The following is a 49,685-nucleotide window of genomic DNA, read 5'->3' as shown; positions in this document are numbered from 1 at the left end:
GCGACGTCGAAAGCCAGGTCCTGGCCCGCGCCATCCACGCCCATATCCACCGCCGGGTGTTCCTCAACGGCAACAAGACTGTGGTCTTCCCCGCCTCGCCAGGAAGCTACGCATCCGAAAGAATGGGCTGAAACAGCGCCCCCCACCCCCAGCCCCGGTCTTCCGTGGACAAATATCCCCGCCGGAGGCAAGCAGCGGGGAAACCGGCGCCCCGCGTGCAGGACCGCTATGACCCGTGACGCCGGCGCAGCGCCTCGTCGACCGTAGGTGCGTAATGCACCAGCGGGCGGCGCAGCCCATGCGTCAGCAGCACCCGGCGGATGTCGCGGCTGGTGCCGGTCAGCCACAGCGCGATGCCGCGGCGCTGTGCCTTGTGCGCCAGCCCCTCGATCATGTTGGCGCCGGTGGAATCCAGGAAGGGCACGGCGCTGAAATCCACCACCAGCACCCGGAACCCGTCCTGGATGCGATCCAGCACCGAGCCGATCGAGGCGGTGGCGCCGAAGAACAGCGCCCCCGAGATGCGATAGACCACCACGTCGCGCGGCTGCGGCTGGTCCGGGCGCGGCCGGCTGCTGTCGGCCATGTCGGCGCCGACCAGCGCCTCGACCCCTACCGCCTGGCTCATGCGCTGGATGAACAGCACCGAGCCGAGCGCCAGGCCCGTGACGATGGCCTCGGTCAGGTCGCGGAAGATCGTCAGCCCGAAAGTGACCAGCAGCACCGCCGCCTCGCCCCAGCCCGAGCGCAGCAGGATGGCGATGGCGGGTTTCTCGATCATGTTCCAGGCGACGACCGCCAGCACGCCGGCCAGTGCTGCCAGGGGGATATAGGATGCCAATGGCGCCGCCAGCAGCATGAAGCCCAGCAGGAACAGCGCATGCAGCATCCCCGCCATCGGCCCATGCGCGCCCGAGCGCACGTTGGTCGCGGTCCGCGCGATGGTGCCGGTGACGCAGATGCCGCCGAACAGCGCCGAACCCATGTTCGCCACCCCCTGCGCCACCAGTTCGCAATTCGAGCGGTGCCGGCGGCCGGTCATGCCGTCGGCGACCACCGCCGAAAGCAGCGATTCGATGGCGCCCAGCAGCGTCAGGGACACCGCCGCGGGCAGAAGCGCCAGGGCCTTCTCCAGCGAAAACTCCGGCAGCGCCGGGGCGGGCAAGGTCGAGGGGATGCCGCCGAAGCGGCTGCCGATGGTCGCGACATCCGCCCCCGTTGCCGCGGTGATGCCCGCGGCCAGCGTCACGGCGATCAGCATGCCGGGCCAGTGCGGGCGGGCGCGCTTCAGCCCCAGGATCACCGCGACGGTCCCCAGCGCGATCCCCAGCGCGGCGGGGGACAGGCTGGCGCGGGCCTGCCACAGCGCCGGGATCTTCTCGACCAGCTCGCCCGGTTCATGGGTCAGCGCCAGGCCGAAGATTTCCTTCAGCTGGCTGGTGAAGATGATGACGGCGATGCCGGCGGTGAAGCCGACCGTCACCGGGAAGGGGATGAACTTGATGAAGGTGCCCAGCCGCAAGAACCCGATCGCGACCAGCATCAGCCCCGACATGAAGGTCGCAAGGATCAGCCCCGACATGCCGTGCTGCGCCACGATCCCGGCGACCAGCACGATGAAGGCCCCCGCCGGCCCGCCGATCTGGTAGCGCGAGCCGCCCAGCGCCGAGACCAGGAAGCCGCCGATGATGGCGGTATAGAGCCCCTGCGCCGGCGAGGCGCCGGAGGCGATGGCGATGGCCATCGACAGGGGCAGCGCCACGATGGCGACGGTCAGCCCGGCCAGGGCATCGGCGCGCAGCTCGGCCGCGCCATAGCCCTCGCGCAGGACGGTGATCAGTTTCGGGGTGAACAGCGGCGCAAATCCGGGCGCTGCGATTGCCTGCTGGTTCATCTGGGGCCGCACCTTGGTCAAGGAGGCGGCGGGATCGTCGGCTTTCGTCGGCGGTCGCCGTCGCGATTACGTCTGCGGACCGGATTTCAGCCGCACGCCGCGCCCGCCCTGGGGGCTGGCGGCGCCTTCGCCGATCAGCTCGATCCCGGCGGCCTCCAGCGCCTCGACCACGCGGGTCAGGCTTTCGACCACGCCGCGCACATTGCCGTCGCTGGCCTCCATGCGCTGGATGGTGGGAACCGACAGGCCCGAGAGTTCGGCGAGCCGCTTCTGGTCGATGCCAAGAAGGGCACGCGCCGCACGCATCTGGGCCGAGGTCATCATGCGCTGATTTCCAATCCTTGATGATGGATGTCTAACATGGCTATCATGATATTTCAAACATCATCTTTGCCGGTTCAGGCATAGAAAAAGGCCCCCGCGAAGGGGGCCTTTGCTGTCTACCTGCGGGATGGATCAGAAGTCCATCTTCACGCCCAGCGTGACGGTGCGGCCGGGGGCGTAGAGCGGGTCGATGTCGCGCGCCAGAACGTCGCCACGATAGACGTCACGCTCGACATAGCTCGAACGCTCGTAATAGGTGCGGTCGAACACGTTGTCGATTCCAAGGTGAACCACGATGTTTTCATAGTTCTGCGGACGCCATTCGCCGTAGAGGTTCACCACCGTATACGAGCTTTGGTCGTAGAAGCCGGCCTCGGTCATGTCGCTGCTAGCGAGTTTGTCGGCCCATTCGACCGAAGCGCCGACCTTCAGGTTATATTGCGCGATTTCCTGGTCGACGAACAGCGTAGCCACCTTGCCGACCGGGACCGCAGTGCCGCCGCCGGGGAGCACGTCGATACCGTTTTGCGACACATCGGCCTTGGTGAAGCTGCCGCCGATGCGGCCCGAGCCCCAGCTGTAGGTGCCCTGCAAGGTGAAGCCCTTGCTGCGGTATTCATCGACATTGCCCAGATAATAGGGCTCTTCATCAAATATGAACTCGCCCATGTTCTTCAGGCGGGTGTCGAAGAAGGTCAGGTTGCCGGTCCAGTTGCCCTGGTTGGCGTTCAGGCCCAGCTTGATGTTCCGGGCCTCGGAGGGCTCGAAGTCGTCGGCGACATAAAGGTCCGAACTGCGCGCGTGCAGCAGGGCATATTCGCCGAACTTGTAGCCCAGCCAGGTATGCGAGGCACCGGCGAAGACTTCGTAGCCCTCGGCGAATTCATAGGAGATGGTGCCGTTGATGCTGGCGCCGGTGTCGCTGACGCGCTCGCCGTTCCAGTCGGTGAAGCGGTGATGGTCGACGCGGGCGCCGGTGGACAGGTCGATGCCGTTGTCGAATTCGAACCGGCCCTGCACGAAGGCGCCGATCTGCATCGTTTCCATGGTCCAGTAACGCCGGTCGGTGTCGCCGTAATTGTCGACATCGTAGTCGTTATAGGCCCAGTCGATGCCCGAGGTGATGTTGCCCGGACCCAACGCATAGGTGTTCTTGATGTGGCCGCCGATGGTGCGGTTTTTCAAGTTCATGTCGCCGTTCGTGGCGCCGGGGGCGTAGTCCGGGCGCTCATACTTGTTCTCGGTGATGTAGAGCATCGCCTCGGGGTCCCAGGCGTCGGTCGGCGCGGTCGAGCTGTATTTCAGGCTGACCGAATTGCGCGTGACCGTCAGCGGATAGACCAGCTTGTCCGCATTCAGGTCCATGTTCATCTTGATGGTGCGGTCGCCGTCGTCCTCGGTGTGGTCGATGGCCAGTTCAAGGCGGTGGCCTTCGGCCTCGTAGCCCAGCTTCACCAGAGCGCCGCGTGTGCCCGGCTCGGTCCCGACCACCTCGTAGCCGTCGCCGTTCTCATAATTCTTGCCGTCGGTGCCGTGGACCATGGCGAACCAGTCGAAGCCCTCATAAACCCCGTAGCCGGCCAGCGAGCCCGTGACGCCCCGGCCGTTCGAACCATAGGACAGGCCGACGCGGCCGCCCTGGTTGCGGCCATCGGTCAGCAGATCCTTGGCGCCGACCGTCTCATAGCGCACGGCACCCGCCGCCGCGCCGAAGCCGGCATCGGCGGCGGCGGCGCCGGCCTCGACCTCGACGGACTTCAGGAAGGCCGGGTCGATCACGTTCGAGCCGGTATGGTGCCAGCTGGTCGGCCCCTGCGGCACGCCGTCCACGGTCACGGCCAGGTTCGACTGCTCCAGCCCGAAGACATGGATGCGCTTGGCCGGGCCGGCGCCGCCCGAAACGGTGATCGCGGAATCGCGCGCGAAGAGTTCCGAGACATCGGCGGGCTGCATCGCCTCGATGTCCTCGGCGGTGACGGAGACGCCGCCGGTCGCCTCGACGTTCTCCTGGCCGTCGGCGACCAGGGTGATCGGATTGAGGACCACGGTCTCGGCGTTCTGGTTGTCCTGTGCGTAAAGGGCGGTCGCCAGGGCAAGCGAGGACACGCCCGCCAGCGGGATAATACGACGCAATTTCATGGTCATTGCCTTGATTCGTTCGAAACTGGCGCGAGTTATATGGCCGGTCTCAGGATGCACAAGTATTTTACTCGGATATTCGATCTGGTTTCGACTGAAATAGTCGGGATTGTTGCGCATCTGCGCCACCTTCCCCTGCGGGCCGCGACGATGGGCCGCAGGATGCCGACAGCCAACGCCGGGGCTGGCGCAGGCGGGGGCAATGGGGTTACAGCAGCCCAAAGCCGCAGCCCGAGAAGCCACAGATGACGATTACCCTTTACCGCAACGACCTGCCGGACGACCTGGACTTGGGCCCGGTCGTGGCCATCGACACCGAGACGATGGGGCTGGACCCGCGCCGCGACCGGCTGTGCCTGGTGCAGCTGTCCTCGGGCGACGGCAATGCGCATCTGGTGCAGATCGCCCAGGGCCAGCGCGCGGCGCCGAACCTGGTGCGGATGCTGGCAGATCCCCAGGTGCTGAAGCTTTTCCACTTCGGGCGTTTCGACATCGCCGCGCTGGAGGCGGCCTTCGGCGTGGCGACGAAGCCGGTCTGGTGCACCAAGATCGCCAGCAAGATGGTGCGCACCTATACCGACCGGCACGGGCTGAAATACCTGCTTTCGGACCTGGTCGGCGTCGACATCTCCAAGCAGCAGCAGACCAGCGACTGGGGCGCGGCGGAACTGTCCGAGGCGCAGCGGGAATATGCCGCCTCGGACGTGCTGCACCTGCACGCGCTCAAGGCCGAGCTGGAAAAGCGACTGGCGCGCGAGGGGCGGCTGGGCCTGGCGCAGGCCTGTTTCGACTTTCTTCCCACCCGTGCCCACCTGGACCTGCTGGGCTGGGGGGATGAAAACGACATCTTCCATCACTAGGTAGCGGGCCATGAGCGCATATCTCGATACCGCCCGCAGGGTGATCCGCACCGAGGCCGAGGGGCTGGCCCTGCTGGCCGACGGCCTTGGCGACAGCTTCGACCGCGCGGTCGAGACCGTCCTGGCCGCGCGCGGCCGGGTGGTCGTGTCCGGCATGGGCAAGTCCGGCCATGTCGGGCGCAAGATCGCCGCGACTCTGGCCTCGACCGGGACGCCGGCGCAGTTCGTCCATCCGGCCGAGGCGAGCCATGGCGACCTGGGCATGGTGACGCAGGGCGACGTGGCGCTGGTGCTGTCCAATTCCGGCGAGACGCCGGAGCTGGCCGACCTGATCGCCCATACCCGCCGCTTCCAGATCCCGCTGATCGGCGTTGCCGGCCGGCCGCAATCGACGCTGCTGCGCCAGGCCGACGTGGCGCTGGTCCTGCCCGCGGCGCCCGAGGCCTGCGGCACCGGCATCGTGCCCACCACCTCGACCACCATGACCATCGCGCTGGGCGATGCGCTGGCCGTGGCGCTGATGGAGCATCGCCAGTTCACCCCCGAGCATTTCCGCACCTTCCACCCCGGCGGCAAGCTGGGCGCGAAACTGTCCAAGGTGGCCGACCTGATGCACCGGGACATGCCGCTGGTGGCCGAGACCGCGCCCATGGCCGAGGCGCTGCTGACCATCAGCCAGAAAAGCTTCGGCGTGACCGGGGTGACGGATGCCGCGGGGCGGCTGACCGGCATCATCACCGACGGCGACCTGCGGCGGCACATGCAGGGCCTTCTGGACCATAGCGCCGCCAAGGTGATGACCCGCAACCCGCGCACCATCGGCCCCGACGCGCTGGCCGAGGCGGCCTTGGCCGAGATGCAGGCACGCCGCATCACCTGCCTGTTCGTGGTCACGCCCGAAGGGATGCCGGCGGGGCTGATCCATATCCACGACTTCCTGCGCACGGGGCTTGTCTGACGGTGGGCACCCGCTCGCGCATCGTGGCCTGGCTGCGGGTGCTCCTGCCGCTGACGGCGCTGGCGATCCTGTCGGTGCTGTTCCTGCTGGGCCGCAAGCCCGACCCCGAGGCGAGCATCCCCTATGCCGACGTGGACCCGCGCGAGCTGGCCGAGCGGCAGGCGGTGACGAGCCCGACCTATGCCGGCGTGACCCGCGACGGCGCGCAGCTGAGCATCTCGGCCGCCGAGGCGCTGCCCGGCGATCGCACCAGCGGCGCCCAGGCGCAGGCGGTGCGCATGACCCTGCGCGCCAGCGACGGGCGGGCGGCGGATGTCAGCGCCGGCGCCGCCTCGATGGCGGACCAGCAGGTCCGGCTGGGCGAGGGGGTGCGCATGACCACCGCCGACGGCTGGGTGCTGACCGCGCCCGAACTGCTGGCCTCGACCACCGAGGGCACGCTGCTCTCGGAGGACGAGGTCAATGTGCTTGCCCCTTTCGGCCGGCTGACGGCGGGGCGGATGGAGTTTCGGCCCTCGGGCGAGGGCAGCGGCGATCACGTTCTTGATTTGAGCGGCGGAGTCCGCTTGATATACCGGCCATGACCCGGCGCCGCCGGCCGCATAGGGGGCCTGCGGGCGCCAGAAAGGAAATCCGATGATCCGGCCCGGACCGCTTTTGCCCGTGATCCTGTCGCTGATGCTGGCGGCGGGCCCGGCGCTGGGACAGGCCACCGGCTTCGGCCGGGCGCAGGACATCAAGGAGCCGGTCGAGGTCACGGCCGATTCGCTGACCGTGGACCAGAAGACCGGCCAGGCGACCTTTTCCGGCAATGTGCTGATCGGCCAGGGCGCCATGCGGCTGTCGGCGGACAGCGTGACCGTGACCTATGCCCAGGGCGACCAGCGCCGCATCAGCGCGCTGCACGCACAGGGCAACGTCACCCTGGCCAGCGGCGAGGACGCGGCCGAGGCCCAGGCGGCGGATTACGATGTCGAGACCGGGACCATCGTGCTGACCGGCGACGTGCTGCTGAGCCAGGGCGGCAACCTGCTGGCGGGCGACAAGGTGACGGTGAACCTGGAAAGCGGCACCGCCGACGCCTCGGGCCGGGTGCGCAGCGTCCTGCAGCCGGAGAACTGACGCCATGGCCGAAAAGCAGGGGCTGCGCGTCCGCGGCCTGCGCAAATCCTATCGCAACCGCCCGGTGATCCGCGACGTGGCGCTGGACCTGGACCGGGGCGAGGTGGTGGCGCTTCTGGGGCCGAACGGCTCGGGCAAGACCACCTGCTTCTATTGCGTGGCCGGGCTGGTCGCGCCTGATTCGGGCCAGGTGCTGATCGACGGGCAGGACGCGACGCGGCTGCCGATGTATCGCCGCGCCCAGATGGGCATCGGCTACCTGCCGCAGGAGATGTCGATCTTTCGCGGCCTCACGGTCGAGCAGAACATCATGGCCGTCCTGGAACTGGTCGAGCCGCATGTCCACCAGCGCCGCGAGCGGCTGGAGGAACTGCTGGGCGATTTCTCGATCGGCCATCTGCGCGGTGCCTCGGCCATGGCGCTGTCGGGGGGCGAGCGGCGCCGGGTCGAGATCGCCCGTTGCCTGGCGGCCGATCCGGCCTATCTGCTTCTGGACGAACCATTCGCCGGCGTCGATCCCATCGCCGTGGGCGAGATCCGCGCCCTGGTCCACGACCTGAAAAGCCGCGGCATTGGCGTGCTGATCACCGATCACAACGTCCGCGAAACGCTGGAGATCGTGGACCGCGCCTATATCCTGCACGACGGCCATGTGCTGAAATCCGGCACCACGGCCGAGATCGTCGCCGATCCGCAGGTCCGCCGCGTCTACCTGGGCGAAACCTTCCGCATGAACTGAACGCGAGGACGTGACGATCCCTTGCGCGCAGCCGTTGACACGGCGGCATGGCTGTCACCAAATGAGGATATGGCCGGGCAGGACGCCGGGCCAAAGAAACCCGGACGGTGCCGCCGCGAGGGCTGCGACGACCAGGCCGGGCAACCGAAAGGACGGACCACCATGCGCTATCAGATCAGCGGAAAACAGATCGATGTGGGCGATGCGCTTTCGACTCATGTCAAGACCGAACTCGGTGCCACCGTTGAGAAATATTCGCAACGCCCGACGGATGCGACGGTCATCTTTTCCCGCAACGCGCATGAATTCATCTGCGATGCCGTGGTGCATCTCTCGACCGGGCTGACCGCCCAGGCCAAGGGCGGGGCCACCGACATCTATGCGGCCTTCGAACAGTGCCGCGAACGGATGGACAAGCAATTGCGCCGCTACAAGCGCCGGCTCAAGGATCACTACAAGGACCGGACCCAGCCGGTTGAATTCGAACAGGCGGGGATGTATGTGCTGGCCGCTGGTGAAGATGACGAATGGGAAACGCAGGCCGACGGCGTGCAACCCATGATCATCGCCGAGATGGAGACCCGCGTGCCCACCCTGTCGGTCGGCGAGGCGGTGATGCAGATGGAACTGGCCGGCAGCCCGCTGCTGGTCTTCCGCAACGAGAAACATGGGGGCGTGAACGTGGTTCACCGCCGCGACGACGGCAACGTGGGCTGGATCGACCCCCGCAATCTGGGCTAGACTGACGCAAGAAGGGCAGTCTTGTTGAACCAACGTCCCGGCCGCGCAGCCCGCGGCCGGGCCTTGACAATTTTTTGGGCGACATGCAGATCAGCGACATACTCTCCCCCGCCGCCGTGCGGACGATGAGCCAGACCACCAGCAAGAAACGGTTGTTCCAGGAAATCGCCGAACAGGCGCGGGCGGTCTATGGCGTGGATGCCGCCCAGACGCTGGACGCGCTGCAAGAGCGCGAAAGCCTGGGCCCCACCGGGGTCGGCCATGGCGTCGCGCTGCCCCATGCGCGGCTGCACGGGCTCGACCACGTGGTCGGCCTGTTCCTGCGGCTGGAAAAGCCGCTGGATTTCGACGCGGTGGACCGCCAGCCGGTTGACCTGATCTTTGCGCTGCTCGCGCCCAAGAACTCGGGCGTCGATCACCTCAAGGCGCTGGCGCTGGTCTCGCGCACGCTGCGCGACCAGGACCTGCGCGCCAAGCTGCGCGCGAACGAGGATCCGGTGGCGCTGCACGCCATGCTGGCCGCCGCGCCGGGCATCAAGGCGGCCTGAGGTCGCAGGGCCGCCCGCAAGGGGTGAAATGCGCCCGCATCCGCGCTATACTCCCGCGCGGGAGGAAGACCGAAATGACCAGACATATCGCAGACCGCAGTCACGAAAACAGTTCCGGCCGCACCCAATACTATACGCGGCAGGAACGCGAATCCGGCCTTCATCCGGCCATCGCCGCCCTGCGCATGCGGCCCCGCGTCCGCAGCAGCGAAGAGGCGAATCGCCGCGCCGCCGAATTTGCTCGGATCGAGCGCGGCCATCGGGTCTGATCCCTGGCCCAGCAATGCGAACCGGCCGGGCGCTGCCGCCCGGCCGGTTTTCATTTCGGCCTTCGCCTGGGACGGCGGTCAGGCGCGGACCAGATTTTCGTATTCCTCGGCGATCTTGCGGGTGGTGTCGCCGACCTGGAAATGCCAGTCGCCGATCTGCCCGACCGGGGTCACTTCGGCCGCGGTGCCGGTCAGGAAGCATTCCTGGAAGCTGTCCAACTCCTCGGGCTTGATGCGGCGTTCATGCACGGCGGTGCCGTTGTCCTTGAGCATCTGGATGACGGTCTGCCGGGTGATGCCGTTCAGGAAGCGGTCGGCCAGGGGCGTATGCACCTCGCCGTCCTTGACGAAGAAGATATTGGCGCCGGTGGCCTCGGCGACATAGCCCTCCCAGTCCATGAACAGCGCGTCCGAGCAGCCCTTCTCCTCGGCCGCGTGCTTGGACATGGTGCAGATCATGTAAAGCCCGGCGGCCTTGGCGGCGGTGGGGATGGTCTCGGGGCTGGGCCGCTTCCACTTGGCGATGTCGAGCTTCGCGCCCTGCCATTTCGCGTCGCCGTAATAGCTGCCCCATTCCCAGGCGGCGACGGCCATGCGCACCGGGTTGCGGCGCGCCGAAACCCCCATGTCCTCACCCGAGCCGCGCCACATCACCGCGCGGACATAGGCGTCCTTGAAGCCGTTCGCCTCCAGCACGGCGGTTTTCGCCGCGTCGATCTCTTCTGCGCTATAGGGCGATTGCATGTCCAGCAGCCGCGCCGATTCGATCAGCCGCAGCGAATGCTCGTGGCCCTTGAAGATCTTGCCGCTGTAGCACCGCTCGCCCTCGAACACCGAGCTGGCATAGTGCAGCGCATGGGTCAGGATGTGGACGTTCGCCTCGCGCCACTCCACCAGCTTGCCATCCATCCAGATCTTGCCGTCACGATCGTCATATGCGCCCGCCATTTTTCCCTCCGGCCGGTTCGGTTTGCGGAATGTTGCGCTGTCAGAGCATGTCTGGCAAAGAAAGTTGCGCAACTTGAGGTTTGGGCTATCCATTCATGGTTGGAAAGTCAACAAGTCTGACGTAATAAGGGCCATGCAGTGAAGGGAAGGCCATGCAGAACAAGGTGAATGTCGCGCCGGCAGGCGGGGAAAGCCTGCTGTTTCTGACGGATGATCAGCTTCGCCGCGGGATCGAGGCGATGTTCTTCGCCTATCGCGCCTTTACCGCCGATCCCGACCTGATCCTGGCCGAGCTGGATTACGGCCGCGCCCATCACCGGGCGATTCACTTCATCAACCGCGAGCCGGGCCTGACGGTAACGGCGCTTCTGGACGTGCTGGGCGTGACCAAGCAATCGCTGAACCGGGTGCTGCGCACGCTGATCGAGGAAGGGCTGGTCGAAAGCCGCATCGGTCGCCGTGACCGGCGCGAGCGGCAGCTCTACCTGACCGACAAGGGCGCGGCGCTGGAACGCCGGCTGTCCGAGGCGCAGCGCGCCCGGATGCGCGCCGCCTATCGCGCCGCCGGGCCGCAGGCGGTGGCGGGCTTCCGGCAGGTGCTGGAGGCGATGATGGATCGCGACACGCTGCGCCAGTATCGCGCGCTGAAAGAACTGCCCGAGACGCCATGACCGCCCCCTCCCTCGCCCCCGATCCCCAGCCTGCGGCCCATATCCTGGTCGTGGACGACGACGAACGCATCCGCAGCCTGCTGCGCCGCTTCCTGATGCGCAACGATTTCCTGGTGACGACGGCGCGCGACGCCGCCCATGCCCGGCGCCTGCTCGACGGGCTGGATTTCGACCTGATCGTGCTCGACGTGATGATGCCGGGCGAGGACGGGTTCTCGCTGACCCGCGACCTGCGCAAGCGCATGACCACGCCGATCCTGCTGCTGACCGCCAAGGGCGAGACGGGGGACCGCATCGAGGGTTTCGAAAGCGGTGCCGACGACTACCTGCCCAAGCCCTTCGAGCCGCGCGAACTGCTTCTGCGCATCGCCGCCATCCTGCGCCGCATCCCGGCGGCCGAGGCGAAGGGGCCGAAGTTCCTGTCGCTGGGCCATCTGCGCTACGATGCCGACAAGGGCGAGCTGTGGCAGGGCGATGCGCCGCTGCGCCTGACGGGAACCGAGCAGGCGCTGCTCAGGCGCCTTGCCGACACGCCGCGCCAGCCGGTCAGCCGCAGCGCGCTGATCGAGGATCTGGGCCGCAGCCCGGCCGAGGAGGCGGGCGAGAACTCCGAGCGCGCCATCGATGTGCAGATCACCCGCCTGCGCCGCAAGATCGAGCCGGACCCCAAGGAGCCGCGCTATCTGCAAACCGTGCGCGGCACCGGCTACATGCTGGTGCCCGACTAGGCCACGCCGCGCCCGCCTGCGCGGCTGCTATGGGTATTTGGACAACAGAGAAGATCGCGGCGCGGGCCCAGGACTTCTTCGTTGTCCAAATACCCATGCCGAGCGTGCAAGAGGCGCGGCGCGTGAGAAAGGGGCCCGAAGGCCCCCAAAATCATGCCAGCGCGCCGTGGCAGTGCTTGAACTTCTTGCCCGAGCCGCAGGGACAAGGATCGTTGCGCGAGGGGTTGCCCCAGGTGGTGGGGTCGGTCTCGTCGAAGCCGGCGACCCGGCCCGAGACCTCGCCGCCCTCGGCCTCCTCGTGTTCGGGATGCATCTGCGCCTCGACCGCCGCCTGGCTCTGCTGGTATTCGCGCAGCATCTGCTCGCGCTCGGCATCGGTCAGCGGGCGGATGCGGGCCAGTTGCTGGGTCACGTCGAAGCGCAGCCCGTCCAGCATGGTCTCGAACAGCTGGAACCCTTCGGTCTTGTATTCCGACAGCGGATCGCGCTGCGCATAGCCTCGGAAGCCCACGACCGAGCGCAGGTGTTCCAGCGTCACCAGATGCTCGCGCCATTTGCTGTCGATCTGTTGCAGCAGCACCTGCTTTTCGATCTGGCGCATGTTTTCCGGGCCGAACTGCTCGGCCTTCTGCGCCATATAGGCGTCGGTGGCCTGCTGGATGCGTTCGCGGATCGTCTCCTGGTCCACGCCGTCCTCGGCGGCCCAGTCGGCGATGGGCAGGTCCATGTTCAGCCTGTCGATCACCGCGTCGTGCAGGCCCTGGACGTCCCATTGCTCGGCATAGGCACGGGGCGGCAGGTGGCGCTCGACCAGGTCGTCGATCACCTGGGCGCGCATGTCGGCGGCGACCTCCTCGACCTCCTCGGTATGCATGATCTCCAGCCGCTGGCTGAAGATCGCCTTGCGCTGGTCGTTCATCACGTCGTCGAATTTCAGCAATTGCTTGCGGATGTCGAAGTTGCGGCCCTCGACCTTGGCCTGTGCGCGTTCCAAGGACTTGTTGACCCAGGGGTGGACGATGGCCTCGCCCTCTTTCATGCCGAGTGTGGACAGCACCTTGTCCAGCCGTTCCGAGCCGAAGATGCGCATCAGGTCGTCTTCCAGCGACAGGAAGAACAGCGAGCGGCCGGGGTCGCCCTGCCGGCCCGAGCGGCCGCGCAGCTGGTTGTCGATGCGGCGGCTTTCGTGGCGTTCGGTCGCCAGCACGAAGAGGCCGCCGGCGTCCAGCACCGCCTGTTTCTCGGCGGCATGTTCGGCCTCGATGCGGGCGCGGACCTCGTCGGGGTTCGCCTCGGGGTCGGCGGCCAGCGCCTCCATCACCTTCATCTCGACATTGCCGCCCAGCTGGATGTCGGTGCCGCGGCCGGCCATGTTGGTGGCGATGGTCACGGCGCCCAGCTTGCCGGCATCGGCGACGATCTTGGCCTCCTGCTCGTGCTGGCGGGCGTTCAGCACGTTGTGCTGGATGCCCTCCTTGGCCAGCATCTGCGACAGCATCTCGGATTTCTCGATCGAGGTGGTGCCGACCAGGATCGGCTGGCCCTTTTCATGGGCTTCCTTGATCGCGGCGATCACGGCGGCGTATTTCTCGGCCGCGGTGCGATAGACGCGGTCGTGTTCGTCGATGCGCTGCACCGGACGGTTGGTCGGCACCTCGACCACGCCCAGCTTGTAGATCTCGGCGAATTCCTCGGCCTCGGTGGCGGCGGTGCCGGTCATGCCCGAGAGCTTGTCGTAGAGCCGGAAATAGTTCTGGAACGTGACCGACGCCAGCGTGACGTTTTCCGGCTGGATGGCGACGCCTTCCTTGGCCTCGATGGCCTGGTGCAGCCCGTCCGACAGCCGGCGGCCCTTCATCATCCGGCCGGTGAATTCGTCGATCAGCACCACCTCGTCGTCGCGCACGATATAGTGCTGGTCGCGCTGGAACAGCTTGTGCGCGCGCATCGCCTGGTTGACGTGATGCACGATGGTGGTCGATTCCGGGTCGTAGAGCGTCTGCCCCTCGGGCAGGATGCCCGCCGCCTGCAGCCGCTTTTCCAGGAACTCGTTGCCTTCCTCGGTAAAGGTGGCGTTGCGGGTCTTTTCGTCCAGCTTGTAATGCTCGGGCGCCAGTTCCGGCATGAAGCGGTCCAGCGTCTTGTAAAGTTCGCTGCGGTCCTGGCTGGGCCCCGAGATGATCAGCGGCGTGCGCGCCTCGTCGATCAGGATCGAGTCGACCTCGTCCACGATGGCGAAGAAATGCCCGCGCTGGGTCATCTGCTCGATCGAGCCCTTCATGTTGTCGCGCAGGTAGTCGAAGCCCAGCTCGTTGTTGGTGGCATAGGTCACGTCGGCCCGGTAGGCTTCGCGCTTTTCGGCATCGTCCTGGAACGGGTAGACCACGCCGGTGGTCATGCCGAGCTGCGCAAAGACCTTGCCCATCCAATGCGCGTCGCGTTTCGCCAGGTAGTCGTTGACGGTGACGACATGCACGCCCTTGCCGGCCAGCGCGTTCAGATAGGCCGGGAAGGTCGCGACCAGGGTCTTGCCCTCGCCGGTCTTCATCTCGGCGATATTGCCCTGGTGCAGGAAGACGCCGCCCATCAGCTGGGTGTCGAAGGCGCGCAGGCCCAGGGCGCGGCGCGCCGCCTCGCGGCAATTGGCAAAGGCCTCGGGCAGAAGCTTGTCCAGATCCTCGCCCGATTGGGCGCGGCCCTGCAATTCGCGGGTCTTGTCGATCAGCTCCGCGTCCGAGAGGGGGCGGAACTTCTCCTCCAGCGCGTTGATCTGGGCCACCAGCGGGCGGACCGATTTCACCTTGCGGTCGTTGGGCGTGCCAAAGACCAGTTTCGCCAAGTTTCCGATGCCGAGCATATGAACCTTCAAAATCGCGTATCTGGGGGTGCGCGGGACGTTCCGCCCACTTGCCGGCACCATTCGCCTTGCCCTATCACTTGGGCCGGAAAAACGGCGACGGGCGCGCATTTTCGGTTGCGCCGGATGTATGCCCCGGCCGGCCCACTGTCAACGCTTGCGCCCGTTCACCTATGCGTGGACGCGCCGTCCCATGAAGGGGAAACCTATGCTGAAACCGCTTCTTGCCGTCTCCGTGCTGCTTTCGGGGACCGTCTCGGCCCTGCCCGTGCTGGCGCAGGATGCCGATACGGTCGTCGCCACCGTCAATGGCGAGGCGATCACGCTGGGCCAGATGGTCGCCATGCGGCAGGGGCTGGACGCGCAGGCGACCCAGGGCCTGCCGGATACGGCGCTGTGGGACCTGATGCTGGACCAGATGATCCGCCAGACCGCCGTGGCCCAGGCGGCCGAGCCGCTGAGCAAGCGCGACACCGTGGCGCTGGAGATCGAGAAGCGCGCCTATCTGGCCGGCTCGGTGCTGGAAAAGGTCGCTTCGGCCGAGCCGGACGAGGCCGAGCTGAAAGCCGCCTATGACCAGGCCTTCGGCGGCCAGGGCGAGCCGGCCATCGAATACAATGCCGCCCATATCCTGGTGAAGACCAGGGAGGAGGCCGAGGCCATCGCCAAGCAACTGGCCGAAGGCGCCGATTTCGGCGCTTTGGCCGCGGAGAAATCGACCGACAATTCCGGCCCGAACAAGGGCGACCTGGGCTGGTTCCAGCCCGAGCAGATGGTCGAGCCCTTCGCCGAGGCGGTGAAGGCGCTGGAAAAGGGCCAGGTTTCCCAGCCGGTCGAGACCCAGTTCGGCTGGCATGTCATCAAGCTGAACGACACCCGCGAGGTGACGCCCCCCGCCTTCGAAGAGGTCAAGGAACAGCTGGCCGTGCAGGTGCGCCGCGACAAGGTGCAGGCCGAGATCGAAAAGCGCGTGGCCGAGGCCAAGGTCGAAAAGACCGAGGGGCTTGCCCCCGACCTGCTGAACAAGACCGACATCCTGGGAGAGTGAGCCGATGGCCAAGACCGACGACAAGAAGTCCAGGCTTTCCGATGCCGAAAAGCTGAAGACGCTGAAGAAGAAGCTGAAAAAGCTGAAGGCGGCGCTGAAGGAAACCGCTGCCGGCCTCGAGGCGCGGGCGGAGGCGGTGGTCGAAGCCGCGGTGAAGCCGAAGAACCCGGTCTCGCCGCTGGCGCCGGCGCGCTTTCCCGACCTGCCGGTGATCGAAGGGGCCGAGTTCGCCTCGGGCGCGGCCGGGGTGAAATACCAGGGCCGCACCGATGTGATGCTGGTCAGGCTGGCGCCGGGCACCGCCATCGCCGGGGCCTTCACCAAATCCTCGACCCGCGCGGCCAGCGTGCTGGACTGCCAGGCCAAGCTGGCCCTGAAGCAGGACACCGGCGCCGGCGCGGCGATCATCGTGAACTCGGGCAATGCCAATGCCTTCACCGGCAGGAACGGGCAAGAGGCGGTGGATGCCGTCACCGGCGGCGTCGCCAAGGCGCTGGGCGTGCCGCGCGAGCGGGTGTTCTCGTCCTCGACCGGGGTGATCGGCGAGCCGCTGCCGGCCGAGCGCATCACCGCGGTGATCGGCGATCTGGCCGCCAACCTGGATGCGGCCGGCGCGGCCGGCGCGGCGCGGGCGATCATGACCACCGACACCTTCCCCAAAGGCGCGGCGGCCAGTTTCGAGGGCGATGGCGGCACCATCAACATCACCGGCATCGCCAAGGGCTCGGGCATGATCGCGCCCGACATGGCGACGATGCTGGTCTATGTCTTTACCGATGCGCAGATCGCGCCCGCCCTGCTGCAGCGCATGCTGTCGGCGCGGCTGGACCAGACCTTCAACGCCATCACCGTGGACAGCGACACCTCGACCTCGGACGCGCTGATCCTGGCGGCGACCGGCAAGTCCAAAGCGGCGGCGATCACCGACCTGCGCTCGGGCCCGGCGCGGGCCTTCGGCCGGGCGCTGGAGCAGGTGATGCTGGACCTGGCGCAGCAGGTGGTCAAGGACGGCGAGGGGGCGACGAAATTCGTCGAGGTGCAGGTGACGGGCGCCGCCAGCGATGCCGATGCGCATCGCGTGGCCATGGCCATCGCCAATTCGCCGCTGGTCAAGACCGCCATCGCCGGGGAGGATGCGAACTGGGGCCGCGTGGTCATGGCCGTCGGCAAGTCCGGGGCCGAGGCCGACCGCGACCGGCTGACCATCCGCTTCGGCGACATGGTGCTGGCCGAGAACGGCTGGCGCGCGCCCGGCTATGACGAGGCCGCTGCCAGCGCCTACATGAAACGCGACCACCTGGTCATCGGCGTCGACCTGGGGCTGGGCAAGGGCCGGCGCACGGCCTGGACCTGCGACCTGACGCATCGCTACATCGACATCAACGCCGATTACCGCTCATGAAGACGGTGCTTGTCGCGGCCGTCGCGCTGATCGACGCGGACGGCCGCGTGCTGCTGGCACAGCGCCCCGAGGGCAAGTCCCTCGCGGGCCTGTGGGAGTTTCCGGGCGGCAAGGTCGAGCCGGGCGAGACCCCCGAGGCCGCGCTGATCCGCGAACTGCACGAGGAGCTGGGGATCGAGACCTGGCGCTCGTGCCTGGCGCCGCTGACCTTTGCCAGCCATGCCTATGAGGACTTTCACCTGCTGATGCCGCTGTTCGCCTGCCGGCGCTGGCAGGGCGTGCCGGTGCCGCAGGAGGGGCAGAAGCTGGCTTGGGCCCGTGCCGCTGAATTGAGCAAATACCCCATGCCGCCGGCGGACTTGCCGCTGATTCCCATCCTGCGCGACTGGATATGAGACATATCGGTCACGCCGGTCCCGGCTTTATCGTCCATCTGCCTGACTCTGCGACATTCCCAGTTAACATTTGACGATTTTGCGACAATCCTAAAATCCTGTAGAGGAGGAGATCGGACATGATTCGCACGATCACGATCGGCAGTTGCATTTCGGTCCAGGGGATCTTTGAAAGGCAGCAGGCGAACGGGAATATCGTGGTCCGAGTAGGCAGCAAGACCTATGAGGGCAAGCCCGTCCTAGCCTGAAGCAAAAGCCAACGTGCCCAGATCGTTGAACGGGGCCCTTCGCGGGGCCCCGTTCTTCTTTTCGCTTGCCCTGTTGCCGGCCTCCGGCGGGGGTATTTGGACAACGGAGAAAGCCGGGGCGCGCCAGGCGGCGGCGCCGCCATGCCGGCAGGGGCGAGCGGGGGTTCCTGCCGGGATCCGGGCATGAAAAAGGGCGGACCCGCAGGCCCGCCCCTTTTGTTCCTATCCGCGGGGATCACAGCTGGCGCTGCACTTCCTCGCGCTCGAAGATCTCGATGACGTCGCTCTTGCGGATATCGTCGTAGTTTTCGAAGGCCATGCCGCATTCCTGGCCGGACTGCACTTCCTTGACCTCGTCCTTGAAGCGCTTGAGCGTCTTCAGCGTGCCTTCGTGGATCACCACGTTGTCGCGCAGCAGGCGCACGCCGGCGGAACGCCGCGCCACGCCCTCGGTCACCAGGCAGCCGGCGACATTGCCGACGCCCGAGACGCGGAAGACTTCCTTGATCTCGGCATAGCCGATGAAGTTCTCGCGCACCTCGGCCGAGAGCAGGCCCGAGGCCGCCGCCTTGATGTCGTCCACAAGGTCGTAGATGATCGAGTAATAGCGGATCTCGACCCCCTTCTGGTTGGCGGCGTTCCGCGCCGGGGCATTGGCCCGGACGTTGAAGCCGATGACCGGCGCCTGGCTGGCCTCGGCCAGGCCGACATCCGATTCGGTGATCGCGCCGACGCCGTAATGCAGCACGCGGACGCGCACCTCGTCGTTGCCGATCTTTTCCAGCGCCTGGACGATGGCCTCGGCCGAGCCCTGCACGTCGGCCTTGATGACCACCGGCAGTTCGGCGACGTTCTCGTCCGCCTTGGCCTTGGCCAGCATCTGGTCCAGCGTGATCGCGGCACCGGCGGCGGCGCGCTTGTCCTTGGCGGCCTGGATGCGGTAATCCGCGATCTCGCGCGCCTGGGCCTCGGTCTCGACCACGTTCAGCACGTCGCCGGCCTCGGGGGTGCCGTTCAGGCCCAGCACCTCGACCGGGACCGAGGGGCCGGCGGTGTCGATGCGGTCGCCCTTGTCGTTGATCAGCGCGCGGACCTTGCCCCACTGTTCGCCGACGACGAAGATGTCGCCGCGCTTCAGCGTGCCGTTCTGCACCAGCACGGTCGCGACCGGGCCGCGGCCCACGTCCAGCTTGGCCTCGATCACCGCGCCCTGGGCCGGGCGCTCGGGATTGGCCTTCAGCTCCAGGATCTCGGCCTGCAGCGCGATGGCCTCCAGCAGCTCATCGAGCCCCTTGCCGGTCTTGGCCGAGACTTCGACGTCCTGCACCTCGCCCGACATGGCCTCGACGACCACCTCGTGCTGCAGCAGGTCGGTGCGCACCTTCTGCGGGTTCGCATCCGGCTTGTCGACCTTGTTGATCGCCACGATCATAGGCACGCCCGCGGCCTTGGCGTGGTTGATCGCCTCGACCGTCTGCGGCATCACCGCGTCATCGGCGGCGACCACCAGCACGACGATGTCCGTCACCTGCGCGCCGCGGGCCCGCATCGAGGTGAAGGCCGCGTGGCCGGGCGTGTCGAGGAAGGTCAGCAGCGCCCCGTTCGACGCCTTCACCTGATAGGCGCCGATATGCTGGGTGATGCCGCCGGCCTCGCCCGAGACGACATTGGCATGGCGGATCGCGTCCAGGAGCGAGGTCTTGCCGTGGTCCACGTGGCCCATGATGGTGATGATCGGCGCGCGCGGCTTCAGATCCTCGGGCTTGTCCTCGACCTGGTCGATGACCTGTTCCACGTCTGCATCCGAGACCCGGACGGCGCGGTGGCCGAATTCGTCGATCACCAGCTCGGCGGTATCGGCATCGACCGCCTGGTTGGCGGTGACCATCATGCCCATGCGCATCAGCGACTTGATGACGTCCGGCGTGCGCTCGGCCATGCGGTTCGCCAGCTCGGACACCAGGATGGTTTCCGGCAGCTGCACGTCGCGCACCTGCTTTTCGGCGCGCTGGTTGCCGCCCATGGCTTTCTGCCGGGCCTTTTCCTGCTTGCGCTTCATCGCGGCCAGGCTGCGCTGGCGCCCGCCCTCGCCGTCCAGGGCCTGGGACAGCGACAGCTTGCCGGTGCGGCGGCTGTCGTCGCGGCCCTTGTTGCGGCTGTCGCGGTCGTCGGCCGGGCTGCGGGTATCGCGGTCGCGGTCGGTCTTGCGCGGGCCGGCGGCGCTGACACCCTTGGTCTCGGCGCGCACGGCGGCGGCCTCGGCGGCGGCGCGGTCGGCAGGGGTTGCCGGGCGCGCTTCCGTCTTGGGCTTGGCGATCTCGGCCTTCTTCTTCTCGCGCAGCTCGGCTTCGCGGGCGCGGCGCGCGTCCTCTTCGGCCTTCAGCCGCAAGGCTTCCTCGCGCTCGCGCTCCTCGCGCTCCTTGGCTTCCAGCTCAAGGCGGCGGCGTTCGCGTTCTTCCTCGCGGGCCTTTTCCTCGGCGACGCGCTGCGCGGCTTCCTCGACCTCGCGGGCCTTGGCGGCCTTGAGCGCGGCCAGGCGCCGCTCCATCTCGGCATCCGAGATGCCGGCGGGACGTTTCGACGGGTCGCCCGACACGGCCGAGGGCGAGCCCGAGCGCCCGCCGCCGGCCGCCGCGCCGGTCTTGCCGGGCACGACCACGCGCTTGCGCTTGGTCTCGACGACCACGTTATGGGTCCGGCCGTGGCTGAAGCTTTGCTTCACATGGCCCGAACGGCCGCCACCAAGACCCAGGGGTTTCTTTCCGTCAGTATCGCTCATCCGATCTTCATTCCTTCCCGGCGGGCGCACCGCCGTCATGCCCGCGCAGACCCGTCAGTCTGCTCGCGTCCCTGATCAACTGGTCGGTCAGGCCCCCCGGCGCAAGCGCGCTGTGTATGACATGATCGCGCCCAAAGGACAAACCCAATTCTGATGCGGTCAGGCAGCCGAACCACCGGCCCCCCGGAGGGGTCCAGAGCTTGCCCTTGCCGCGTTCCGACCCGTCGCTGGCCTGCAAGAGCACCCTGGCCTTGCCGGCCGCCAGCCAGTCCTTGACCTTTTCGAAGCCGGCCACCGCCAGCCCCGCCTTGCGCGCAAGCGACAGCGTGTCCGTCACCCGCCGCGCCAGCCCGGATTCGATGATCGCCAGCAGCTCGGGCGGGGCGGTCACCCGCGCCTTGGCGCCTCGCGAAAACAAGCCCTTGGCGGCTGCCTTGTCCAGCGCCTGCCGGTCGGCCACGACCCAGAAGCCGCGTCCGGGCAGCTTTTCGGCCAGATCCGGCACCACCTCGCCATCGGGGCCCGCGACAAAGCGGATCAGCCCAGCCTTGGGCTGGACTTCGCCCGTGACGATGCAGCGCCGTTCGGGCGTCTCGCGGTCCTTGATACGGCCCCCGCGTGTCATCCGGTTTCCGGGGCGTTACACCCCGGCCTCCTGTTCGTCGCCCTCGGCCTCGGTTTCCTCGGCCGATTCGAACTCGGTCGGATCGACCCAGCCCAGCATCACGCGGGCGGTCATCACCATGGTCTGCGCCTCTTCCAGGCTGATGCCGAAGGGCTCCAGGATGCCGTCGTCCTTGACGCGCTGGCCGTTCTGCGTGGTCCAGCCGCCGGCCAGTTCCCAGTCGGCGCAGGTGGCGAAATCCTCCAGCGTCTTGACGCCGTCCTTGGCCAGGGCCTCGACCATCTGCGGGGTCAGCCCCTCGAACTCGATCAGGCTGTCCTCGACGCCAAGGGCGCGGGCGTTTTCCAGCGCGGCCTTGTTCGCGGCCTCCAGGTGCTCGCGGGCGCGGGTCTGCAATTCCTCGGCGGTGCCTTCGTCCACGCCCTCGATCGACAGCAGCTCGTCCAGGTCGACATAGGCCACCTCTTCGAGGTTGGTGAAGCCCTCGGCGACCAGAAGCTGGGCAAAGAACTCGTCCAGGTCCAGCGTGTCCATGAACAGCTTGGTGCGGGCGTTGAACTCGGCCTGCCGGCGCTTGGATTCCTCTTCCTCGGTGAGGATGTCGATGTCGAGGCCGGTCAGTTGGCTTGCCAGCCGCACGTTCTGGCCGCGGCGGCCGATGGCGAGGCTCAGCTGCTCGTCCGGGACCACCACCTCGATGCGGGTCGCGTCCTCGTCGAAGACGACCTTCGCCACCTCGGCCGGTTGCAGCGCGTTGACCAGGAAGGTCGCCTGGTCCTCGGACCACGGGATGATGTCGATCTTCTCGCCCTGCAGCTCGCCCACCACGGCCTGCACGCGACTGCCGCGCATGCCGACGCAGGCGCCGACCGGGTCGATCGAGTTGTCATAGGAGATCACCGCGATCTTGGCGCGCGAGCCGGGATCGCGGGCCACGGCCTTGATCTCGATCACGCCGTCATAGATTTCCGGCACTTCCATCTTGAACAGCTCGGCCATGAACTGCGGATCGGTGCGCGACAGGAAGATCTGCGGGCCGCGGGCCTCGCGGCGCACGTCCTTGACATAGGCGCGGATGCGGTCGTTCGGGCGATAGCTTTCGCGGCCGATCTTTTCGTTGCGGCGCAGGATGGCCTCGCCCCGGCCGACATCCACGATGATGTTGCCGTATTCCTCGCGCTTGACGACGCCGTTGATGATGGTGCCGGCGCGGTCCTTGAACTCTTCGTATTGGCGGTCGCGCTCGGCCTCGCGGACCTTTTGCAGGATGACCTGCTTGGCCGATTGCGCGGCGATGCGGCCCAGGTCGACCGGCGGCACCTGCTCTTCGAACACGTCGCCGGGCTGCGGCTTGCCCGAGAAATCGGTCAGCCGCTGGCCGTCGCGCAGCCAATGGGCGCGGCCGTCCTTCGACGGTTCGAAATAGGCGCGGGCCTGGTCGGCGGTGAACTGGGCCTGATAGTTCTCGACCGCGTCATCCTCGACCACGGTGCGGGCGCGGGTGAAGGTGGCATTGCCGGTCTTGCGGTCGATATGGACGCGGATGTCCATTTCCGAGCCGTAGCGCGACTTCGCCGCGCGGGCCAGGCTGTCCTCCATCGCCTCGATCACCAGATCGGGGTCGATCATCTTTTCCCGTGCAACGGCCTCGGCGGTTTGCAGCAGTTCAAGCTGGTTGGCAGAGGTGATGGCCATTCCTCACTCCTTCGCGGCGGCGTTGTCTTCGCCGGCTTCCGTTTCGATCTCGTCAAAGGCGGTCTCGTCCAGATTGTCGATCTGCACGCCCGCGTCCTTTTTCTGCCGCAGCATCTCGGCGATCAGCTCGTCGGTCAGAACCAGCTTCGCATCGGAAAGCCAGTCGAAGTTCAGCCCGATGGTCTGGACCTCGCCGCCTTCCTCGATGTTCAGCAGCACCTCGTCGCCGCCTTCGCCCTTTTCGACCCCCGCCAGCACGCCCTTGAAGCGCTTGCGGCCGTCGATGGGCTGGTTCGTCTCCAGCCGCGCCTCGTAGCCCTCGAAGGTCTCGAAATCCTTCAGCCGGGTCAGGGGCCGGTCGATGCCGGGGCTCGAGACCTCCAGGTGATAGGCGTCCTCCAGCGGATCCTCGACATCCAGAACCGCGCTGACGGCGGTGGATATATCGGCGCAATCGTCGACGTTGATCCCGCCCTCGGGCCGGTCGGCCATGATCTGAAGCGTGGCGGTCTTGCCGCCTTGCAGGCGGATGCGCACCAGTTCGAAACCCAGATCCTCGATGACCGGGGCGATGATCTCGGCCAGACGCCGGTCGATGGCGGTCTTGGCGATGAGGTCGCTCATGCTGATCCCCCAAATACAAAAAACGGGCCTTGGCGGCCCGTGCGTCTTACCGGTGGGCAGGTTGTGGACGCCTGCGCCGCTGTTGAGCCGCATATAGGGCCCCGCGCCAGGGATTGCAAGGAAAACCGGCGCGGCACCTGCCGCCTGCCTCGCAGGGGCCGCAAGCCGGTCGCCGCGTGCCCTTTCGCCAAGAGGTCAGGCCCGCCTTGCCACATCCCGGAAACCGTCCATGACCCGCACCAGCTCGGCGGCGATTCGCGGCTCGCTCAGCGCATGGCCCGAGGCGGGGACCAGCCGCAGGTCCGCCCTGTTCCAGCCCTGGGCCAGTTCCCAGGCGGTCGCCGGCGGGCAGACCATGTCGTAGCGGCCCTGCACGATCACGGCGGGGATATGCTCGATGCGGTGGCGATCGCGCAAAAGCTGGCCCTCGGCCAGGAAGCAGTCATGGGCGAAATAGTGATTCTCCAGCCGGGCGAAGGTGCGGGCATAGTCGGGGGGCGCATGGCCCGGCCCGTTGATCTCCAGGCCCGCCAGGGCGTTTTCCCACACCAGCCAGGGCAGGGCAAAGCGCGTCTCCTGCCCGCGGTCGCCGCTGAACAGGCGCCGATGATAGGCGGCGATCATGTCGCCGCGCTCGGCCTCGGGGATCGGGGCCTGGAACTCGGCCCAGCGGTCGGGGAAAAAGCGCGCGACGCCGCCGCCATAGAACCAGTCCAGCTCGGCCCGCCGGCCCAGGAAGACGCCGCGCAGCACCAGCGCCTCGACCGGCTCGGGATGGGCCTGGGCATAGGCCAGCGCCAGGGTCGCGCCCCAGCTGCCGCCGAACAGGATCGCCCGCTCGATCCCCAGGCTGCGGCGGATCACCTCGATGTCGGCGATCAGGTGCTGCGTGGTGTTGGCAAGGACCGCGGCATGGGGCTGCGAGCGGCCGCAGCCGCGCTGGTCGAACAGCACGGCCCGGTAATGGGTGGGGTCGAAGAAGCGCCGCATATAGGGGCTGCAGCCGCCGCCCGGCCCGCCATGCAGCACGATCACCGGCACGCCCTCGGGATTGCCGCTCTGCTCGACATGCAGCCGGTGGCCGTCGCCGACCTCGATCACCCGGCGGTCGAAGGGCTCGACCATCGGATGCAGCCTGCCATGCGACGCCGTGCCGCCGATTTGCCCTGCCAATCTGTCCATGGCACCACTATATAACGCGTCGCGCGCGCCCGCCACATGAAGGACGGCCAGATGACCGAAAGACCAGCCCCCAGCAGCCCGGCCCCCAGCAGCATCGACCCGGCCGAGGTCGCCAAGTTCCAGGCCATGGCGCGGGAATGGTGGGATCCCAACGGCAAGTTCAAGCCGCTGCACATGCTGAACCCGACGCGGCTGGACTATGTCACCGCGCAGATCGCCGGGCAGTTCGGCCGCGACCTTGCCGCGGCCGCGCCCTTCCAGGGGCTGAGCCTGCTCGACATCGGCTGCGGCGGCGGGCTGATGGCCGAGCCGATGGCCCGGCTGGGCGCGGCCGTCACCGGCGCCGACGCGGCCGAGGGCAATATCGCCATCGCCGGCCTGCATGCCGAGGAACAGGGCCTCGCCATCGACTACCGCGCCACCACGGCCGAGGCGCTGGCGGCCGAGGGCCTCCGCTTCGACGTGGTCATGGCGCTGGAGATCGTCGAGCATGTCGCCGACCCCGCGCAGTTCGTCGCCACCTGCCGCGAGCTGGTGGCGCCGGGCGGCATGCTGATCCAGTCCACGCTGAACCGCACCGCCCGCAGCTTCGGCGCCGCCATCGTCGGGGCGGAATGGATCATGCGCTGGTTGCCCAAGGGCACGCATGACTGGCGCCGCTTCATCACTCCTGACGAGCTGGCGCAGATGACCGAGGCGGCGGGGCTGCGGGTGGTGGACCGCTGCGGCATGGTCTTCAACCCGCTGGGCTGGAGCTGGTCGCTGTCGCATCGCGACCTGTCGGTGAACTATGCGATGACCGCCCTGCGCGACGCCTGACTTCTTCGTTCCGCAAATACCCGACGGCAGCGGCGCGGCGGGGCGAGCCCGCGCCGGCCTTCACCGTTCCGAAAATACTCGTGCGACCGGGCGACCGGCGGGGTCAGCGCCCGCCGCGGGTTTCGTGACGCAACGTCTCTTCCAGCTGCTTGCGCAGCATGCGCAGGACCGGCAGCGCCGCGCGCACCCGGTCGGCGCCGACATCGCGCACCACGTCGGCGATTCGCGGCATGAAGGCGGCCAGCGCCGCGTCCCGCGCCGCCCGGCCGGCCGGGCTGATGGCGATGAACTTGCGCCGCGCGTCGTCCCAGTCCGGGCGGATATGGATATGCCCTGCCCATTCCAGCCGCGACAGCGTGTTGGTCATGGCGCCGCGGGTAACGTGGAACGCCTCGGCCAGTTCGGCCGGCGTGCGCTCGACATTCAGGTGCGCCAGCAGGTTCAGCACCGAGAAATGCGAGATCTGCATGCCCTTGGGCAGCGCCTTGCCGATCAGGTCGCGCGCCAGCTGGTCGGCGATGAACACCTCGGAAAACAGGCTGGCAGCCAGGGCGTCGGCCGAGGCTTCGGCATGTCCGTGCGGGCTGTCTTGCGTCTTGTGGATCATGGGCCCGCGAAGTTCCGGTCATGCGTCAGGGATGGGATGCGGGACCGTGCCCCGAGAACCGCCGCCGGGTCAAGCGTCACGAAGGTCACGCCGGGCTCGGTGCCGCCATCGGCCAGCACCTCTCCCCAGGGTCCGACGGCCAGGGAATGCCCGTGGCTGCGGCGCGGCCGGCGGTCCGGCTCGGCATGGCTGGCATGGGTGCCGCATTGCGCGGGCGCCAGCACGAAGCAGCCGGTCTCGATGGCGCGGGCGCGCAGAAGCACCTCCCAATGCGCGGCGCCGGTGGTGTCGTTGAAGGCGGCGGGCACGGTCAGCACCTCGGCCCCCGCCTGGGCCAGCGCGCGGTAAAGCGCGGGAAAGCGCAGGTCGTAGCAGACGGTCATGCCGACGGGCAGGGGCCCCTGGGCCAGCACCGCCCGCCCGCCCGGCCGGAAGGCCGCCGATTCGCGATAGGATTCGCTTTGGGACACGGTCACGTCGAACATGTGCAGCTTGTCATAGCGCGCCCGGATGCTGCCGTCCGGCGCGATCAGGAAGCTGCGATTGGCAAAGCGGCTCTCGCCCGGATCGCCGGTCTTCAGCGACAGCGAACCGATCAGCAGCCAGATGCCCAGCTCGCGCGCATCCTCGCGCAGCGCGGCCAGGGTCTGGTCCTCGGCCTCGGTGCGCAGGACATGCTCCTGCCGCTCGCGGCTGGCGCCCAGCAGGTTGGTCGCCTCGGGCGTCAGCACCCAGCCGGCCCCGCCCTGCGCCGCCTCGCGCACCAGCGCCCGCGTGACCGGCAGGTTGCGCTCGGGATCGTCCGAGACGCTCAGCTGCACCAGCCCCGCGGTCAGCGCCTCGCTCATGCCGTCAGGCCCAGCAGGGCGTCCAGCTTGCCTTGGCGGTCCAGCGCATGCAGGTCGTCGCAGCCGCCGACATGGCGGCCGTCGATGAAGATCTGCGGCACGGTCCGGCGGCCGCCGGCGCGCTGGGTCATTGCCGCGCGCAGCTGCGGATCGCGGCTGACATCGGTGTCGTGATAGGCGATGCCCTTCTTGCGCAGCAGCGATTTCGCGGCGATGCAATAGGGGCAGGTGGGGGTGGTATACAGTTCGACCTTGGGCATATGCGCGTCCCGGATTGATGTTCGCCCCCATATCTAGGCATCCTTGACCGCCCGCGCCAGAACCACGACCGAGATCGGCGCCGCGCCCGCCGCCGCCAGCGCCCGAGCCGAGGCCGCCAGCGTCGCCCCCGAGGCCATCACGTCGTCGACCAGCAGCACCGCGCGGCCCCGCAGCCGCGGGACCATGCGCGCGGGCACGCCGATCGCCCCGTCCACATTCGCGAAACGGTCGCCGACGCTGCCATGGTCCTGCATCGGCGTATGTCGCAGCCGCCGCAGGGCGCCGGGCAGATGCGCCAGCCCATGCGCGCGGGCGACATGCTGCGACAGCATCTCGGCCTGGTTGTACTTGCGCTTCAGCAGCCGGCGCAGATGCACCGGCACCGGCACCACCACCGCGTCCGGCCGCAGCAGCGGCAGCGCCGCCCGCGCCACCCAGCCGCCAAGTGCGGGCGCCAGGTCCAGCCGGTCGCCATGCTTCAGCATCAGCGCCAGCCTGCGCCCGCTGCCGCGATAGACCAGCGCCGCGCGGCCCTGCTGCCAGGGCCGCTGCAGCCCCAGGCAATCGTCGCAGACCAGCAGCCCCGCCGCCGCATCCCCGGCGTCGCCGGCCCCGTCGCCCGGCAGCGGCGTGCCGCAGCGCGCGCAGCAGGTGCCGGTGATGAAATCGGCCTCGCGCCAGCAGGCGGGGCACAGCCCGCCCTCGTCGGCGACGGGCGCGCCGCAGCACAGGCATTGCGGCGGATAGACCAGCCGCAATGCGCCTTTCATCAAGCCGCGAAGCCCCCTATGTTCAGCCCCCATGATGCCCGATCCCACCTCTTCCGTTCCCGGCCTGACCGACCGCCGCGCGCTGGACCGCAACCGCGCCCGCGCCCTGCGCCTGGGGCCGGTCGATTTCCTGCATCGAATCGTCGCCGACGAGATCGAGGATAGGCTGGCAGAGGTTAACAGACGGTTTAGCGCCGTCGCCGTCGTCACCGGCCGGCCGCAGCTCTGGCGCGACGCCATGCCCGGCGCCACGGTCGTCGCCGATACGCCCGCGCTGGCGCTGGAGCCCGGCGCGCATGACCTGGTGATCCATGCCATGGCGCTGCACTGGGCCGAGGATCCGGTGGGCCAGATCGCCCAGGCGGCGCGCGCGCTGCGTCCCGACGGGCTGTTCATCGCCGCCTGTCCCGGCGGGCGCACCCTGCACGAGTTGCGCGACGCCCTGACCCGCGCCGAGGCCGAGGTGACGGGCGGCCTGTCGCCCCGCGTCCTGCCCATGGGCGAGATCCGCGACCTGGGCGGGCTGCTGCCGCGCGCGGGCCTGGCACTGCCGGTCGCCGACCAGATCACCCAGATCGCCAGCTATCGCAGCCTGTTCCACCTGGGCCGCGACCTGCGCGCCATGGGCGAGGGCAACGCGCTGGCCCAGCGGCTGCGGCGCCCGACGCGACGAGATGTCCTGTTGCGCGCCGCCGCGCTTTATGCCGAAAACCATCCCGACCCGCAGGACGGGACGCGCATCCGGGCCACCTTCGATCTGGTTTTCCTGACCGGATGGGCGCCCGATGCCAGTCAGCAGAAACCGCTTCGGCCCGGCTCGGCCCGGATGCCGCTTGCCGAAGCTCTTGCCAGCACGAGAAAGTCCGAATGACCTTTACCGAGTATGCCCCAGCCGATCATCCGAACATCCCAGCCCGCAAGATCGGCGTGCTGGTCGCCAACCTGGGCACGCCCGATTCGCCCGACTACTGGCCGATGCGGCGCTACCTGAACGAGTTCCTGTCGGACAAGCGGGTGATCGACTATCCCGCCTGGAAGTGGCAGCCGCTGCTGCAAACCGTCATCCTGTCCAAGCGGCCCTTTACCTCGGGCGCGAACTACCGGCTGATCTGGAACAACGAGGCGGACGAAAGCCCGCTGATGACCATCACCAAGCAGCAGGTGGCGGCGCTGCGCGAACGGGCGGCGGCGCTGTGGGGCGACCGGGTCATGGTCGATTTCTGCATGCGCTACGGCAATCCCTCGACCGCGGACGTGGTGGACCGGATGGTCAAGGCGGGCTGCGACCGCATCCTGTTCTTCCCGCTTTATCCGCAATATGCCGGGGCGACCACGGCGACGGCGAACGACCAGTTCTTCCGCGCGCTGATGACGCAGAAATGGCAGCCGGCCTCGCGCACCGTGCCGCCCTATTTCGACCGGCCCGACTATATCGAGGCGCTGGCCGCCTCGGTCGAGCGCGCCCTGGGCGGCCGCCAGCCCCGCAAGCTGGTCGCCAGCTACCACGGCATGCCCAAGCGCTATCTGATGGAGGGCGACCCCTATCATTGCCAATGCCAGAAGACCTCGCGCCTGCTCCGGGAACGGCTGGGCTGGGACGAGGGCGTGATCGACACCACCTTCCAGTCGGTCTTCGGGACCGAGGAATGGCTGCGCCCCTATACGGTCGAGCATGTGGCCGAACTGGCGCAGCAGGGCATCACCGAGATCGCGGTGATCTCGCCCGCCTTCTCGGCCGATTGCATCGAGACGCTGGAAGAGATCCAGGGCGAGATCCGCGAGGCGTTCGAACATGCCGGCGGCAAGGAGTTCACCTATATCCCCTGCCTGAACGCCGAGCCCGCGCATATCGACGTGCTGGCGGCGGTCATCGGCGAGAACCTGGCGGGCTGGGTCTGACGGCCCGAGCGGCCGCCATGCCCGTCATGCGGGACGCAGCCGCTGCTGGCGCCGATCACGGGGCGGGCCGCCACGGCCCGTCATTCTACGGGGTTGTTCCAAGGGCGCCCGCTTCCTAGATTGGTGGCGCGAGCGGCGACAACCCCTCGCTGCCTATGGAGACTGGATGTCAGAGCTTGTGTGACAAGGCTCTCTGAATCTTCGGAGAGCCGCGTGAATTCAAAGCCGCCGGGCGCATGTGCGCTCGGGGTGTCTTTCACGTCCGTCATGCGAGACTTCCATGAACATTTCACGAAATGAACAACGTGCGCTGCACGTCCTGGCCCTGGGTGGCCGCATCCTGCACGAGCGCGGCGACAGCGCCAGGATCACCTCCGTGACATGCGTCACGCGCGAGGGGATGATCCTTGCCGGCTTCGATCTGGCCGTCTTCAGCCGGTTGCGGCGGAAACGGCTGATCGAATCGCGGTCAGGCAGCCCGTATCGGATCTCGAAGCGTGGCCGCTTGTCGGTGCGCGCGCAACTCGACAATCAGGGGGCCTGACATGCTGATCCGCGATGAAACGGCCGGCGACATTCCGGCGATCGGCCGGCTTGTCACCGAAGCCATGCTGATGCTGGCGCAATCCACCGGAACCGAGGCCGACATCGTCGAGGCGCTGCGGGCGCAGGGCGCGCTTGCCCTTTCGCTTGTGGCCGAGGACGAGGGTGCGGTGGTCGGCTACCTGGCCGCCTCGGCGGCACGGATCGGCACGCAGGACGGCTGGGGCCTGATCGGCCCGCTTGCCGTCTTGCCCTCAAGGCACGGCCAGGGGATCGGCACGGCCCTGATGGCAGAGGCCCTCCGCCGATTGCGAGCGACCGGCCGCGGCGCGGCGCTGGTGGGCGACCCGGCCTATTATGGCCGGTTCGGTTTCCGTGCCTTCCCCGGCCTGCGCGTAGCGGGCTGCCCGCCCGAGGTGGTCATGGCCCTGCCTTTCGACGGCACCGCGCCTTGCGGAGAGCTGATCCATCATCCGGCATTCGGCCTCGGCCCGCAGGAGTGACCAGGGGGACGGGCTGCACCCTCCGATGGTGCAGCCAGACCCTTTTCCGATCCAAAGGGTCGAAACGAAAAAGGGGGCTCGCGGCCCCTTGCTGTCACCTCTGTCCCGGCCGGGTCAGATCGACGGCATCCCGCCTCGCGGAGAGCCGATCCACCATCCGCCATTCGACCTGGGTGCGCAGGAGTGACCGGGGGACGGGTTGCTTCCTGCGGCGGTGCAGCCAGACCCTTCGCCGATCCAGGCGGACGAAACGAAAAGCGGGCCTCGCGACCCCTTTGCGGTCGCTCTTGTCGTGGCCGGGTCAGATCGACGGAATCCCGCCTCGCGGAGAGCCGATCCATCATCCGGCATTTGGCTTGGACCCGCAGGAGTGACCAGGGGGTCGGGCTGCATCCTCCGATGGTGCAGCCCGACCCTTTTCCGATCCAAAGGGTCGAAACGAAAAAGGGGCCTTGCGGCCCCCTTGCTGTCGTTCCTGTTCGGCCGGGTCAGATCAGCAGAACCTGGGTGCCGATCTTGGTCAGGTCGTAGAGCTGCTTGATATGCTCGTTGTAAAGGCCGATGCAGCCGTTCGAGGACTTGCGGCCGATCTTGCGCGTGTCATGCGTGCCGTGGATGCGGTAATACTGCCAGCTCAGCCACAGCGCATGGGTGCCCAGCGGGTTGTCCGGCCCCGGCGGCACGAAATCCGGCCATTCGGGGTTGCGCTTCTTCATCTCGGGGGTGGGCGCCCAGCTGGGGCCCTCGACCTTCTTGATGATCTCGGTGCGGCCGGTGCGGGTCAGGTCGGCGCTGACCGGGACCGAGGTCGGGAACAGCTTGTAGACCGACTGGTCCTCGGACCAGTAATGCAGCGCGCGCGAGGTCAGGTCGACCAGGATCGCGCCATTGGTCAGGCTGCTGAAATAGGGCTGCCAGTCCTGCATGCGGAAGCTGGAGATGTTGCGGCGCGAATCCTGCGCGGCGTCGTATTGCACCATGCCCGCATCCGGGGTGGCGCCGCCCGCCGTGCCCTGCAGGGGCTGGCCGGTATAGGGGTCGAAGGATTGCGCAATGGCCGGGGCCGCCAGCCCTGCCGCGCCCATCGCCACCGAGGCGGTCAGAAATTTCCGGCGCGAGACCGGTTTCTTCGGCGTGATCATGTGTCGCTCCTGATATGTGACGGACCGCTTCCTGCGGCCTTCTCTGCCCGAATGTGCGAAAGAGGTCTTGCTGGAACGGGGATTTACGCCCGCCGCAGGCGCCTTGCAATTCAAACAAGCGTCATTGTCGCAACACAGTCGCAGCCTGTTGCGCTCACGCAATCTTGGGTTTGAAGCGGCGGTTGCGCTTTTGTATGGCTGGCGCAAACATCCTTGGGGACAGGACATCATGCTGAAACTTTCCACCCTGGCGCTTGTGTCGGTGCTGGCGCTCGCGGCCTGCCAGCAGCCTCAGCCGCAACTGGGCCCCGACGGGCAGCCGCTGCCGACGGCCTATCGCATCACCCCGCGCGAAGAGGCGCAGATCCCCGGTCGCGTCCTGGGCCAGATCAACGCGCTGCGCGCCAATGTCGCGGCCCCCGCCATGATGCAGAGCCCCGCGCTGGATGCGGCCGCCAAGGTCCATGCCCGCGACATGGCGGCGCAGAACCGGGCCTGGCATTTCGGCTCGGACGGCTCTTCGCCGCTCGAGCGGGTGCGGCGCCAGGGCTACATGGGCCATCTGGTCGGCGAGAACATCTCCGAGACCTACGAGAACGAGATCACCACCCTGAATGCCTGGATGCAGACCCGCGACACCCGCGACGTGATCATGGACCCGCGCGCCACGGAATTCGGCATCGGCTGGTATCAGGAGCCTTCGGGCAAGATCTGGTGGGTGCTGATCACCGGCGGCGCGGCCGGCGCGCCGGTGGCCATGGCCGGCGGCTTTGCCCCCGGCGCCGGCATCTGACCGCGCGGCGCGGCCCTCTGCGGGCCGCGCCATGTCCGTCCGGCCTGCGCGGCGCCCGGTCAGGGCCATTGCCGCCGCCGCGCCCCGTCGGTGGCGCATGCCGGTTCGCGAAGAGGGCCGGAGCAAGGATGCGGCATCGGTGCCGGGTTCTACCTTCCCGCCCGGCCTGCAAGCGGTGCCCGGTCAGGGCCATTGCCGCCGCCGCGCCCCGTCGGTGGCGCATGCCGGTTCGCGAAGAGGGCCGGAGCAAGGATGCGGCATCGGTGCCGGGTTCTACCTTCCCGCCCGGCCTGCAAGCGGTGCCCGGTCAGGGCCATTGCCGCCGCCGCGCCCCGTCGGTGGCGCATGCCGGTTCGCGAAGAGGGCCGGAGCAAGGATGCGGCATCGGTGCCGGGTTCTACCTTCCCGCCCGGCCTGCAAGCGGTGCCCGGTCAGGGCCATTGCCGCGCCGCGCCCCGTCGGCGGCGCATGCCGGTTCGCGAAGAGGGCCGGAGCAAGGATGCGGCATCGGTGCCGGGTTCCAGCTTCCCGCCCGGCCTGCAAGCAGCGCCCGGTCAGGGCCATTGCCGCGCCGCGCCCCGTCGGTGGCGCATGCCGGTTCACGAAGAGAGCCGGAGCATGATGCGGCATCGGTGCCGGGTTCCAGCTTCCCGCCCGGCCTGCAAGCCGCCCGGTCAGGGCCATTGCCGCCGCCGCGCCCCGTCGGTGGCGCATGCCGGTTCACGAAGAGAGCCGGAGCATGATGCGGCATCGGTGCCGGGTTCCAGCTTCCCGCCCGGCCTGCAAGCCGCCCGGTCAGGGCCATTGCCGCCGCCGCGCCCCGTCGGTGGCGCATGCCGGTTCACGAAGAGAGCCGGAGCATGATGCGGCATCGGTGCCGGGTTCCAGCTTCCCGCCCGGCCTGCAAGCCGCCCGGTCAGGGCCATTGCCGCCGCCGCGCCCCGTCGGTGGCGCATGCCGGTTCGCGAAGAGGGCCGGAGCAAGGATGCGGCATCGGTGCCGGGTTCCGCCTTCCCGCCCGGCCTGCAAGCAGCGCCCGGTCAGGGCCATTGCCGCCCCGCGCCCCGTCGGTGGCGCATGCCGGTTCGCGAAGAGGGCCGGAGCATGATGCGGCATCCGGTGCCGGGTTCCAGCTTCCCGCCCGGCCTGCAAGCGGCGCCCGGTCAGGGCCATTGCCGCCGCCGCGCCCCGTCGGCGGCGCATGCCGGTTCACGAAGAGAGCCGGAGCAAGGATGCGGCATTCGGTGCCGGGTTCCGCCTTCCCGTCCGGCTTGCAAGCGGCATCCGGTCAGGACCGCTGCCGCCCCGCGCCCCATCGGTGGCGCATGCCGGTTCGCGAAGAGGCCGAAGCAAGGATGCGGCATTCGGTGCCGGGTTCCGCCTTCCCGCCCGGCCTGCAAGCGGCGTCCGGTCAGGACCGCTGCCGCTCTGCGCTCCGTCGGCGGCGTATGCCAACTCGCGAAGAGAGCCGGAGCAAGGATGCGGCATTCGGTGCCAGGTGCCGTCATGTCCGGCCGGCCGAGGCTGGCCGGAAAATGCCGTCGTGGGACCGATCCTGTAGGGCGCAGCACGTTGGCCGCTTCGGTCCCCCGGATCCCGTGCCCCGGATTGTTATTTGAAGGTGATCTCGTATTCGCCTGCCTCGAAGGCCAGCATTTCGACGTATTTCATCTCGTCGGTGTCCTCGAAGACATAGACATAGACGGTGTCGTTCAGAAGCGTGGCGCGGCAGAAGACCTCCTTGGCCGTCACGCGGGCGGGACAGGTCTCGAGGTCGATATGGTTCACCGAAGGCTCGAATGCTTCATAGCCGAAATCCTGGGCCTGGGCGCCGGCGCCGGCGAAGGTGGCGGCCAGAAGGGCGGGGGCAAATAGCGATCTCATGGATGATCTCCGCGAATAGGTGAAGAAGCGACTGATAATACCCAAGTGATTCAGTCAATTTTTTACCTACAGGCAGGCATCGCCCTTGTGCAACTCGTTATTTTGCCGCGAGGCTTCGGTTCACCCGACCCGCCCGCCCGGCCGGATCGCCCTGCCGGTGCAGGCGGCGCGAAGACCACGGGCGTTGTTCATGGCCGATGCGTCAGCCGCGCCGGCCGGGGCTGGCCGCCAGTTCGCCGCCGTCCCGGCCTTCGGACATGGCAAGGCCCCGCGCTGATGCGCGGGGCCTGTCTCGTCCTCGGGCGGCGTCAGGGATAGATGAAGATCGGCACGCCCGGCCGCAGCATGGTGAAGATCTCCTCGATCTCCTGGTCGGTGACGGCGATGCAGCCGGCGGTCCAGTCCGGCCGGTTCAGCGCCCGCCCCTCGGGGCCGAGGCCGTGGATGAAGATGTCGCCGCCTGGCCGCTGGCCGCGCGCCGCCGCATTGGCCACGTCCTGCGCCGAAGGATAGGAGATGCCGACCGACAGGTGGTAACGGCTGCGCGGGTTGAAGCGGTCGATGAAATACAGGCCCTCGGGCGTGCGGCCGTCGCCTTCGAATTGCTTGTGGCCAAACGGCTGGTTGCCCAGGTCGATCTTGTAGCTTTTGACGACCTCCTTGCCGCTGACCAGATACATCTTGCGATCGGCCTTCTTGACCACGATCTGCGTGATCGGCGGCCCCTGATAGGTCTTGCTGGGTTGCAGGCTGTCGCCCCCGCCGCAGCTTGCCAAAACGGCTACTGCGACAACCGCGAAAAATGCGCGTATTGCCCGAATCATCACTGCCCTCTGTGTGCGCTATGCGCTTCGTTTTGTTATGAAATACCACAGAGATTAAAATTTCGCTAGCGTCGGCGAAACTCCGCCACGGTCTCGACATGCGGCGACCAGCGGAATTGGTCGACCACGAACAGCCGGCACAACCCATAGCCTCCCTCGGCGAGAATCCGCGCATCCCTTGCGAAAGTGACGGGGTCGCAGCTGACCCAGGCGAGCCGCGGCACCTGCGCGCGGGCGATCTCGCGCGCCTGCGCCTCGGCCCCGGCGCGGGGCGGATCGATCACGATTGCGTCATAGGCCAGCTCGTCGGGCATCAGCGGGCGGCGCGCCAGGTCGCGAATCTCGGTCGTGATTCGGCGCAGGCCCGGTGCCTGCCGGGCGGCGGCATCCAGCGCCTGCAACGGCGCGGCCAACCCCTCGACGGCATGGACCTCGGCCGTCTCGGCCAGGGGCAGCGAGAAGGTGCCGCAGCCCGCGAACAGGTCCAGCACCCGCCCGGCGTTCCCCACCATGCCGCGCACGGCGGCCAGCAGCGCGGCCTCGCCCTCGGCGGTGGCTTGCAGGAAAGCGCCCGGCGGCGGCACCACCCGCGCCCGGCCCATGGCCAGCGCCGGCGGGCGGCGGGTGATCGCCTGCCCGTCCCAGCCCAGCCGCGCCAGGTCGCCCTGGTCGGCCAGCGCCGCGAGGGCCTGGAACAGCGCCGGCTCCATCGGCTTGCCGCCGGAGACGGCCAGGTCCAGCCCCGCCGGAGTCTCGGTCACGGTCAGCGACAGCTCGGCCGAACGCGAGGCGCCGGCCGTCACCAGCTGCCGCAGCAAGGGCAGCGCGGACTGGATCGCCGGCCGCAGCACATGGCAATCGGCGATGTCCACGATCACGTCCGAGGCGCGGGCGTGAAAGCCCACGAGCGCGCCCTTCTTCGTGCGCCGCCCCGACAACACCGCCCGCCGGCGCGAGCGCGGCGGCGAGACATGCACCCCCGCGACCGGCGCCGAAAGCCCCTGCGCCCGCAACGCCTCGGCCACCACGCCGACCTTCCATGCCTTCACGAAATCGTCCGAGCCATGCATCAGCGAACAGCCGCCGCAGGCGCGGTAATGCTGGCAGGGCGGCCGCACCCGCTCGGCCGAAGGCGTCACGATGCGCGGGGCGGCGATGCGGCCGGCCTCGGCCTCGCCCTCGATCTGTTCGCCGGGCAGGACCAGCGCGGCCAGCGCGCGCCGATCGCCGCTGATGGCGACGCCGTCGCCCTTGCGGCCCAGCCGCTCGACGGTCCAGAGCGTCACTCGGCGGCCTCCGCCGCATCGTCCTCGGTGCCCAGGAAGCCGCCCGACTGGCGGTTCCAGTAGCGCGCATAGGTGCCGTCCAGCGCCAGCAGCTCGGCATGAGCGCCCTGTTCGACGATGCGCCCGGCCTCCAGCACGACGATGCGGTCCAGCTCGGCGATGGTCGAGAGCCGGTGGGCGATGGCCAGCACCGTCTTGCCCCGCATGGCGCGGTGCAGCGCGTCCTGGACCTGCGCCTCGACCTCGCTGTCCAGCGCGCTGGTCGCCTCGTCCAGGACCAGGATCGGTGCGTCCTTCAGCAGCGCGCGGGCCAATGCGATGCGCTGGCGCTGGCCGCCAGACAGCTTGACGCCGCGTTCGCCCAGATGCGCGTCATAGCCGGTGCGGCCCATGTGGTCGCGCAGCTTCAGGATGAACTCATGCGCCTCGGCGGCCGTGGCGGCGGCGACGATTTCCTCCTCGGTCGCATCGGGGCGGCCATACAGGATGTTCTCGCGCGCCGAGCGGTTGAACATCGCGGTTTCCTGCGTGACCATGGCGATGTTGCGGCGCAGGCTTTCCTGCGTCACCGCGCGCACGTCGTGGCCGTCCACCCGCACCGCGCCGCTTTCCACGTCGTAAAGCCGCAAAAGCAGCGAGACCATGGTCGATTTCCCCGCCCCCGAGGCGCCGACGATGCCCAGCTTTTCGCCGGGCGCGACATGCAGGTCCAGGTCGCTGATGCCGCCTTCACCGCGGCCATAGGCGAAATCCACATGGTCGAAGTCGATCCGGCCCGCGACCCGGCCCAGGGCGATGGCGTCGGGCGCATCGGTCAGGGCATGGGGCGGGGCCAGGGTCTTCATGCCGTCCTCGACCTCGCCGATGCTGCCCCAGACCCCCATCAGCGCCATGCTGACCCAGCCGGTCATCTGCGCCAGCCGCATGGCGATGGCGCCGGCGGCGGCGATGTCGCCCGCGGTGGCCATGCCCTGCCGCCACAACAGGATGGTGCCGCCGACCAGGATCACCGGCAGCGCGCCGGCGATGGTCATCAGCGACAGGCGAAACCAGGTGCTGACCCGGCCGAAGTCCAGCGCGCGTTCGCGGAAACCGGCCATGGCGCCAAGCGCGGCGCGGTCCTCGTGCTCGGCATGGGCGAAAAGCTTGACGGTCTTGATGTTGGTGATCGTGTCCACGACCTGCCCCGTGACCATCGCCCGCGCCGAGGCCCGGCTGGCCGAGCGCGTGCGGATGCGCGGCAGGAAGAAGCGGATCAGCAGCACGTATGAGCCCAGCCAGACCATCAGCGCCAGCGCGCCCCAGCCATCGACCGAGACCAGGAAGGCGGCAGAGCCGATCACCGAGGCCAGGGCAAAGGCCACCACGTTGACGAATTCGGTCGCCACGTCGGTCACGGCGCGGGCGGTCTGCATCTGCTTTTGCGCGATGCGGCCGGCAAAGTCGTTGTCAAAGAAGGTCACCGCATGGCCCATGGTCCAGCGATGCAGCCGCGACAGCACCAGCGGCAGGATGTTCGGCCCGATGATGACGCTGGAGCTGGCGGTGGAAAGCCCGAAGATCGCCGGGCGGATCAGCAGGAAGAAGGCGGCAAAGCCCAGGATCAGCCCGCCCTGGTCCGCCCAGATCCGATCCGCGGGGGTCGAGACCACCGCATCCACCACCCAGCCCAGCAGCACGGCCGAGACCACGTCGGCGATGCCCCCCAGCGCCGAGGCCACCGCCGCCAGCGTCAGCCCCGGCCAGGCGCCCGACAGGCACCAGCGGAAGAACGCGAGCAGGCTGCGCGGCGGCGGACCCTCGGCCGGGCGGAAGGCGTCGATCATGCGGGCGAAGAAATCATGCATCAGGCGCGGGCCTCTTGTTGCAGGGCGATCCGCAGCAGCGCCTCGGGCGGCAGGGTGAAATCGCTTTCGACAAAGGCGTCCTCGGCCCGGCGCAGCGCCTCGCCCAGGGCAGGGCCGGACAGTTCGGGCATCAGGTCGCGGGCGGTCAGCGGGAATTTCGCCGCGGCGCCGCGTGCCAGTTCGTGGCACCAGCCGAAGGCCGGCCTGTCGCCGCGGGCGGCACGGATCAGCACCGATTGCGCGGCGTTCGCGCGGCCCAGGCGATAGGCGGCGGCCGGCGCGGGCATGGCCAGCGCCTGCGCGATCCGGTCCTGGGTGCGGGCCTCGTCCCGCGACAGGCGCAGCGCCTCGGCCGGGTTCGGCGCGCCCAAGAGCGCCAGCCGGCGCGGCCAGCAGGGCAGGGCGCCGGTGCCGTATTCCCGCTCGACCTCGATCAGGTCGGGCAGGTCGCTGGCATCCGCACCGGGCAGGACCAGCGGCAGCACGCCCGCCTCGGCCATCAGCGCCATGGCGGGGGAAGGGTCGGGGGCGTCGAGCAGCTTGCGCATCTCGTGGCCGATGCGTTCCTTCGAGATGCCGGCAAGCCCCTGGCGCAATTCGCGGCAGGCGGCCAGCGCGTGCAGGTCGGCCTCGCGCCCATACCAGGCCAGTAGGCGAAAGAAGCGCAGGATGCGCAGATAGTCCTCGGCGATGCGCGCGCGCGGGTCGCCGACGAAGCGCAGCCGGCGCGCCGCCAGGTCGGGCAGGCCGCCCACCGGGTCCAGCACCTCGCCCGAGACGGTGGCGTAAAGCGCGTTCATGGTGAAGTCGCGGCGCTGCGCGTCATCCTCGATGCGGTCGGAATAGGCCACGACGGCGCGGCGGCCATCCGTTTCCACGTCGCGGCGGAAACTGGTGACTTCGAAGCCGCGGCCATCGGCGATGACGGTGACGGTGCCATGCTCGATGCCGGTGGGCACGCTGCGCAGGCCGGCCGCCTCGGCCAGCCGCACGGTCTCCTCGGGCCGGGCCGAGGTCGAGATGTCCACATCCGCCACCGGCTCGCCCAGAAGCGCGTTTCGGACCGCGCCGCCGACGATCAGCGCCTGCGCGCCCTGGGCCGCCAGCGCGGCCAGCACCTGCCCCAGGGCCGGGTCGTCGAGGAAGGGCGCGGTCAGCCGGGTCATCGGGCAATCCTTGTCGCAAGGGAATGCAGAACGCGGGCGGTGGCGCCCCAGATATAATAGGGGCCCCAGGGGGCGACGTAATAGTCGCGCCGCGCCCCGCGCCAGATCCGGCCCTCGACATGGTAGTTCGCCGGGTCGGATACATGGGCGAAGGGGACGGTGAACACCTCCTCGACCTCGCCCATCTCGGGGACGGGGGCGAAGGGGCCGTGGACCAGCGCCAGCACCGGGGTCATGGCAAAGCCGGTGATGGTGCGATGCGCCGGCATGGTGCCCAGCACCTCGACGCGGGCGGGGTCGAGGCCCACCTCCTCATGCGCCTCGCGCAGGGCGGCGGCGATCTCGTCGGCATCGCCGGGATCGACCTTGCCGCCGGGCAGGGCGATCTGGCCGGGATGGTGGCGCAGACTGCTGGCGCGCTTGGTCAGGATCAGCCGCCCGTCCACCGCGTCGAAGGCGGCCAGCACGCCGGCCGGGCGCAGCGCCACCTCGCCCGGCGGGGCGCCGCCGAAGTCGAAATCCGACGAGGGCCCCGTCGTTCCCGACAGGGCCCGCGTCAATGTCTCGCGGATCGTTCCCATCAAAGCGCGGCCCGGCTTTCCCCGGCCCCGCCCTTGGGCAGGGGGTTGCCCTCGGCGTCGATCACCGCCTCGAAGCCCAGGCTTTTCGGGTCGAATTCGTAATGCGCGCCGCAGAACTGGCAATCGGCGGTGACGATGCCGTCGTCATTGGTCATGTGGCCGATGTCCTTGGCCGAATAGATCGACAGCGTGCTGCGCACCCGCTCGGCATTGCAGGAGCAGCCGAAGACCAGCGGCTGCGCGGCGAAGGCGGTCGGCTCTTCCTCGTGGAACAGGCGGAAGACCAGGTTGGGCAGCGGCAGGGCCGGGTCGACCAGCTCCATCGCCTCGACCGTGGCCATCAGCGTGGTGGCGCGGTTCCAGTCCTCGGATTGCGCGCCTTGCAGGATGTCGGCGGATTGCAGGTCGCCCTCGGGCCCGGCATGGCTGCCGGCCGGCAGGGTCTGCAGCATGATGCCGCCGGCGCGCCAATGGTCCTGGTGCTGGCCGGGCAGGCGTGCGCGGCCCACCGTCAGCTCGAACCGGGTCGGCAGTTGCTCGGACTGTTCGAAATAGGTCTGGGCGCAGCTGGCAAGCGAGCCGCCGGCCAGCGGGGTCAGGCCCTGGTAGGGGGTCGTGCCCTCGCCCTGGTCGATCAGCACCGCGAAATAGCCCTGGCCCAGCTGGTCGAAGCCGGGCAGGCCGTCTTGCAGGCGCTCGGCGTCGAAGCTGGCCCAGGCGCGCATGCGGGCGGGGGCGCCCTCGGTCTCGGGGGCGTAGTAGTCGGTGGCGATGGTGCGGATGGCACCGTTGCCGCGCACCTGCAGCGACAGCTTCCAGCGCAGCTTGATGGTCTGGCCGATCAGCGCGGCCAGGGTGGTGAGTTCCGCCACCATGGCGCTGACCGGGACCGGGTAGTCGTGGCGCGACAGGATGTGTTCGAGCAGGGGCCCGAGGCGCGCGACGCGGCCGCGCATGTCCGAGCGCTCCAGCTGGAAGGGCAGCATGCTGTCGTCCCAGGAAATTTCCTTCGTTTCGGTCATCACAGGTCCTTCGGAATAGGGATGCGCGGGGGCCGGCTGCGGCCTGGCGCCTTGGCCCCAATATAGGCCATGCGGCGGAAAGCCCAAGGGGGAAGCCGGGGGCTTCGCGCCCCCGGACCCCCGCGGGGTATTTGGAAAACGGAGAAATGCGACCTTCAGGCCTGTTGACGGCCGGCCGGCCGGGACGATAACCGGGACCAGGGGCATTGCAGGGAGCCAGACATGACGTTCGACCGCCGCATCAAGATCGCGCCTTCCATCCTTTCCGCGGATTTCGCCAATTTCGGCCAGGAATGCCGCGCCGTCGAGGACCAGGGCGCCGACTGGGTCCATGTCGATGTGATGGACGGGCATTTCGTGCCGAACCTGACCTTCGGCCCCGCCATGTGCAAGGCGATCCGGCCGCATATCCGCGGCGTGATGGACGTGCACCTGATGATCGCCCCGGTCGATCCCTATATCGAGGCCTTCGCCGAGGCGGGCAGCGACATCATCACCGCCCATGTCGAGGCCGGGGCGCATGTCCACCGCACGCTTCAGGCCATTCGCGGCGCCGGCGCCAGGGCCGGGCTGGCGCTGAACCCCGGCACCCCGGCGCAAGCCGCGCGGCCGCTGCTGGACGATGTCGACCTGATCTGCGTGATGACGGTGAACCCCGGCTTCGGCGGGCAGAAGTTCATCCACAGCCAGGTCGAGAAGGTGCGCGAATTGCGCGCCATGATCGGCGACCGCCCGGTGCATATCGAGATCGACGGCGGCGTCGATCCCGCGACCGCGCCGCTGGTCGCGGCGGCGGGGGCGGATGTGCTGGTCGCCGGCTCGGCCGTGTTCCGCGGCGGTTCGGTGTCGAACAGCGCGCCCTATGGCGAGAACATCCGTGCCATCCGCGAGGCTGCCGAGGCCGCCCTGCGTTGATCTGGCGCGGCGCCACGGCGCTGGCCGGCGGGGCGCTGGGCCTGGCCGCGCCGCTGGCCGGGGCGGATTGGCGCGAGCGGCTGGCGCTGTCCGGCCCCGAGGCCGCGCCGGGCGGGATCTGGCTGCATGCGGCCAGCGTGGGCGAGCTGAACTCGGTTCAGGTGCTGGCCGAGGCGCTGGCGCGGGACTTTCCCCTGGTGGTGACGACCAACAGCCTGACCGGGCGCGCGCTGGCGCGGCGGCTGGGCCATCCCTGCGCGCTGGCGCCGCTGGACGTGCCGCAGGCCGTCGGGCGCTTTCTGGACCGGCTGCGGCCCGCGGTGCTGGTCACGGTCGAGAACGAGCTTTGGCCCAACCGTTCGGCCATGGCGGCGGCGCGGGGCGTGGCGCAGGTGGTGGTGGGCGCGCGCATCTCGGCCCGCTCGGCGGCGCGCTGGGGCCGGCTGCCGGGGCTGATCGGGCCGATGCTGGCCCGCATCGACGCGCTGTCGGCGCAGGATGCGGACAGCGAGGCGCGGCTTCTGGCGCTGGGGCTGCGGGCGGGCGCGCTGACGCCGCGGCTGAACCTGAAGCTGCTGGCCCCCGCCCAGGTCGAGCCGGGCGAGGACGGGCCGGAGCGCGCGCGCACCGTGCTGGCGGCCTCGACCCATGAGGGCGAGGATGCGCCGATGCTGGACGCCTGGGCCGCGGCGCGCGCGGCGGTGCCGGACCTGCGGCTGATCCTGGCGCCGCGCCATCCCCGCCGCGGCGACGCCGTGGCGGCGCTGATCGCGGCGCGGGGCCTGGATTTCGTCCGCCGCAGCCAGGGCGGCGGGCTTGGCGCGCCGGTGCTGCTGGCCGATACGCTGGGTGAGATGGCGGCATGGTATCGCGCCGCCGGCATCTGCATCACCGGCGGCTCCTTTGCCGATCACGGCGGCCATACGCCATGGGAGCCGGCGGCCTGGCGCTGTGCCATCCTGCACGGGCCGCATGTGGCCAACCATGCCGGCGACTATGCCGACCTGGCGGCGGCGGGCGCGGCGCGGGGCTGCACGGCCGAGGCGCTGCCGCAGCTGCTGGCCGCCCTGGCGCAGGACGGCGCGGGCCAGCGCCGCATGGGCGAGGCGGCGCGGGCGCTGCTTTTGGCACGGGCTGGCGATCCCGCCACGCTGGTCGCGCGGATCAAGGCGCTGGCGCGGCGCGGCCTTGCATAAGCCCTTGCCCGGCCCGATATTCAAGGGGAAAGGAGTCGCGATGATCCGCTATGCCCTGCGCTGTGAAAAAGGCCATGATTTCGATGGCTGGTTCCGGTCCTCGGACGGGTTCGACGCCCTGCGCGCCGCGGGGCAGGTCACTTGCACGCATTGCGGCTCGGCCCAGGTGGACAAGGCGCTGATGGCGCCGCGCGTGGCGCATGGCCGCGACGATGCCCCCGACCTGCACAACCCCCGCAACGACCATGAGGCGGCGCTGGAAAAGCTGCGCCGCCATGTCGAGGAAACCTCGGATTACGTCGGCATGTCCTTTGCCGCCGAGGCCCGCGCCATGCACGAGGGCTTGGCGCCCGAACGCGCGATCCATGGCGAGGCGAAGCTGGAAGAGGCCCGCAAGCTGCTGGAGGACGGCATTCCCGTCGCGCCCTTGCCCTTTCGTTCGAGGCAGCGGGCGAACTAGGGGTCAGCCCGGCGCGTGTTCGCCGTCGATCAGCACCATGATCCGCCCGCGCGAGCAGCGCTCGACCCGCGCCTCGACGCCATAGACCTGGGCCAGCAGCTGCGGGGTCAGCACCTGTTCCGGTGCGCCTTCGGCATGGGTATGGCCGCCGTGGATCAGCACGATGCGGTCGGCCCATTGCGCCGCCAGCGCCAGGTCGTGCAGCACGGCGACGACGATGCGCCCCTCGCCCGCCAGGCGCCGCAGTTCGGAAAGCAGCCGCACCTGCCGCGCCAGGTCCAGCGCGCTGGTCGGCTCGTCCAGAAGCAGCAGGCGCGGGTCGCGCACGATGGCCTGCGCCAGGCTGACCATCTGCCGCTGCCCGCCCGAGAGCGCCGACAGCGGCTCGAGCGCCAGCGCGCCGATGCCCAGCTTGTCCAGCACCGCCATGGCGGCCGCATCGGCCTGGCGCGCGCCCAGGGTCTCGCCCGCCCGCAGCGCCGCGATCACGCTTTCCAGCGCCACCAGCGACGAGCTTGACGGCAGGCTTTGCGGCATGAAGCCGATCAGCCGGGCGCGGTCGCGCATCGGCACATGGGCCAGGTCCTGCCCGTCCAGCAGCACCTGCCCGCCATGGGGCTGCAACTGGGCGATGGCGCGCAGAAGCGTGGATTTCCCGGCCGCGTTCGGCCCGGCCAGCACCGTGACCTCGCCCGGCCGCAGCAAGGGCAGGTCCAGCCCCGCAAGCACGCTGCGCGCGCCGTAGCGCACCGAGATGCCCTGCGCCAGCAGCCCCTGCATCAGCGCCGCCTGCCGCGCAGGATCAGCGCGAAAAAGATCGGCAGCCCGATCAGCGAGGTGACGAGGCCGACCGGCAGCAGCACCCCCGGCACCAGCGTCTTGCTGAGCGTCGAGGCCAGCGACATGACCAGCGCCCCGGTCAGGATGCTGGCGGGCAGGAAGACGCGGTGGTTCTCTCCGACCAGCATGCGGGCGATATGCGGCCCGGCCAGGCCGACGAAGCCGATGACGCCGACCATGGACACGGCCGAGGCGGCAAGCAGGCTGACCCGCAGCAGCGTCCAGCGCCTGAGGCCGGCCACATCGACGCCGAAGCTTTTCGCCTGGTCCTCGCCCAGCCGCAGCGCGGTCAGCTTCCACGCCGCGCGAAAGGAAAACGGCACCGCCACCGCCAGCACCACGCCGATCAGCACCACGCCCGGCCATTGTGCCGAAGCCAGGCTGCCCATGGTCCAGAACACCAGCTGTTGCAGCGCATCGGCCGAGGCGACGAATTGCAGCAAGGACAGCAGCGCGGCGGCGGTGAAGTTCAGCGCCACGCCGAACAGGATCAGCACCTCGGGGCCGCCGCCGCGGATGCGGCCCAACAGTTGCAACAGCCCCAGCGCGCCAAGCGCGAACAGGAAGGCGTTGCCCGAGACGCTCCAGACCGCGGGCAGGCCGGGCAGGGTCAGGCCCAGCACGATCGCCACCGCGGCGCCAAGCGCGGCCGAGGAGGACACGCCCAGCGTGAAGGGCTCGGCCAGGGGGTTTTCCAGCACGGTCTGCATCTCGGCCCCGGCCAGCGCCAGCGCCGCGCCGACCAGCAGCGCCATGCAGGCCACGGGCAGGCGCACGTCCCAGACGATGACCTGGGTGCCGCGCGCCACCTCGCCGCCGGTCAGCGCCCGCAGCGTATCGGCCAGGGGCAGGCCGGCCGGGCCCGTGACCAGGTCCAGCAGCAGCGCCGCCAGCGCGGCAAGGCCCAGCACCGCCACCAGAAGGGCGTTGCGCCGGCCTTGCCGGTGATAGCGTTGCAGCGTCGCGTCGCTCATTGTTCCGGCGTCACCCACCATGTTCCCGGCACGATGACGGGCGAGAAGCGGGCGTTGATCTCGGCCAGGGTCTTGGCGGGATCGACGTCCTGGAACAGGTCGGGATGAAAGGTCTTGGCCAGGTATTCTATCAGCGCGATATGCACCGGCGAATCGTTGAACAGGTGCCAGACGCCGGCCGTGCGCCCCTGCTCTACCGCGCGCAGCGAGGCAAAGCCCGGCGCTGCGATCAGCCGCTGAAAGCTGGCCTGCGCGGTCTCGGCATCCACGCCCGAGCCCAGAACCAGCCCGCCCCGCGCCGCCATATGCGTGCCGCCGGTGGCGATATAGACGTCCGGGTCGGCGCCGATCAGGTATTCCAGGCTGACGTTGCCCAGCACGCCCTTGACGGTGTCATGGCCGATGTTCTGCCCGCCGGCCGTGGTGATGAAGTCGTGAAACACCCCGCTGCCGACGGTCGAGCAGCAGTTCTGCGGCGCCGCATGGACGTGAAAGAACACGCGCGGCCGGGCGATCTCGGGGTCGGCCAGCCGGTCGCGGATGCGGGCCAGCCGGCTGTCGTAGAACTCGGCGAATTCCTCGGCGCGTTCCTCGGCGCCGGTCAGCTTGCCCAGGATGCGCAGGCTGGGGATCGAGTTCTCCTGCGGATGCGAGAAGAAATCGACATAGGCGACCGGGATGCCCGCCGCCTCGATCTGCTGGCGGGCGACCTCCATGCCGGGGTCGTTCCGGTCGATCAGCGTCAGCACCACCAGGTCGGGATGCAGCGCGATGATCGCCTCGGCCGAGATGTCGCGATTGCCCGAGCCGACCGGGCGGATCTGGTCGATGTCGGGGAATTTCTCGCGGTAGGCCTGCATGGTCGGCTCGTCCAGCGCCTTGTCCAGCCGCCAGCCGGAAACCAGCGCCACCGGATCGTCGTGGATCAGCCCCAGCACCGACAGGTGCCGCCCCTCGCCCAGCACGATGTGGCGGGCGGGCTCGGGCAGATGCACCTCGCGCCCCAGGATGTCGGTGGCCACCACATCCGCCGCGGCAGGGCCAAGCCAGGCGATCAGGGCGAATGCGGCAAGCAGCGGGCGGGTCAGGGTCATGGCGGGTCCGTTGGCTCATGCGCCGGGGCGCGCATGCGGGCGCCCCGGCAGGGTCAGCGCCCCTCTTACTCCGTGGCGGGGGTGATGCGCCAGATGCGGTCGCCCGCCTCGTCGTTTTCGCCGCGCGACTTGTTGACCGCCCAGACATTGCCCTTGCCGTCGGCGCGCAGCTGGTTGGGCAGGCTGCCGGCGTCCAGGTTCGCCACGATCTCGCCCGCGGGGCTGACCACGGTGATGGTGCCGGCGCCGCGGTTGGCGACATAGGCCAGGCGGCCCACCGGCTCGAAGGCGACGTTCAGCGGGCCGGCGCCCACGGCGACGTCATGCAGGACTTCGCCGGTCTCGGCCTTGACGATCAGCAGGTTGTCGGTGGCTTGCGAGGCGACGAAGATCAGCCCCTCCTGCGGGTCGTAGGCCACGCCCGAGGCCGCCTTGGCACCCGGCAGCGCGATCACCTTGACCTCGCCCGAGGCCAGGTCGACCACCGCCGCCTCGGGCGTGGACAGGCTGACCGTCACCAGCTTGCCGCCCGGTTCGTCGATGTCCAGCGCCATGGTCGAGAATTCCTCGCCCCGGATCTGCGACTTGATGGTGATCGGCTCCAAGGGCTCCAGGGTCTTGGTGTCGAAGACCTTGATCTCGGGCGTGCCGGTGGCGCTGGCATAGGCGCGGCCGTTGGCCTCGTCTACCACGACGTCGCGGGCATGGGGGACGGCGCCCGGCTCGAACTGCTTGACCAGCGACAGGTCGGACTGCTTGTAGACCGCGGCCGTGTCCTGGCGGGTATTCGTCACCCAGACATTGCCGTTCGCCTCGTCCACATCGACGCCATAGACCGCGAACAGGCCGCCGTCGCTGCCGTCGGGACGGGCGGGCGCGGCGCCGGGGGTGGCCTCGGCCTCGATCTTCAGCGTCTCGGGGTTGATCTTGACCAGCTTGGCCTCCTTGACCGGCGGGCGGCCGACGGCGCTGGTCACGAAGGCGGCATTCGCGGCCTCGCTGAACTTCACCTGGTAGAGCCCGCGCACCACCGGCTCGCTGGCGACGGCGAATTTCTCGGCCCCCGCGACCGGCACCTCGGGCGAGATCTTCAGCTCGACCACCTCGGCCGAGGCCGGGTTCTCGGTGATGACGACGATGGGCTGCAGGCCCGTCTCGGCCTCGGCGTCGATGTCGAGCGCAAAGCTGAACCCGCCCTCGGCATCGACGGTGATCGGCTCGGCGTTCAGCGCCTTGCTGCCGCGCATCAGCGTCACGGTCTGGCCGGGGATCAGGTTCTGGCCCTCGATCACCGCCTTGCCGCCCTTGAACACCGGGGCGCGATCGACGCCGCCGGCGCTGACGCGGCCGGCGAAATCGACCAGCGGCTTGGTAAAGACGGTTTCGGCCAGAACGGGGCCCGCGATCACCGAAAGCGCAAGCGCCGAGGCCCCCAGCAGGGCGCGAAGGGCGGGGCGCGATGGATATGCCATGAGAAACTCCTTGAAAACAGAACAGGACTCGCTTTGGCTGACCCCGATCAGGGCTGGCTTCGGTCAGCGGGCAACCTATATTCCTGACCGTCCTTGTCAACTAACGCCGGCAAGGATGCAGGGCTTTGTGAACAGGGGGAATTGTCGCATCATGTCGCAGCTTGGACAGGTCGGGCCGGATCACGCCAGGAAGCAGGCCGAACTGCGCATCTTTCAGACCGGGGCGCCGACGCATGCGCTGTCGCAGAAGGTGGTGGCGGTCGGCCCCGGCTACCGGCTGTTTTTGGCGGTGCCCAGGGCGCCGGCGCCGGCCGGGGGCTGGCCGGTGCTTTACATGCTGGACGGCAATGCCGCCTTCGATTTCCTGGCGCCCGAGCATCTGGCGCTGGCCCCCGGACTGATGATCGTCGGCATCGGCTATGACACCGACCGCCAATTCGCGCGCGAGCTGCGGACGCTGGACTTCACCGCGCCCGAGGGGCCGGGCGACGGCCTGCGCCCCGACCATGTCCACGAAGGCCGCACGGCCGGCGGCGCGGCGATCTTTCACGACCGCCTGACCGGGCCGCTGCGTGCGGCGGCCGAGGCCGGCCTGCCCGTCGATCCCGCCCGCCGCACGCTTTGGGGCCACAGTTTCGGCGGGCTCTTCACGCTTTACGCGCTGCTGGCGCGGCCGCAGGGCTTTGCCCGCCATGCCGCGATCAGCCCCTCGATCTGGTGGGACGAGGCGCTGATTCGTCGCGTGGCCCAGGAAGCCCCGCCCGCATCCCTGCCGCTGCTGGTGGCGCTGGGGGATCGCGAGAAGCGCTCGGGCAGCGACGGCCCGCCGCCGGACGGGCCGGCGCCTGCCACGATGCAATTCGTCGCCGACCTGGCCCGCCATCCCGGCCACCGGGCGCAGTTGCATGTCCTGCCGGGGCTGATCCATATCCAGACGCTGGCGGGCTCGTTCCCGCTGGTCCTGCCTTTTGCCTGCGCGAATTAACCGGATCTCAATCCTCTTGTGCTGCTGTGGCGGCAGGCAAGAACGGAGATCGGGATGGTTTTCGCCAGATATGCGCTTGTCCTGCTGGGCCTGGTGCTGTGCGGGCTGGGCGTCGCGCAGGTGCAGCCGGGGGTGCCGGGTCTTTTCCCGCCCCCGTC

50 protein-coding genes and 1 pseudogene are annotated in these 49,685 nt (G+C 68.9%); 25 read left to right on the top strand and 26 right to left on the bottom strand.

What is annotated here, in order from left to right:
* A pseudogene (purU, locus tag IT40_RS30150) lies at positions 1-131 on the top strand (formyltetrahydrofolate deformylase); the annotation flags it as partial.
* A gap of 95 nt (positions 132-226) precedes the next feature.
* Here purU and IT40_RS18550 read toward each other — a convergent pair.
* The 3 genes from IT40_RS18550 to IT40_RS18540 form a co-directional block, all read right to left on the bottom strand.
* Positions 227-1,894, bottom strand: a complete 1,668-nt coding sequence (locus tag IT40_RS18550; RefSeq protein WP_036758217.1) for a SulP family inorganic anion transporter — start codon at positions 1,892-1,894, stop codon at positions 227-229.
* A gap of 66 nt (positions 1,895-1,960) precedes the next feature.
* Positions 1,961-2,218 carry a helix-turn-helix domain-containing protein gene (locus IT40_RS18545; RefSeq protein ID WP_036758215.1) on the bottom strand — a complete coding sequence of 86 codons (258 nt, stop codon included), beginning with the start codon at positions 2,216-2,218 and terminating at the stop codon, positions 1,961-1,963.
* A 132-nt stretch (positions 2,219-2,350) separates the two neighbouring features.
* Entirely contained in the window at positions 2,351-4,357 is a 2,007-nt protein-coding gene (locus tag IT40_RS18540; protein ID WP_036758232.1) for a TonB-dependent receptor domain-containing protein, read from the bottom strand.
* A gap of 245 nt (positions 4,358-4,602) precedes the next feature.
* Here IT40_RS18540 and IT40_RS18535 point away from each other — a divergent pair, with 245 nt between their 5' ends.
* From IT40_RS18535 to IT40_RS18500, 8 genes are all read left to right on the top strand, one after another.
* Positions 4,603-5,217, top strand: coding sequence for a ribonuclease D (locus IT40_RS18535; protein WP_036758213.1), 615 nt, complete (start codon positions 4,603-4,605; stop codon positions 5,215-5,217).
* A gap of 10 nt (positions 5,218-5,227) precedes the next feature.
* The gene (locus IT40_RS18530; RefSeq protein WP_036758212.1) at positions 5,228-6,175 is read left to right on the top strand and encodes a KpsF/GutQ family sugar-phosphate isomerase; all 948 of its coding nucleotides are present in this window, start codon (positions 5,228-5,230) and stop codon (positions 6,173-6,175) included.
* A gap of 2 nt (positions 6,176-6,177) precedes the next feature.
* Positions 6,178-6,759, top strand: coding sequence for a hypothetical protein (locus IT40_RS18525; RefSeq protein WP_036758211.1), 582 nt, complete (start codon positions 6,178-6,180; stop codon positions 6,757-6,759).
* A 52-nt stretch (positions 6,760-6,811) separates the two neighbouring features.
* Positions 6,812-7,297 carry a lipopolysaccharide transport periplasmic protein LptA gene (gene lptA, locus IT40_RS18520; RefSeq protein WP_036758210.1) on the top strand — a complete coding sequence of 162 codons (486 nt, stop codon included), beginning with the start codon at positions 6,812-6,814 and terminating at the stop codon, positions 7,295-7,297.
* 4 nt (positions 7,298-7,301) lie between these two features.
* The gene (gene lptB, locus IT40_RS18515) at positions 7,302-8,036 is read left to right on the top strand and encodes an LPS export ABC transporter ATP-binding protein (protein WP_036758209.1); all 735 of its coding nucleotides are present in this window, start codon (positions 7,302-7,304) and stop codon (positions 8,034-8,036) included.
* Between the two features lie 162 nt (positions 8,037-8,198).
* The gene (gene hpf, locus IT40_RS18510) at positions 8,199-8,777 is read left to right on the top strand and encodes a ribosome hibernation-promoting factor, HPF/YfiA family (RefSeq protein WP_036758230.1); all 579 of its coding nucleotides are present in this window, start codon (positions 8,199-8,201) and stop codon (positions 8,775-8,777) included.
* An 83-nt stretch (positions 8,778-8,860) separates the two neighbouring features.
* Positions 8,861-9,325, top strand: a complete 465-nt coding sequence (locus tag IT40_RS18505; protein ID WP_011748883.1) for a PTS sugar transporter subunit IIA — start codon at positions 8,861-8,863, stop codon at positions 9,323-9,325.
* 74 nt (positions 9,326-9,399) lie between these two features.
* The gene (locus IT40_RS18500; protein WP_036758208.1) at positions 9,400-9,594 is read left to right on the top strand and encodes a hypothetical protein; all 195 of its coding nucleotides are present in this window, start codon (positions 9,400-9,402) and stop codon (positions 9,592-9,594) included.
* Between the two features lie 78 nt (positions 9,595-9,672).
* Here the strand turns inward: IT40_RS18500 and IT40_RS18495 are convergent, their stop codons facing one another.
* Complete coding sequence (locus IT40_RS18495; protein WP_036758207.1) at positions 9,673-10,542, bottom strand: branched-chain amino acid aminotransferase; 870 nt, start codon at positions 10,540-10,542, stop codon at positions 9,673-9,675.
* A 152-nt stretch (positions 10,543-10,694) separates the two neighbouring features.
* Here IT40_RS18495 and IT40_RS18490 point away from each other — a divergent pair, with 152 nt between their 5' ends.
* Both IT40_RS18490 and IT40_RS18485 read left to right on the top strand, forming a co-directional pair.
* Entirely contained in the window at positions 10,695-11,213 is a 519-nt protein-coding gene (locus IT40_RS18490) for a MarR family winged helix-turn-helix transcriptional regulator (RefSeq protein WP_036758206.1), read from the top strand.
* On the top strand, positions 11,210-11,941 hold the full coding sequence (locus IT40_RS18485) for a response regulator (protein ID WP_052096130.1): 732 nt from the start codon (positions 11,210-11,212) through the stop codon (positions 11,939-11,941). Before IT40_RS18490 ends, IT40_RS18485 begins: the two co-directional genes overlap by 4 nt.
* Before the next feature lie 151 nt (positions 11,942-12,092).
* Here IT40_RS18485 and secA read toward each other — a convergent pair whose 3' ends face one another.
* Positions 12,093-14,798 carry a preprotein translocase subunit SecA gene (gene secA / locus IT40_RS18480; RefSeq protein ID WP_036758205.1) on the bottom strand — a complete coding sequence of 902 codons (2,706 nt, stop codon included), beginning with the start codon at positions 14,796-14,798 and terminating at the stop codon, positions 12,093-12,095.
* Between the two features lie 208 nt (positions 14,799-15,006).
* Here secA and IT40_RS18475 point away from each other — a divergent pair, with 208 nt between their 5' ends.
* The 4 genes from IT40_RS18475 to IT40_RS30545 all read left to right on the top strand — a co-directional run bounded on the left by IT40_RS18475 (position 15,007) and on the right by IT40_RS30545 (position 17,891).
* On the top strand, positions 15,007-15,846 hold the full coding sequence (locus IT40_RS18475; RefSeq protein WP_036758204.1) for a peptidylprolyl isomerase: 840 nt from the start codon (positions 15,007-15,009) through the stop codon (positions 15,844-15,846).
* A gap of 4 nt (positions 15,847-15,850) precedes the next feature.
* Entirely contained in the window at positions 15,851-17,248 is a 1,398-nt protein-coding gene (argJ, locus tag IT40_RS18470; protein ID WP_084197267.1) for a bifunctional glutamate N-acetyltransferase/amino-acid acetyltransferase ArgJ, read from the top strand.
* Positions 17,245-17,643 carry a (deoxy)nucleoside triphosphate pyrophosphohydrolase gene (locus tag IT40_RS18465; RefSeq protein ID WP_036758203.1) on the top strand — a complete coding sequence of 133 codons (399 nt, stop codon included), beginning with the start codon at positions 17,245-17,247 and terminating at the stop codon, positions 17,641-17,643. Before argJ ends, IT40_RS18465 begins: the two co-directional genes overlap by 4 nt.
* Positions 17,644-17,762: 119 nt before the next feature.
* On the top strand, positions 17,763-17,891 hold the full coding sequence (locus tag IT40_RS30545; RefSeq protein WP_036758202.1) for a hypothetical protein: 129 nt from the start codon (positions 17,763-17,765) through the stop codon (positions 17,889-17,891).
* A 235-nt stretch (positions 17,892-18,126) separates the two neighbouring features.
* On the opposite strand, the gene infB is transcribed toward IT40_RS30545, so the two are convergent.
* The 5 genes from infB to pip all read right to left on the bottom strand — a co-directional run bounded on the left by infB (position 18,127) and on the right by pip (position 24,796).
* The gene (infB, locus tag IT40_RS18455) at positions 18,127-20,670 is read right to left on the bottom strand and encodes a translation initiation factor IF-2 (RefSeq protein WP_036758201.1); all 2,544 of its coding nucleotides are present in this window, start codon (positions 20,668-20,670) and stop codon (positions 18,127-18,129) included.
* Positions 20,671-20,677: 7 nt separating this feature from the next.
* The gene (locus tag IT40_RS18450; protein WP_036758200.1) at positions 20,678-21,295 is read right to left on the bottom strand and encodes an RNA-binding protein; all 618 of its coding nucleotides are present in this window, start codon (positions 21,293-21,295) and stop codon (positions 20,678-20,680) included.
* Between the two features lie 15 nt (positions 21,296-21,310).
* A complete protein-coding gene (nusA, locus tag IT40_RS18445) occupies positions 21,311-22,990 on the bottom strand; it encodes a transcription termination factor NusA (RefSeq protein WP_036758199.1) in 1,680 nt (559 codons plus the stop codon).
* A gap of 3 nt (positions 22,991-22,993) precedes the next feature.
* On the bottom strand, positions 22,994-23,614 hold the full coding sequence (gene rimP / locus IT40_RS18440) for a ribosome maturation factor RimP (protein ID WP_036758198.1): 621 nt from the start codon (positions 23,612-23,614) through the stop codon (positions 22,994-22,996).
* A gap of 195 nt (positions 23,615-23,809) precedes the next feature.
* The gene (pip, locus tag IT40_RS18435; RefSeq protein WP_036758197.1) at positions 23,810-24,796 is read right to left on the bottom strand and encodes a prolyl aminopeptidase; all 987 of its coding nucleotides are present in this window, start codon (positions 24,794-24,796) and stop codon (positions 23,810-23,812) included.
* 51 nt (positions 24,797-24,847) lie between these two features.
* On the opposite strand from pip, the gene ubiG reads away from it, so the two are divergent.
* Complete coding sequence (gene ubiG, locus IT40_RS18430; protein WP_036758224.1) at positions 24,848-25,615, top strand: bifunctional 2-polyprenyl-6-hydroxyphenol methylase/3-demethylubiquinol 3-O-methyltransferase UbiG; 768 nt, start codon at positions 24,848-24,850, stop codon at positions 25,613-25,615.
* Positions 25,616-25,718: 103 nt separating this feature from the next.
* On the opposite strand, the gene IT40_RS18425 is transcribed toward ubiG, so the two are convergent.
* The 4 genes from IT40_RS18425 to IT40_RS18410 are packed head-to-tail and all read right to left on the bottom strand — an operon-like array spanning position 25,719 to position 28,101.
* Positions 25,719-26,222 carry a MarR family winged helix-turn-helix transcriptional regulator gene (locus IT40_RS18425; protein ID WP_052096129.1) on the bottom strand — a complete coding sequence of 168 codons (504 nt, stop codon included), beginning with the start codon at positions 26,220-26,222 and terminating at the stop codon, positions 25,719-25,721.
* A complete protein-coding gene (locus IT40_RS18420; RefSeq protein WP_208021263.1) occupies positions 26,219-27,070 on the bottom strand; it encodes a carbon-nitrogen hydrolase family protein in 852 nt (283 codons plus the stop codon). The genes IT40_RS18425 and IT40_RS18420 overlap by 4 nt, the downstream gene beginning before the upstream one ends.
* Positions 27,067-27,330, bottom strand: a complete 264-nt coding sequence (gene grxC, locus IT40_RS18415) for a glutaredoxin 3 (protein WP_036758195.1) — start codon at positions 27,328-27,330, stop codon at positions 27,067-27,069. Before grxC ends, IT40_RS18420 begins: the two co-directional genes overlap by 4 nt.
* 33 nt (positions 27,331-27,363) lie before the next feature.
* Positions 27,364-28,101: a double zinc ribbon domain-containing protein gene (locus IT40_RS18410; protein WP_036758193.1), complete on the bottom strand. Its 738-nt coding sequence runs from the start codon at positions 28,099-28,101 to the stop codon at positions 27,364-27,366.
* Between the two features lie 31 nt (positions 28,102-28,132).
* Between IT40_RS18410 and IT40_RS18405 the strand changes: the two genes are divergently transcribed.
* The 4 genes from IT40_RS18405 (at position 28,133) to IT40_RS18390 (ending at position 31,046) form a co-directional block, all read left to right on the top strand.
* Positions 28,133-28,972, top strand: coding sequence for a methyltransferase domain-containing protein (locus tag IT40_RS18405; RefSeq protein ID WP_036758192.1), 840 nt, complete (start codon positions 28,133-28,135; stop codon positions 28,970-28,972).
* Positions 28,969-30,000 (top strand): ferrochelatase, encoded by a 1,032-nt coding sequence (hemH, locus tag IT40_RS18400; protein ID WP_036758191.1) that lies wholly within the window; start codon positions 28,969-28,971, stop codon positions 29,998-30,000. The genes IT40_RS18405 and hemH overlap by 4 nt, the downstream gene beginning before the upstream one ends.
* Before the next feature lie 280 nt (positions 30,001-30,280).
* A complete protein-coding gene (locus tag IT40_RS18395; RefSeq protein ID WP_036758189.1) occupies positions 30,281-30,544 on the top strand; it encodes a YjhX family toxin in 264 nt (87 codons plus the stop codon).
* Position 30,545: 1 nt separating this feature from the next.
* On the top strand, positions 30,546-31,046 hold the full coding sequence (locus IT40_RS18390) for a GNAT family N-acetyltransferase (RefSeq protein WP_036758188.1): 501 nt from the start codon (positions 30,546-30,548) through the stop codon (positions 31,044-31,046).
* Positions 31,047-31,534: 488 nt separating this feature from the next.
* Here the strand turns inward: IT40_RS18390 and IT40_RS18385 are convergent, their stop codons facing one another.
* Positions 31,535-32,188, bottom strand: coding sequence for a L,D-transpeptidase (locus IT40_RS18385; RefSeq protein ID WP_036758186.1), 654 nt, complete (start codon positions 32,186-32,188; stop codon positions 31,535-31,537).
* Positions 32,189-32,417: 229 nt separating this feature from the next.
* Here IT40_RS18385 and dalA point away from each other — a divergent pair, with 229 nt between their 5' ends.
* Positions 32,418-32,981, top strand: a complete 564-nt coding sequence (gene dalA / locus IT40_RS18380) for a divisome-associated lipoprotein DalA (RefSeq protein ID WP_036758184.1) — start codon at positions 32,418-32,420, stop codon at positions 32,979-32,981.
* A gap of 1,611 nt (positions 32,982-34,592) precedes the next feature.
* Here dalA and IT40_RS18370 read toward each other — a convergent pair.
* The 7 genes from IT40_RS18370 to hslO form a co-directional block, all read right to left on the bottom strand.
* Positions 34,593-34,865 (bottom strand): hypothetical protein, encoded by a 273-nt coding sequence (locus IT40_RS18370; protein WP_052096127.1) that lies wholly within the window; start codon positions 34,863-34,865, stop codon positions 34,593-34,595.
* Positions 34,866-35,173: 308 nt separating this feature from the next.
* Entirely contained in the window at positions 35,174-35,689 is a 516-nt protein-coding gene (locus tag IT40_RS18365) for a L,D-transpeptidase family protein (protein WP_036758180.1), read from the bottom strand.
* Positions 35,690-35,754: 65 nt separating this feature from the next.
* Positions 35,755-36,975 carry a class I SAM-dependent RNA methyltransferase gene (locus IT40_RS18360; RefSeq protein WP_036758178.1) on the bottom strand — a complete coding sequence of 407 codons (1,221 nt, stop codon included), beginning with the start codon at positions 36,973-36,975 and terminating at the stop codon, positions 35,755-35,757.
* Entirely contained in the window at positions 36,972-38,822 is a 1,851-nt protein-coding gene (locus IT40_RS18355; protein ID WP_036758176.1) for an ABC transporter ATP-binding protein, read from the bottom strand. The genes IT40_RS18360 and IT40_RS18355 overlap by 4 nt, the downstream gene beginning before the upstream one ends.
* The gene (locus IT40_RS18350) at positions 38,822-39,988 is read right to left on the bottom strand and encodes a CCA tRNA nucleotidyltransferase (protein WP_036758175.1); all 1,167 of its coding nucleotides are present in this window, start codon (positions 39,986-39,988) and stop codon (positions 38,822-38,824) included. The genes IT40_RS18355 and IT40_RS18350 overlap by 1 nt, the downstream gene beginning before the upstream one ends.
* The gene (locus IT40_RS18345; RefSeq protein ID WP_036758173.1) at positions 39,985-40,569 is read right to left on the bottom strand and encodes an NUDIX hydrolase; all 585 of its coding nucleotides are present in this window, start codon (positions 40,567-40,569) and stop codon (positions 39,985-39,987) included. The genes IT40_RS18350 and IT40_RS18345 overlap by 4 nt, the downstream gene beginning before the upstream one ends.
* Positions 40,569-41,591 carry an Hsp33 family molecular chaperone HslO gene (gene hslO / locus IT40_RS18340; protein WP_036758171.1) on the bottom strand — a complete coding sequence of 341 codons (1,023 nt, stop codon included), beginning with the start codon at positions 41,589-41,591 and terminating at the stop codon, positions 40,569-40,571. Before hslO ends, IT40_RS18345 begins: the two co-directional genes overlap by 1 nt.
* A gap of 222 nt (positions 41,592-41,813) precedes the next feature.
* On the opposite strand from hslO, the gene rpe reads away from it, so the two are divergent.
* The 3 genes from rpe to IT40_RS18325 are packed head-to-tail and all read left to right on the top strand — an operon-like array spanning position 41,814 to position 44,162.
* Positions 41,814-42,506: a ribulose-phosphate 3-epimerase gene (gene rpe, locus IT40_RS18335; RefSeq protein ID WP_036758169.1), complete on the top strand. Its 693-nt coding sequence runs from the start codon at positions 41,814-41,816 to the stop codon at positions 42,504-42,506.
* The gene (locus tag IT40_RS18330) at positions 42,503-43,702 is read left to right on the top strand and encodes a 3-deoxy-D-manno-octulosonic acid transferase (RefSeq protein WP_036758167.1); all 1,200 of its coding nucleotides are present in this window, start codon (positions 42,503-42,505) and stop codon (positions 43,700-43,702) included. The genes rpe and IT40_RS18330 overlap by 4 nt, the downstream gene beginning before the upstream one ends.
* Positions 43,703-43,742: 40 nt before the next feature.
* Positions 43,743-44,162, top strand: a complete 420-nt coding sequence (locus IT40_RS18325) for a DUF1178 family protein (protein ID WP_036758165.1) — start codon at positions 43,743-43,745, stop codon at positions 44,160-44,162.
* A 3-nt stretch (positions 44,163-44,165) separates the two neighbouring features.
* Here IT40_RS18325 and IT40_RS18320 read toward each other — a convergent pair whose 3' ends face one another.
* From IT40_RS18320 to IT40_RS18305, 4 genes are all read right to left on the bottom strand, one after another.
* Positions 44,166-44,942 (bottom strand): ABC transporter ATP-binding protein, encoded by a 777-nt coding sequence (locus tag IT40_RS18320; RefSeq protein WP_036758163.1) that lies wholly within the window; start codon positions 44,940-44,942, stop codon positions 44,166-44,168.
* On the bottom strand, positions 44,942-45,976 hold the full coding sequence (locus IT40_RS18315; protein WP_036758161.1) for a FecCD family ABC transporter permease: 1,035 nt from the start codon (positions 45,974-45,976) through the stop codon (positions 44,942-44,944). Before IT40_RS18315 ends, IT40_RS18320 begins: the two co-directional genes overlap by 1 nt.
* Positions 45,973-47,070 (bottom strand): ABC transporter substrate-binding protein, encoded by a 1,098-nt coding sequence (locus IT40_RS18310; protein WP_036758159.1) that lies wholly within the window; start codon positions 47,068-47,070, stop codon positions 45,973-45,975. Before IT40_RS18310 ends, IT40_RS18315 begins: the two co-directional genes overlap by 4 nt.
* A gap of 65 nt (positions 47,071-47,135) precedes the next feature.
* A complete protein-coding gene (locus IT40_RS18305) occupies positions 47,136-48,542 on the bottom strand; it encodes a Vgb family protein (RefSeq protein WP_036758157.1) in 1,407 nt (468 codons plus the stop codon).
* A 151-nt stretch (positions 48,543-48,693) separates the two neighbouring features.
* Here IT40_RS18305 and IT40_RS18300 point away from each other — a divergent pair, with 151 nt between their 5' ends.
* Positions 48,694-49,527: an alpha/beta hydrolase gene (locus IT40_RS18300; RefSeq protein WP_036758218.1), complete on the top strand. Its 834-nt coding sequence runs from the start codon at positions 48,694-48,696 to the stop codon at positions 49,525-49,527.
* The last annotated feature ends 158 nt before the right edge of the window (positions 49,528-49,685 follow it).

The sequence above is a fragment of the Paracoccus versutus genome, from assembly GCF_000763885.1.
GTDB lineage: Bacteria > Pseudomonadota > Alphaproteobacteria > Rhodobacterales > Rhodobacteraceae > Paracoccus > Paracoccus versutus.
The sequence above is the reverse complement of the archived record's forward strand: the minus strand, read 5'-3'. Positions and strand labels throughout refer to the sequence as shown.

What these genes read in the sequence shown, in the direction of transcription:
- IT40_RS18490 (WP_036758206.1), top strand. Translation starts at nt 10,695, where the DNA reads ATGCAGAACAAGGTGAATGTCGCGCCGGCAGGCGGGGAAAGCCTGCTG.
- IT40_RS18320 (WP_036758163.1), bottom strand. Translation starts at nt 44,942, where the DNA reads ATGCAGGGGCTGCTGGCGCAGGGCATCTCGGTGCGCTACGGCGCGCGC.
- IT40_RS18530 (WP_036758212.1), top strand. Translation starts at nt 5,228, where the DNA reads ATGAGCGCATATCTCGATACCGCCCGCAGGGTGATCCGCACCGAGGCC.
- IT40_RS18550 (WP_036758217.1), bottom strand. Translation starts at nt 1,894, where the DNA reads ATGAACCAGCAGGCAATCGCAGCGCCCGGATTTGCGCCGCTGTTCACC.
- rpe (WP_036758169.1), top strand. Translation starts at nt 41,814, where the DNA reads ATGACGTTCGACCGCCGCATCAAGATCGCGCCTTCCATCCTTTCCGCG.
- IT40_RS18390 (WP_036758188.1), top strand. Translation starts at nt 30,546, where the DNA reads ATGCTGATCCGCGATGAAACGGCCGGCGACATTCCGGCGATCGGCCGG.
- hslO (WP_036758171.1), bottom strand. Translation starts at nt 41,591, where the DNA reads ATGACCGAAACGAAGGAAATTTCCTGGGACGACAGCATGCTGCCCTTC.
- IT40_RS18450 (WP_036758200.1), bottom strand. Translation starts at nt 21,295, where the DNA reads ATGACACGCGGGGGCCGTATCAAGGACCGCGAGACGCCCGAACGGCGC.
- IT40_RS18370 (WP_052096127.1), bottom strand. Translation starts at nt 34,865, where the DNA reads ATGAGATCGCTATTTGCCCCCGCCCTTCTGGCCGCCACCTTCGCCGGC.
- IT40_RS18475 (WP_036758204.1), top strand. Translation starts at nt 15,007, where the DNA reads ATGCTGAAACCGCTTCTTGCCGTCTCCGTGCTGCTTTCGGGGACCGTC.
- IT40_RS18500 (WP_036758208.1), top strand. Translation starts at nt 9,400, where the DNA reads ATGACCAGACATATCGCAGACCGCAGTCACGAAAACAGTTCCGGCCGC.
- IT40_RS18305 (WP_036758157.1), bottom strand. Translation starts at nt 48,542, where the DNA reads ATGGCATATCCATCGCGCCCCGCCCTTCGCGCCCTGCTGGGGGCCTCG.
- IT40_RS18535 (WP_036758213.1), top strand. Translation starts at nt 4,603, where the DNA reads ATGACGATTACCCTTTACCGCAACGACCTGCCGGACGACCTGGACTTG.
- nusA (WP_036758199.1), bottom strand. Translation starts at nt 22,990, where the DNA reads ATGGCCATCACCTCTGCCAACCAGCTTGAACTGCTGCAAACCGCCGAG.
- IT40_RS18345 (WP_036758173.1), bottom strand. Translation starts at nt 40,569, where the DNA reads ATGGGAACGATCCGCGAGACATTGACGCGGGCCCTGTCGGGAACGACG.
- IT40_RS18310 (WP_036758159.1), bottom strand. Translation starts at nt 47,070, where the DNA reads ATGACCCTGACCCGCCCGCTGCTTGCCGCATTCGCCCTGATCGCCTGG.
- IT40_RS18405 (WP_036758192.1), top strand. Translation starts at nt 28,133, where the DNA reads ATGATGCCCGATCCCACCTCTTCCGTTCCCGGCCTGACCGACCGCCGC.
- rimP (WP_036758198.1), bottom strand. Translation starts at nt 23,614, where the DNA reads ATGAGCGACCTCATCGCCAAGACCGCCATCGACCGGCGTCTGGCCGAG.
- pip (WP_036758197.1), bottom strand. Translation starts at nt 24,796, where the DNA reads ATGGACAGATTGGCAGGGCAAATCGGCGGCACGGCGTCGCATGGCAGG.
- grxC (WP_036758195.1), bottom strand. Translation starts at nt 27,330, where the DNA reads ATGCCCAAGGTCGAACTGTATACCACCCCCACCTGCCCCTATTGCATC.
- IT40_RS18300 (WP_036758218.1), top strand. Translation starts at nt 48,694, where the DNA reads ATGTCGCAGCTTGGACAGGTCGGGCCGGATCACGCCAGGAAGCAGGCC.
- IT40_RS18465 (WP_036758203.1), top strand. Translation starts at nt 17,245, where the DNA reads ATGAAGACGGTGCTTGTCGCGGCCGTCGCGCTGATCGACGCGGACGGC.
- dalA (WP_036758184.1), top strand. Translation starts at nt 32,418, where the DNA reads ATGCTGAAACTTTCCACCCTGGCGCTTGTGTCGGTGCTGGCGCTCGCG.
- IT40_RS18545 (WP_036758215.1), bottom strand. Translation starts at nt 2,218, where the DNA reads ATGATGACCTCGGCCCAGATGCGTGCGGCGCGTGCCCTTCTTGGCATC.
- IT40_RS18365 (WP_036758180.1), bottom strand. Translation starts at nt 35,689, where the DNA reads ATGATTCGGGCAATACGCGCATTTTTCGCGGTTGTCGCAGTAGCCGTT.
- IT40_RS18325 (WP_036758165.1), top strand. Translation starts at nt 43,743, where the DNA reads ATGATCCGCTATGCCCTGCGCTGTGAAAAAGGCCATGATTTCGATGGC.
- IT40_RS18420 (WP_208021263.1), bottom strand. Translation starts at nt 27,070, where the DNA reads ATGAGCGAGGCGCTGACCGCGGGGCTGGTGCAGCTGAGCGTCTCGGAC.
- infB (WP_036758201.1), bottom strand. Translation starts at nt 20,670, where the DNA reads ATGAGCGATACTGACGGAAAGAAACCCCTGGGTCTTGGTGGCGGCCGT.
- IT40_RS18495 (WP_036758207.1), bottom strand. Translation starts at nt 10,542, where the DNA reads ATGGCGGGCGCATATGACGATCGTGACGGCAAGATCTGGATGGATGGC.
- IT40_RS18395 (WP_036758189.1), top strand. Translation starts at nt 30,281, where the DNA reads ATGAACATTTCACGAAATGAACAACGTGCGCTGCACGTCCTGGCCCTG.
- secA (WP_036758205.1), bottom strand. Translation starts at nt 14,798, where the DNA reads ATGCTCGGCATCGGAAACTTGGCGAAACTGGTCTTTGGCACGCCCAAC.
- IT40_RS18425 (WP_052096129.1), bottom strand. Translation starts at nt 26,222, where the DNA reads ATGATCCACAAGACGCAAGACAGCCCGCACGGACATGCCGAAGCCTCG.
- IT40_RS18410 (WP_036758193.1), bottom strand. Translation starts at nt 28,101, where the DNA reads ATGAAAGGCGCATTGCGGCTGGTCTATCCGCCGCAATGCCTGTGCTGC.
- lptB (WP_036758209.1), top strand. Translation starts at nt 7,302, where the DNA reads ATGGCCGAAAAGCAGGGGCTGCGCGTCCGCGGCCTGCGCAAATCCTAT.
- lptA (WP_036758210.1), top strand. Translation starts at nt 6,812, where the DNA reads ATGATCCGGCCCGGACCGCTTTTGCCCGTGATCCTGTCGCTGATGCTG.
- hpf (WP_036758230.1), top strand. Translation starts at nt 8,199, where the DNA reads ATGCGCTATCAGATCAGCGGAAAACAGATCGATGTGGGCGATGCGCTT.
- argJ (WP_084197267.1), top strand. Translation starts at nt 15,851, where the DNA reads ATGGCCAAGACCGACGACAAGAAGTCCAGGCTTTCCGATGCCGAAAAG.
- IT40_RS18385 (WP_036758186.1), bottom strand. Translation starts at nt 32,188, where the DNA reads ATGATCACGCCGAAGAAACCGGTCTCGCGCCGGAAATTTCTGACCGCC.
- IT40_RS18505 (WP_011748883.1), top strand. Translation starts at nt 8,861, where the DNA reads ATGCAGATCAGCGACATACTCTCCCCCGCCGCCGTGCGGACGATGAGC.
- IT40_RS18350 (WP_036758175.1), bottom strand. Translation starts at nt 39,988, where the DNA reads ATGACCCGGCTGACCGCGCCCTTCCTCGACGACCCGGCCCTGGGGCAG.
- hemH (WP_036758191.1), top strand. Translation starts at nt 28,969, where the DNA reads ATGACCTTTACCGAGTATGCCCCAGCCGATCATCCGAACATCCCAGCC.
- ubiG (WP_036758224.1), top strand. Translation starts at nt 24,848, where the DNA reads ATGACCGAAAGACCAGCCCCCAGCAGCCCGGCCCCCAGCAGCATCGAC.
- IT40_RS30545 (WP_036758202.1), top strand. Translation starts at nt 17,763, where the DNA reads ATGATTCGCACGATCACGATCGGCAGTTGCATTTCGGTCCAGGGGATC.
- IT40_RS18540 (WP_036758232.1), bottom strand. Translation starts at nt 4,357, where the DNA reads ATGAAATTGCGTCGTATTATCCCGCTGGCGGGCGTGTCCTCGCTTGCC.
- IT40_RS18485 (WP_052096130.1), top strand. Translation starts at nt 11,210, where the DNA reads ATGACCGCCCCCTCCCTCGCCCCCGATCCCCAGCCTGCGGCCCATATC.
- IT40_RS18315 (WP_036758161.1), bottom strand. Translation starts at nt 45,976, where the DNA reads ATGAGCGACGCGACGCTGCAACGCTATCACCGGCAAGGCCGGCGCAAC.
- IT40_RS18355 (WP_036758176.1), bottom strand. Translation starts at nt 38,822, where the DNA reads ATGCATGATTTCTTCGCCCGCATGATCGACGCCTTCCGCCCGGCCGAG.